47 protein-coding genes and 1 tRNA gene (1 of these 48 running past the window's edge) are annotated in these 57,671 nt (G+C 62.4%); 29 read left to right on the top strand and 19 right to left on the bottom strand.

Translation table 11 applies throughout. From position 1 onward, the window contains the following. The 6 genes from ABCN01_RS05110 to ABCN01_RS05085 form a co-directional block, all read right to left on the bottom strand. Positions 1–594, bottom strand: partial view of a radical SAM protein gene (locus ABCN01_RS05110; RefSeq protein ID WP_342996263.1) — the beginning only. 840 nt of this gene lie to the left of the window's left edge; only the first 594 of its 1,434 coding nucleotides appear in the window; its start codon is at positions 592–594; its stop codon lies beyond the left edge, outside the window. A gap of 188 nt (positions 595–782) precedes the next feature. Then, complete coding sequence (locus tag ABCN01_RS05105; RefSeq protein ID WP_343014221.1) at positions 783–2,081, bottom strand: ABC transporter ATP-binding protein; 1,299 nt, start codon at positions 2,079–2,081, stop codon at positions 783–785. A 12-nt stretch (positions 2,082–2,093) separates the two neighbouring features. Further along, positions 2,094–3,116, bottom strand: coding sequence for a FecCD family ABC transporter permease (locus tag ABCN01_RS05100; protein WP_343014219.1), 1,023 nt, complete (start codon positions 3,114–3,116; stop codon positions 2,094–2,096). 22 nt (positions 3,117–3,138) lie between these two features. Beyond that, complete coding sequence (locus tag ABCN01_RS05095; protein WP_342996258.1) at positions 3,139–4,710, bottom strand: ABC transporter substrate-binding protein; 1,572 nt, start codon at positions 4,708–4,710, stop codon at positions 3,139–3,141. 4 nt (positions 4,711–4,714) lie between these two features. Continuing rightward, a complete protein-coding gene (locus tag ABCN01_RS05090; RefSeq protein WP_342996257.1) occupies positions 4,715–5,248 on the bottom strand; it encodes a hypothetical protein in 534 nt (177 codons plus the stop codon). A 144-nt stretch (positions 5,249–5,392) separates the two neighbouring features. Beyond that, positions 5,393–6,319 (bottom strand): sirohydrochlorin cobaltochelatase, encoded by a 927-nt coding sequence (locus ABCN01_RS05085; protein ID WP_022094564.1) that lies wholly within the window; start codon positions 6,317–6,319, stop codon positions 5,393–5,395. 458 nt (positions 6,320–6,777) lie between these two features. Here ABCN01_RS05085 and cobM point away from each other — a divergent pair, with 458 nt between their 5' ends. From cobM to cobK, 17 genes are read left to right on the top strand one after another with little or no spacing between them, the layout of a single operon-like run. Next, on the top strand, positions 6,778–7,569 hold the full coding sequence (cobM, locus tag ABCN01_RS05080) for a precorrin-4 C(11)-methyltransferase (RefSeq protein ID WP_138112457.1): 792 nt from the start codon (positions 6,778–6,780) through the stop codon (positions 7,567–7,569). 1 nt (position 7,570) lies between these two features. Beyond that, positions 7,571–8,755: a cobalt-precorrin-5B (C(1))-methyltransferase CbiD gene (cbiD, locus tag ABCN01_RS05075; RefSeq protein WP_342996256.1), complete on the top strand. Its 1,185-nt coding sequence runs from the start codon at positions 7,571–7,573 to the stop codon at positions 8,753–8,755. After that, positions 8,748–8,981: an SAM-dependent methyltransferase gene (locus tag ABCN01_RS05070; RefSeq protein ID WP_342996255.1), complete on the top strand. Its 234-nt coding sequence runs from the start codon at positions 8,748–8,750 to the stop codon at positions 8,979–8,981. The genes cbiD and ABCN01_RS05070 overlap by 8 nt, the downstream gene beginning before the upstream one ends. 42 nt (positions 8,982–9,023) lie before the next feature. Next, positions 9,024–10,115: a cobalt-precorrin 5A hydrolase gene (locus tag ABCN01_RS05065; protein WP_342996254.1), complete on the top strand. Its 1,092-nt coding sequence runs from the start codon at positions 9,024–9,026 to the stop codon at positions 10,113–10,115. After that, positions 10,115–10,858 carry a precorrin-3B C(17)-methyltransferase gene (gene cobJ / locus ABCN01_RS05060; RefSeq protein ID WP_342996253.1) on the top strand — a complete coding sequence of 248 codons (744 nt, stop codon included), beginning with the start codon at positions 10,115–10,117 and terminating at the stop codon, positions 10,856–10,858. Before ABCN01_RS05065 ends, cobJ begins: the two co-directional genes overlap by 1 nt. After that, a complete protein-coding gene (gene cbiE, locus ABCN01_RS05055; protein ID WP_342996252.1) occupies positions 10,846–12,126 on the top strand; it encodes a precorrin-6y C5,15-methyltransferase (decarboxylating) subunit CbiE in 1,281 nt (426 codons plus the stop codon). The genes cobJ and cbiE overlap by 13 nt, the downstream gene beginning before the upstream one ends. Next, complete coding sequence (locus ABCN01_RS05050) at positions 12,123–13,505, top strand: cobyrinic acid a,c-diamide synthase CobB (protein ID WP_342996251.1); 1,383 nt, start codon at positions 12,123–12,125, stop codon at positions 13,503–13,505. The genes cbiE and ABCN01_RS05050 overlap by 4 nt, the downstream gene beginning before the upstream one ends. After that, positions 13,498–14,640: a nicotinate-nucleotide--dimethylbenzimidazole phosphoribosyltransferase gene (locus ABCN01_RS05045; protein WP_342996249.1), complete on the top strand. Its 1,143-nt coding sequence runs from the start codon at positions 13,498–13,500 to the stop codon at positions 14,638–14,640. Before ABCN01_RS05050 ends, ABCN01_RS05045 begins: the two co-directional genes overlap by 8 nt. Further along, a complete protein-coding gene (locus tag ABCN01_RS05040) occupies positions 14,637–15,185 on the top strand; it encodes a bifunctional adenosylcobinamide kinase/adenosylcobinamide-phosphate guanylyltransferase (RefSeq protein WP_055250409.1) in 549 nt (182 codons plus the stop codon). The genes ABCN01_RS05045 and ABCN01_RS05040 overlap by 4 nt, the downstream gene beginning before the upstream one ends. After that, positions 15,182–15,949 (top strand): adenosylcobinamide-GDP ribazoletransferase, encoded by a 768-nt coding sequence (locus ABCN01_RS05035; protein ID WP_342996248.1) that lies wholly within the window; start codon positions 15,182–15,184, stop codon positions 15,947–15,949. Before ABCN01_RS05040 ends, ABCN01_RS05035 begins: the two co-directional genes overlap by 4 nt. Then, positions 15,946–16,947 carry a histidine phosphatase family protein gene (locus ABCN01_RS05030; RefSeq protein WP_342996247.1) on the top strand — a complete coding sequence of 334 codons (1,002 nt, stop codon included), beginning with the start codon at positions 15,946–15,948 and terminating at the stop codon, positions 16,945–16,947. Before ABCN01_RS05035 ends, ABCN01_RS05030 begins: the two co-directional genes overlap by 4 nt. Next, positions 16,947–17,921 (top strand): adenosylcobinamide-phosphate synthase CbiB, encoded by a 975-nt coding sequence (gene cbiB / locus ABCN01_RS05025; RefSeq protein ID WP_148331229.1) that lies wholly within the window; start codon positions 16,947–16,949, stop codon positions 17,919–17,921. Before ABCN01_RS05030 ends, cbiB begins: the two co-directional genes overlap by 1 nt. Next, entirely contained in the window at positions 17,918–19,141 is a 1,224-nt protein-coding gene (locus ABCN01_RS05020; RefSeq protein ID WP_342996246.1) for a pyridoxal phosphate-dependent aminotransferase, read from the top strand. Before cbiB ends, ABCN01_RS05020 begins: the two co-directional genes overlap by 4 nt. Beyond that, complete coding sequence (locus ABCN01_RS05015) at positions 19,134–20,633, top strand: cobyric acid synthase (protein ID WP_342996245.1); 1,500 nt, start codon at positions 19,134–19,136, stop codon at positions 20,631–20,633. Before ABCN01_RS05020 ends, ABCN01_RS05015 begins: the two co-directional genes overlap by 8 nt. Then, positions 20,630–21,145: a cob(I)yrinic acid a,c-diamide adenosyltransferase gene (locus tag ABCN01_RS05010; protein WP_342996243.1), complete on the top strand. Its 516-nt coding sequence runs from the start codon at positions 20,630–20,632 to the stop codon at positions 21,143–21,145. Before ABCN01_RS05015 ends, ABCN01_RS05010 begins: the two co-directional genes overlap by 4 nt. Continuing rightward, positions 21,146–21,787 (top strand): precorrin-8X methylmutase, encoded by a 642-nt coding sequence (locus tag ABCN01_RS05005; RefSeq protein ID WP_055310664.1) that lies wholly within the window; start codon positions 21,146–21,148, stop codon positions 21,785–21,787. It begins immediately after the preceding gene. Further along, on the top strand, positions 21,784–22,557 hold the full coding sequence (cobK, locus tag ABCN01_RS05000) for a precorrin-6A reductase (protein WP_342996242.1): 774 nt from the start codon (positions 21,784–21,786) through the stop codon (positions 22,555–22,557). The genes ABCN01_RS05005 and cobK overlap by 4 nt, the downstream gene beginning before the upstream one ends. A gap of 211 nt (positions 22,558–22,768) precedes the next feature. Here cobK and ABCN01_RS04995 read toward each other — a convergent pair whose 3' ends face one another. The 6 genes from ABCN01_RS04995 to metK all read right to left on the bottom strand — a co-directional run bounded on the left by ABCN01_RS04995 (position 22,769) and on the right by metK (position 31,436). Beyond that, entirely contained in the window at positions 22,769–23,983 is a 1,215-nt protein-coding gene (locus tag ABCN01_RS04995) for an ABC transporter permease (RefSeq protein WP_342996241.1), read from the bottom strand. After that, positions 23,980–24,753, bottom strand: coding sequence for an ABC transporter ATP-binding protein (locus ABCN01_RS04990; RefSeq protein ID WP_196026079.1), 774 nt, complete (start codon positions 24,751–24,753; stop codon positions 23,980–23,982). Before ABCN01_RS04990 ends, ABCN01_RS04995 begins: the two co-directional genes overlap by 4 nt. Continuing rightward, positions 24,753–26,189 (bottom strand): efflux RND transporter periplasmic adaptor subunit, encoded by a 1,437-nt coding sequence (locus tag ABCN01_RS04985; RefSeq protein ID WP_342996240.1) that lies wholly within the window; start codon positions 26,187–26,189, stop codon positions 24,753–24,755. Before ABCN01_RS04985 ends, ABCN01_RS04990 begins: the two co-directional genes overlap by 1 nt. A gap of 132 nt (positions 26,190–26,321) precedes the next feature. Beyond that, the gene (locus tag ABCN01_RS04980; protein ID WP_342996239.1) at positions 26,322–28,055 is read right to left on the bottom strand and encodes a L,D-transpeptidase; all 1,734 of its coding nucleotides are present in this window, start codon (positions 28,053–28,055) and stop codon (positions 26,322–26,324) included. Between the two features lie 149 nt (positions 28,056–28,204). Then, positions 28,205–29,812 (bottom strand): L-serine ammonia-lyase, iron-sulfur-dependent, subunit alpha, encoded by a 1,608-nt coding sequence (gene sdaAA / locus ABCN01_RS04975; RefSeq protein ID WP_342996238.1) that lies wholly within the window; start codon positions 29,810–29,812, stop codon positions 28,205–28,207. A gap of 343 nt (positions 29,813–30,155) precedes the next feature. Further along, positions 30,156–31,436 carry a methionine adenosyltransferase gene (metK, locus tag ABCN01_RS04970; protein WP_117636948.1) on the bottom strand — a complete coding sequence of 427 codons (1,281 nt, stop codon included), beginning with the start codon at positions 31,434–31,436 and terminating at the stop codon, positions 30,156–30,158. 283 nt (positions 31,437–31,719) lie between these two features. On the opposite strand from metK, the gene gltX reads away from it, so the two are divergent. The 5 genes from gltX to ABCN01_RS04945 all read left to right on the top strand — a co-directional run bounded on the left by gltX (position 31,720) and on the right by ABCN01_RS04945 (position 38,988). Continuing rightward, positions 31,720–33,195 (top strand): glutamate--tRNA ligase, encoded by a 1,476-nt coding sequence (gltX, locus tag ABCN01_RS04965; protein ID WP_342996237.1) that lies wholly within the window; start codon positions 31,720–31,722, stop codon positions 33,193–33,195. A gap of 139 nt (positions 33,196–33,334) precedes the next feature. Next, complete coding sequence (priA, locus tag ABCN01_RS04960; protein WP_342996236.1) at positions 33,335–35,788, top strand: replication restart helicase PriA; 2,454 nt, start codon at positions 33,335–33,337, stop codon at positions 35,786–35,788. Positions 35,789–35,806: 18 nt separating this feature from the next. Then, entirely contained in the window at positions 35,807–36,343 is a 537-nt protein-coding gene (gene def, locus ABCN01_RS04955; protein ID WP_148331380.1) for a peptide deformylase, read from the top strand. Between the two features lie 327 nt (positions 36,344–36,670). Next, complete coding sequence (fmt, locus tag ABCN01_RS04950) at positions 36,671–37,591, top strand: methionyl-tRNA formyltransferase (RefSeq protein WP_342996235.1); 921 nt, start codon at positions 36,671–36,673, stop codon at positions 37,589–37,591. After that, positions 37,588–38,988, top strand: coding sequence for an RsmB/NOP family class I SAM-dependent RNA methyltransferase (locus ABCN01_RS04945; RefSeq protein WP_342996234.1), 1,401 nt, complete (start codon positions 37,588–37,590; stop codon positions 38,986–38,988). Before fmt ends, ABCN01_RS04945 begins: the two co-directional genes overlap by 4 nt. 143 nt (positions 38,989–39,131) lie before the next feature. Here ABCN01_RS04945 and ABCN01_RS04940 read toward each other — a convergent pair whose 3' ends face one another. From ABCN01_RS04940 to glgB, 7 genes are all read right to left on the bottom strand, one after another. Beyond that, positions 39,132–39,368 carry an FmdB family zinc ribbon protein gene (locus tag ABCN01_RS04940; RefSeq protein ID WP_055310612.1) on the bottom strand — a complete coding sequence of 79 codons (237 nt, stop codon included), beginning with the start codon at positions 39,366–39,368 and terminating at the stop codon, positions 39,132–39,134. An 88-nt stretch (positions 39,369–39,456) separates the two neighbouring features. Further along, positions 39,457–42,753, bottom strand: coding sequence for a 4-alpha-glucanotransferase (locus ABCN01_RS04935; protein ID WP_342996233.1), 3,297 nt, complete (start codon positions 42,751–42,753; stop codon positions 39,457–39,459). Positions 42,754–42,968: 215 nt separating this feature from the next. After that, on the bottom strand, positions 42,969–45,311 hold the full coding sequence (gene glgA, locus ABCN01_RS04930; RefSeq protein WP_342996232.1) for a glycogen synthase GlgA: 2,343 nt from the start codon (positions 45,309–45,311) through the stop codon (positions 42,969–42,971). A gap of 90 nt (positions 45,312–45,401) precedes the next feature. Beyond that, the gene (gene glgD, locus ABCN01_RS04925) at positions 45,402–46,529 is read right to left on the bottom strand and encodes a glucose-1-phosphate adenylyltransferase subunit GlgD (protein WP_342996230.1); all 1,128 of its coding nucleotides are present in this window, start codon (positions 46,527–46,529) and stop codon (positions 45,402–45,404) included. Positions 46,530–46,533: 4 nt separating this feature from the next. Next, positions 46,534–47,682: a glucose-1-phosphate adenylyltransferase gene (locus ABCN01_RS04920; RefSeq protein WP_342996228.1), complete on the bottom strand. Its 1,149-nt coding sequence runs from the start codon at positions 47,680–47,682 to the stop codon at positions 46,534–46,536. Between the two features lie 108 nt (positions 47,683–47,790). Next, positions 47,791–50,217: a glycogen/starch/alpha-glucan phosphorylase gene (locus tag ABCN01_RS04915; RefSeq protein ID WP_342996227.1), complete on the bottom strand. Its 2,427-nt coding sequence runs from the start codon at positions 50,215–50,217 to the stop codon at positions 47,791–47,793. Between the two features lie 94 nt (positions 50,218–50,311). Then, the gene (glgB, locus tag ABCN01_RS04910) at positions 50,312–52,573 is read right to left on the bottom strand and encodes a 1,4-alpha-glucan branching protein GlgB (RefSeq protein WP_342996226.1); all 2,262 of its coding nucleotides are present in this window, start codon (positions 52,571–52,573) and stop codon (positions 50,312–50,314) included. 331 nt (positions 52,574–52,904) lie between these two features. On the opposite strand from glgB, the gene ABCN01_RS04905 reads away from it, so the two are divergent. From ABCN01_RS04905 to ABCN01_RS04875, 7 genes are all read left to right on the top strand, one after another. Further along, a complete protein-coding gene (locus tag ABCN01_RS04905; protein WP_342996225.1) occupies positions 52,905–53,594 on the top strand; it encodes an HAD family hydrolase in 690 nt (229 codons plus the stop codon). Between the two features lie 9 nt (positions 53,595–53,603). Next, positions 53,604–54,245, top strand: coding sequence for a thiamine diphosphokinase (locus ABCN01_RS04900; protein ID WP_342996224.1), 642 nt, complete (start codon positions 53,604–53,606; stop codon positions 54,243–54,245). A gap of 158 nt (positions 54,246–54,403) precedes the next feature. After that, positions 54,404–54,479, top strand: a tRNA-Ala gene (locus ABCN01_RS04895). Positions 54,480–54,562: 83 nt separating this feature from the next. Continuing rightward, positions 54,563–54,973: a DUF3849 domain-containing protein gene (locus ABCN01_RS04890; protein WP_342996223.1), complete on the top strand. Its 411-nt coding sequence runs from the start codon at positions 54,563–54,565 to the stop codon at positions 54,971–54,973. Between the two features lie 141 nt (positions 54,974–55,114). Beyond that, entirely contained in the window at positions 55,115–55,879 is a 765-nt protein-coding gene (locus ABCN01_RS04885; protein ID WP_009249990.1) for a type IV toxin-antitoxin system AbiEi family antitoxin domain-containing protein, read from the top strand. Beyond that, a complete protein-coding gene (locus ABCN01_RS04880; RefSeq protein ID WP_009249991.1) occupies positions 55,866–56,822 on the top strand; it encodes a nucleotidyl transferase AbiEii/AbiGii toxin family protein in 957 nt (318 codons plus the stop codon). Before ABCN01_RS04885 ends, ABCN01_RS04880 begins: the two co-directional genes overlap by 14 nt. A gap of 132 nt (positions 56,823–56,954) precedes the next feature. After that, a complete protein-coding gene (locus ABCN01_RS04875) occupies positions 56,955–57,623 on the top strand; it encodes a relaxase/mobilization nuclease domain-containing protein (protein ID WP_425458730.1) in 669 nt (222 codons plus the stop codon). Positions 57,624–57,671 lie beyond the last annotated feature (48 nt).

Raw genomic sequence — 57,671 nt, 5'->3', positions numbered from 1 at the left:
CATGTCGTCGCAGAAGGCCTCGTCGATCAGCGTGGAGTTGGTAAAGCAGAGAAACACGCAGTCCTGATGTTTTTCGCAAATTCTGATCAGGTCGTGCTTGCGGACGAGCGGCTCGCCGCCGGTATAGATGTAGATATGCGTACCGAGCTCTTTGCCCTGCGTAACGATAGAGTCGATGTCTTCGAACGAGAGATTCTGCTTGTAGCCGTACTCGGCGGCCCAGCAGCCCGTGCAATGCAGGTTGCAGGCGCTCGTGGGATCGAGCAGGATGGCCCACGGAACGTTGCACTGGTACTTTTCGCGGTTCTTTTCCTGCTCTGGCCAAGCAAGCAGGTTGGCGTCGACAATGAGGGTCTTAAGCAGTTTGGTTCGCATCTGGGGATTAAGGCTGAACACACGCATGATCAGGTCATACCAATTGCCGCGGCTCTTGATGACATTGGTGAATGCCTCTCGCTGTACAGGAAATACGCGATTGGGGACCAGCTTGTTCACGAGGTCCATGATTTTGTCGATGTTTTCTTGCGGGTTGTCGTCGAGATAATCGATGAGCTTGTTAAGCGCTGCACGCTCTGCTGACTGTGTAAGCGACATGGGTATATCCTTTCACGTGTGCTTAATGTGTGATAATACCCACTTGTAGATTAAACGAAGTCTAAAGATTTGGAATGTGTCTATTCAACGAATCAATTTAATTTGGGGTGAAGCGTTATACGCCGACACCTTCTAAGTTGCGGTGAAATAGTGTCAGATGGGGATGCGGACGATTTCTTGGGCCGCGCCTAGGCGTATCCATTGGAATCCTCCGATGCGCCTTCGCACGCTTGCATGACCTCGATACCATGCGATCGTGCGAACTCGACGAGCTCTGCGTTGCGGGCGTTTATGGTGCCGAAGGCGGCGGGGCACACGATAAGGCGCGCGCAGTGGACGAGGAGCTCTTTGGCGCGGGCTATGCTTTTATCCCCGATCGGCTCGAAGGCGCGCTCGGCCACGCATTCCGTCGCCAGGTCGCGCGCGAGCTCGCAGTCGATGTCCCCTTCGTGCAGAACGCCCGCGTAGAACGCCTTGCCCTGCCGGATGAGCTGGCGAAACACAGCCGACCCCGTACCTGCGCCGGCGATGACGAACGTGTGCGCATCGCCGTGTGGGCGCCCAATTTCCACGCTGCCGAAGCGCTCGTTGAAGGTGCCATGTTGAAGGCCGTAGAGCTCGCCAATCGTCTCGCGCGTGAATATGTCCTCGGGTGCGCCGGCGCGGAAGACCCGGCCGTCCTTCACGCAAATCACCTTGTCGGCGCTTTTCTGCGCGAGCTCGAGTTCGTGGATGGACATGATGACAGCCACATTCCGCGATTTCGCAAGGTGGCGTAGTATTCGCAGCAGGTCGATCTGGTAGCGGATATCGAGATACGACGTGGGCTCGTCGAGCACGAGCACACGCGGATCCTGCGCGATGGCACGTGCGAGCATGACGCGCTGGCGTTGCCCGTCGCTTATCTGCATGAAGTCGCGCTCGGCGAGCTCTTCCACATGTGCGGTTTTCATGGCCTCATCGAACCGACTATGGTCGTCGGGCGAGAGTGTGCCCATTCGCCCGGTGTAGGGATGCCTTCCCGCCTCCACGATATCGCGGCAGGTGAGGAGCTCGGTCCGGGGGCGATCTGTCAGCATAACGGCAAGGTTCCTTGCGAACTCCGCCGTCTTCCATCGGGAAATCTCCCGCCCGTCGAGCTCGACCGCGCCGGCAAGCGGTGCCAGATGGCGTGTGATGGTTTTCAAGATGGTCGACTTGCCCGAGCCGTTCGGCCCGATGAGTGCAACGACGTCGCCCGCGCGAACCTCCAGATCGACGCCTTCGACTACGACCTTCTTGTCGTAGCCCGCCGACAGGTTGCTTATGCGGAAAAGCGGCGCTCCGTCAGCCTGCGTTTCGACCGGGGTTTCGAGGTTCGACTCCGCTCGAAGGAGGCGTTCCGCGCGCAGTTCCGCACGAGCCGAAAGTGCCTTCTGGCGCTTTCGTGCGAGCTCAGGACTGTCTAAGCATGGAATGTCCCCTCCGAGCGTTTTGGGCTGCGGCACGAATTTCCCCATCTACCTCACCCGCTTCTTCAACATGAGTGCGATAACCACCGGCGCGCCGAAGATGGCGGTGACGGCGCTGATGGAAAGCTCGACGGGGGAGAACAGCGTGCGCGCGATCAAATCGCAGCCCGCGCAGAAGATGGCGCCTCCCAAGAAGCACGCAGGAATCACGCGGATGGGCTTCGACGACTTCAGCGCCGACTTAACGAGATGCGGAACCGCGATGCCTACGAACGACACCGGACCAGCGAACGCGGTCACGCAGGCGGAGAGCATGCTCGCTAGAAGGACGAGCACCACGTGGAAGCGTGCGACGTTCACGCCGACGCTTTTCGCGTAGGCTTCTCCCAGCTGGAAGGCGGAAAGGGGCTTCGATATCGCGAATACGCATGCGCTCACGGTGATCACCACGACCGCGATGACCGCGATGTCGTCCCAGCTCGAACCCGAGAAGCTACCCAAAGACCAGTTGTGCAGGTTCACGATGGACTGGTCGTCGGCGAAGGCGATGAGAAAGTTCGTCGCCGCCGAGCAGATGTATCCCACCATGACGCCCGCCACGATGAGCATGGCCATGGAACTTATGCGCCGTGCGATGAGGAGCACGAAGCCGATGGTGATAAGCGAGCCCAGAAACGCTGCGGCCACCATGGCCGGCGAGGACATGGCCTGGTTCGCGCCCAGAAGTACGATCATCGTAAGCGCGACGACGAACTTTGCGCCCGAGGAGACGCCCAAGATGAACGGGTCGGCGATGGGATTGTTGAAAAACGTCTGCAGCAGGAACCCGGAGAGGGAAAGCGCCCCGCCGAGAAGCACGGCTGAAAGCACACGCGGCAGGCGAATCTCCCAGATGACTTGGCTTTCCATGGAATTGGCCGCGCCGTCCGAAAGGATGCCGGGGATGTGGTCTGCGGGCACGAGCACGCTCCCGACGCACAGGTTGGCCCCGACGAGCACGATGAGGGCAACGGCGAGCAGCGCCGTCACGACGCGACACCGCGCGGCGCGCCCCGATTCGTCGTATGTCATGGAAAGTCGGCTTCTCATGGTGCTAGCCGAGCTTCCTCAGATAATGGAAGTCGCTCGCGTCATCGCCGGTGAACGCCCCGTGCAGCTCGTCGATAATGTCGGCGGTAGAAGTCATCTGCTGGTACATGTCGGCGCTTGTGACCCAGACGTTGCCGTTCTTCACGGCCTTGAACTGCGACAATAGCGCATTTTTGCCTACGAAGTCGTTCAAGGTGGCAACCGATTCGTCGATGGTGCCGTTGTAGACGATGATGTCGGCATCCTTCGCCGTCGCGTAGAAGCGCTCCATTTCGAGCGTTACTGACGAACCTGACGTCGACGCCGTCTGCGCGTCATCGAGCGCGTAGTTGCCGCCTGCAAGCTCGATCATCTGCGCCACATAGTCGCCCGCCCGCCGCGTGACGGCGGCCCCGTTCGAGTTAATGTAGAAATACGCCACGGTTTTACCTGACGACGCGAGCCCCGACGTTTGCTCGACGCGGGCCTTCTGCTCGTTGAACAGGCGTGCGGCCTCGTCTTCCTTGTCGAACAGGACGCCGAAAAGCTTAATCCACTCGAGGCGCCCGAGTGCTTCGGGCTCGCTCGACGACTGTTCGGTGAGCACTACGAGCCCGAGCTTCTGCAGCTTTTCCTTCACATCGGGCGTGTGGTTGATCATGGTGTTCTCGATGGCGAGCGTGCAGCCCGAGGCCGATATTCGCTCGTAGTCGGGCGCGCTGTACTTGCCGCCGTAGGCGATTGCCCCACTTTCGAGCGCGCTTTTGAAGCCCGCGACCGAGCAATCGTTAGCCTTCGTGCCCGACATGATGATATTGTCGTTCGCATCGAGCGCGTCGACCAGGCACATCGTCGCCGAAGACACGAGGTACACCTTGTCGGCGGGGCGCCTTATGACCGCGATGTCGGAGCTCAACCCATCAGGTACCTTCGCATCTTGCGGCACCACGAGGAAGCGCTCCCCGTTCGAAATGCAGATAAGCCGCAGGCCGCCTTCGAACTCGTCGACAGTGAAGTGCTCGGCGTATTCAAGCTGAAGCGTCCCCGTCGGCTTCCAGCCGCAGCCCAAATCGGCGTTGTGGAAGTCGGCCGCGGCGTTTGAAGCCGTTCCCGCAGGGGAGCCGCCGCTTGCTTCGTCGCCCGATTTCTCCTTCATGGTGGATGAATCGAAGTGGAGCGTGTAGTCGATGGTGTGCGGCGTCGACATGGCGACGGTCTCGGCCGACACGGCGATGTCCTCGTCGAGCGTGACGGGTATCTCGAACGTGGAGTTGCCGCCGTCGTTTACGGGCGCGTAGTCCACGCCTCCGACGGTCATCTTGTCGTAGTTCGAACTCGACCAGGTGATGGTCGCGGTGTAGTTGTCGCCATCCTTCACAATTGTGGTGGGTGAGGCGATGCTTGCGCGCCCTGACCCACCGGAAAGCGAGACGCTCACAGTGTATTCCTGAGAGCCCGCCGTGCCACCGGTCGCGTTCGGGCTCGCACTGCACCCCGCGAAGGGAAGCGCGAGCAGGGCGACGAGAACGTAGGCGATCGCGCGCACCGCGATGCTGCGACGCTTCCTGCTTTCCCCCTTGGGAAGAATCGACCGCATGGCGTTACTTCAGTGCGTCGGCGCGCAGATCGACGCCGGCGGATTCGAACACGAGCGTGCGGTCGTACCACCGCTCCCTTTTAATGCTCCACGCGGCGCAGTCGGTGTCCTCGTCGAGTGCTTCAACGGGCACGTCGTAGGTGTACTTGCCTTCCGCGTTTTCCACATAGGGGATGAAGTCGGCCTCGCTCGCGGCGGCAGCCTCGTCGCCCGTGCCCATGAAGAGTTTGCCGTAGCCCGTGCCTGAAAGCGTCATCACGCAGTGCATGGAGCCGTTTTCCACGATGAGCTGGGCGTCCACAATCCTGAACATGTTCGAGCTGGAATCTACGGTGATCGGATAGGTGCCGTCGGCCACCTTGTCGGCGGTGATGGGGGCAGCGCTTGCGCCCTCGGGCGCATCGGCCGCCTGTTCGGTCTTTTCCTGGGAATCGGCATCGCTTGCCTTTGCGCTGTCGATTGAATTTCCGCCGCAGCCGGCGAGCGAGAACGCGAAAAGCGCCGCCGACAGGGCGAAGGCGAGGGTTTTCTTCAACATGGAGGGGTTCCTTTCAATCGCTTCGACCGCCCGCGCCGTGCGGTGGGCGGGCGGGATGCGAATGCAACGGGCATGCGCCGTCAGTCGGGGAAGGCGCATGCCCGTTGCACGGGGACGCGACCGGCGCCCCCGTGCGCGGCGAGTTTACAGCTTGGCGATGGCGTCGTCCACGTGCGAGACGTAGATGTCGTCGACCGCGACGTTCTGTCCCAGACCCTGGAGCAGGCACGTCACTTCGAAGCCGGCGGCCACGAACTTCGCAGCCCAGCTGTCGGGGTCGGTCTCGTCTGCCATGTCGTTGTTCGCGTGGTCGCCCGCGACCACCATGAACGGCGCGAGCACGGCCTTCTTGTAGCCTGCGGCGCTCGCGGCGGCGATAACATCCTCGCAGGTCGGTTCAGCCTCGACGGTGCCGACGAAGAACTGCGTCAAGCCCTCGTTCTTAAACACTTCCTGCATCTTGGCATAGTCGGCGTTGGAATCGGCTTCGGTGCCGTGGCCCATGAGGCACAGCGCCGTCTTGCCGTCGTCGAAGGACGCCATGTTCTCCTTAATGGCTGCGGCCACCTTCTTGTAGTCGTCGTCGGAGGTGAGCAGCGGGTCGCCGAGCGAGATTTTGTCGAACTTGTCGGCGTACTTGTCGAGTTCGTCTTTCACGTCGGTGTATTCCAGGCCACCCATGAGATGCGTCGGCTGCACGACGATTTCCTTCACGCCGTCTTCCACGCAGCGGTCGAGCGCCTCGGTCATGTTGTCGATCGTGATGCCGTCACGCTTCTTCAGCTTGTCGATGATGATCTGCGCGGTGAAGGCGCGGCGGATGTCGTAGTCCTGCCAGTACTTCTCGCGGATAGCGTCTTCGATGGCGCCGATGGTGATGTGGCGTGAGTCGTTGTAGCTCGTGCCGAAGCTCGTGACGAGGATGACCGGCTTCACGGCCTTCTCCTTTTCACTCGATTTCTCGGAACTCGCGGAGGTGTTGGAGCAGCCCGCGAGCGCGACTCCGGCGAGCGCGACGGCTCCGGTTGCTGCGGCGCCCATGAAGCCGCGGCGTGACATCTGGTCGGACATGGTTTTTCCTTTCCTCGGTTTGCCGGTCCCCCGGCGACAGTTGCTTGTCGGCACAAGCGAAAGAAAAGCGCACCCCTCGGGGTTCACAAGGAGCTAACGCCACGGCGATGCCGTGAGGAAAAGGCGAAGCAGTCTGGCTTGGGGCGCGAGGCGGTTCGCCCGCGCGTCCTATACAGTAATGTCCCTTGCCCAGGATTCCCACCTGGTTCCCTCCGCAAGCCAGCGCGGGCTGTGCGGGCGCCGCGCCGGTCATTTCCTTTTATCCGATTGTCATATGCTCGTTGCCGAATCTTTTACTATGATAGTGGGCACTTGTAAACGTGTCAAAGCCAGGGCGGGCGGCATTGCGCCTCCTGCCTGCGTATTTGTGCCGATTGCCGCCGCAGGCGCCGTGTTTTGCCCGCTGCGCGAATGGCGGCGTAAACGGTTGCGATGAGAAACGGGAAGGGAAGGCTCGGATGATTCATATCGTTGGCGCAGGCTCGGGCGCCGCCGACCTTATCACGCTGCGCGGGGCGCGCCTTCTGCGCGCGGCCGATGTGGTCGTTTGGGCGGGAAGCCTTGTGAACCCCGAGCTGCTCGCCGAGTGCAAGGAATCCTGCATCGTCTACGACAGCGCGCACATGACCTTGGAGGAAGTGCTCGACGTGATGTGCGCGGCAGATGCGCGGGGCGAGGAAGTGGTGCGCCTGCACACGGGCGACCCGTGCCTGTACGGCGCCATCCAGGAGCAGATGGACGCGCTCGACGCACGCGGCGTGGACTACGAGGTGGTGCCCGGCGTGTCGAGCTTTTGCGGTGCCGCGGCGGCACTTCGCCAGGAATACACGCTGCCGGGAATCAGCCAGTCGGTCGTGATCACGCGGCTTTCCGGACGCACCCCCATGCCCGCGGGCGAGGGCATGCGCACCATGGCGGAAAGCGGCTCGACTATGGTCATCTTCCTGAGCTCGGGTATGCTCGCCGAGCTTTCCGCCGAGCTTCTGGCCGCGGGCCGCAGCTCCGACGAGCCGGCGGCGCTCGTGTACAAGGCGACCTGGCCTGAGGAGCGCGTGGTGCGATGCACAGTGGGCACGCTCGCCGATGCGGGCGCGCGAGAGGGCATCGACCGCACGGCGCTCGTGGTGGTGGGCCGCGTGCTCGGAGCTCGCGGCGGGCTTGCGCACAACGGCGCGCAAGCGGAGTCGTACGAGCGCAGCAAGCTTTACGACCCTTCGTTTGCCACGGGGTATCGGAAGGCGAGCAGCTAGCGTGGCCTTCGAGCATTACATATATACCGGGACGACCCGCCTGCGCTGCGGCTACACCACGGGGAGCTGCGCCGCGCTCGCGGCGAAGGCAGCCTGCGAGATGCTCTTGTCACGAAAGCCCGTCGGCCGCGTGTCGATCGTCACCCCCGGCGGGCTGCCCGTCGAGGCGAACGTGGTCGACGCATGCATCGGCGAGGGGTGCGCCCAGTGCGCCGTGCGAAAGGACGCAGGCGACGATGCCGATGTGACCGACGGCGTGCTCGTGTACGCGCGCGTGGAACATGCGGGGTCGGGCACGGGTGCTGCGGGCGGCAAGGACGTGCCCGCGCGCGAATCGGAAGTTTCCGTCGATGGCGGCGTGGGCGTGGGGCGCGTGACGTTGCCCGGGCTCGAGCAGCCGGTGGGGGCGGCCGCCATCAATGCGACGCCGCGCGCGATGATCACTTCGGCGGTGCGCGAGGTGTGCGCCGCGTACGGCTTTTCTGGAAATATTGCTGTGATGATTTCGGTACCCGAGGGTGTTGCCCTTGCCGAAAAGACCTTTAACCCGCACCTGGGGATAGAGGACGGCATCTCCATCCTGGGTACGACGGGCATCGTCGAGCCGCGCAGCCTCGCTGCCTTGCGCGACAGCATCGTGCTCGAGATTCGGCAGCATGCGGCTATGGGGCGGCGCGGAGTCGTGCTCACGCCCGGCAACTACGGCGCGCAGTTCATCTCGGGGCATTTCCACCTAAACGGTGCGCCGGTGGTCTTTATCTCCAACTTTGTAGGCGATGCGATTGATTGCTGCGTTCGCGAGGGATTCACCAATGTCCTTCTTGTGGGACACATCGGCAAGTTGGTGAAGGTCGCGGGCGGCATCATGGACACCCATTCGCGTACCGCCGACTGCCGCGCGGAGATTCTGGCCGCTCACGCGGCCTTGGCCGGCGCGGGCGCGAAGACCGTGCGTGAGATCCTGTCGTCGGTCACGACCACGGCGGCGCTCGAGGTAATCGAGGCCGCCGGCGTGGGGGACGCTGCGCGCGCCTCGCTCGCTGCGGCAATCGAGGACAGGTTGCGCCGCCGCGCGGCGGGCGCATGCGACATCGCCGCGGTCGTGTTCGACGCCGAGCGCCGCGAGCTTTTCCGCACGTCGGGCGCAGATGCAGTTATCGGGGAATTGGGGGCGACGTATGAGTAAAGGCGTTCTGTACGGGGTGCGCCGCGTGATCGGCTGGTCGGGGACGAAGGTGGTCATGAAGGCGCGCCGCTCGCTTGCGGACACGAAGCGCATCCTTCGCGAGGAGGGCGCCTTCGACGGTGCCGAGCTCGTAGAGGACTGTGGTCTTCCGGGCGAGCGCGTGTACCGCTCGCTCGACGATGTGCCCGATCGGGGCAGCTACTTCTCGACGATGGTAGTGCGCTAGATGAGGATTTCCTGCATAGCGTTCACTGAGAGGGGGTATGCGTTGGCGGAGCGCACCGCACGCGCGCTTTCCGATTGCGCGCAGACAGGTGAAGATGACCCTGGCTGGAACGTTTCCGTTTCGCGCGGGTTCGGCGAGGGGAAGGCCGACCTGCGCGCATGGACGGCGCTCGCGTGGGAAGCGTCGGACGCGCTTCTGTTCGTCGGCGCGGCGGGCATCGCCGTGCGGGCGATCGCGCCGCATGTCGCCTCGAAGGCAAAAGATCCCGCGGTTGTGGTGATCGACGAGGCGGGGCGCTTTGCCGTCCCGCTTTTGTCGGGGCATTTGGGCGGTGCGAACGAGCTTGCGCAAACTGTGGCACGCGCGGCAGGGGCCATCCCCGTCATCACCACGGCGACCGACGTCCGCGGCGTGTGGGCGGTGGATACGTGGGCGCGCCGTGCGGGGCTCGCCGTTTCGAATCCCGAGGCCATCAAGCGAGTGTCGGCGCGGCTGCTTTCGGGCGGGCGCGTGGCGCTCTATTCCGACATGCCGATTTCGGGACAGCCGCCTGAGGGGGTTGACATTGCGTCCGACCGCGCTCGGGCCGATATCGTCGTGTCACCGTTCGCTGGCGCGAATGCAGGTGCGTCCGTTCTCGCGGCGGAGACAACGGGCGAGGTCGTGCCCGCCGGTGAGACGGGGAAGCCGGCGGGTGTGCGGGCGCAGGTGTCTGCGCCCGAGCCGCTTCGCCTTGTCGTGCCCTGCATCGTTGCGGGCATAGGGTGTCGTCGCGGTGCGTGCGCCGAAGCGATCGGGGAGGCGTTTCTTCTCGCGTGCGGGCAGGCGGGCATCTCGCCTTCGGCCGTGCGCGAGGCGGCGACGATCGACGTGAAGGCGCACGAGGAGGGTCTGCTCGCCTTCTGCCGCTCGCGCAATATCCCGCTTGCGACGTATTCCGCAGAGGAGTTGTCGCAGGTCGAAGGCAGCGTTTCGCCATCTGATTTCGTGCGCGCGATGGTGGGGGTCGACAACGTGTGCGAGCGCGCGGCGCTCGTGGACGGGGGCAAACTTATCTTCCCGAAGCTCGCTCACGGCGGCGTGACTGTCGCGTTTTCCAAGGTAACTATCGAACTTTCGTTTAAGGAGCGGTGATGGGAAAGCTCTTCGTGGTGGGGATCGGCCCGGGCGGCCCCGACGGCATGACGATTGCGGCTCGGCGCGCGCTCGAGGCGGCCGACATCGTTGTGGGGTACACGAAATACGTGGAGCTCGCGCTCGCCGCCGTGCCCGACGCGGCGCATCTCGCGACGCCGATGATGCACGAGGTCGAACGGTGCCGCCTGGCGCTTTCGCGCGCGCAGAGCGGAGAAGCCGTGGCGCTCGTGTGCAGCGGTGACGCGGGCGTGTACGGCATGGCGAGTCCCGTGCTGGAGCTTGCGGAGGATTACCCCGATGTAGACGTGGAAGTTATCGCCGGGGCCACCGCGGCTCAGAGCGGGTCGGCGGTGCTCGGCGCCCCGCTTGCCCACGACTTCGCGGTCGTGTCGCTCTCCGACCTGCTCACGCCATGGGAGGTCATCGAGCGCAGGCTCGCCGCCGTGGCGAGCGCCGACTTCTGCATCTGTTTGTACAACCCGCGCAGCAGAAAGCGCGCCGACAGGCTCTCACGCGCGGCGAAGATTATGCTCGAATGGAAGGCCCCCGACACGCTCTGCGGCTGGGTACGCAACATCGGGCGCGAGGGGCAGCAGGCGGGCATGTGCAGGCTCTCCGAGCTGGGGGAGATCGACGCCGACATGTTCACCACCGTGTTCGTTGGCAACGCGGACACGAAGCTCGTAGGCGGCCGTATGGTCACGCCGCGCGGGTATCGGGAGATTCCATGCGAAAGGTAACGATCATCGGGGCGGGGCCCGGAAACCCCGACTTGCTCTCGCGCGCGGCGCTCGACGCGATCGACATCGCCGACGTGGTCATCGGCGCTCATCGCGCGCTTGTCGGCATCGACGTGCCGCCCGACGTGGTGAGATGCGAGCTCGTGAAGACGGCGGACATCGTCGCCGCGCTCACCGATGCGGCGTCGTGGCAGCGCGTCGTGGTCGTGATGACGGGCGATGTGGGGCTGTTCAGCGGCGCGCGCCGCCTGGTGGAGGCGCTCTCCGGCAACGCGCAGGTGGACGTGCGCGTCATTCCCGGCATAAGCTCAGCGTCGTATCTCGCCGCGCGCCTCGCGCGTCCATGGCAGGATTGGCGCTTTGCGAGCGCTCACGGCGTGGCGTGCGACATCGTGGCCGAGGCCGAGCGCGCAGGTGAGCTCTTCCTCGCCACGTCGGGCGGGGAAGACCCCTCGCGGCTTTCCGGCGAGCTTGTGCTGGCGGGCTTCGGGGATGCGCGCGTGACGGTGGCCGAGCGCCTGTCGTACCCCGACGAGCGCATCACCTGTGCGACCGCAAGTGAAATCACAGGTCAGACGTTCGACGACTTGAACGTGATGCTTATCGATTTCGCAGGCGGCGCCGGGTCGCCTGCGGGCTCTAGCGCATCTCGCGCCGCGATCTCCCGCTGGCCGTACGCTTCCTCGGGCATTCCCGACGAGCTCTTCATCCGTGGCGACGTTCCCATGACCAAGCAGGAGGTGCGCGCCGTCGCGCTCGCGAAGCTGCGCCTTACCGCGACCGACACCGTGTGGGACGTCGGCGCCGGCACGGGGAGCGTATCGATCGAGGCGGCGCTCGTCGCGCGAGCGGGGTCGGTATGGGCGGTCGAGCGCAACGCGACCGGCGTGCGGCTCATCCGAGAGAACGCGGATGCATTCGGGTGCGGCAACGTGCATGCGGTCCCCGGCGTCGCCCCCGAAGCGCTCGCGAAACTGCCCGTCCCCGACGCCGTGTTCGTCGGCGGGAGCGCGGGCGAGCTTCCCTCCATCGTGGAGGCGGCGCTCGAGAAGAACTCGCAGGTTCGCCTGTGCGTGCCATGCGTCACTGTTGAGACGCTCACCGAGGCGTGCGCGCTCCTCTCGGGTTCGCGCTTTAAGGAGTTCGAGGCGTGTCAGGTGTCGGCCGCCCGCGCCGAGGCTGTAGGCTCGCACCATCTTATGAAGGCGCAAAACCCCGTGTTCCTCGTCAGCGCGCGTGGTGCAGGTGGGGAAGGCGGTGCCCGGTGAGCACGTCCATCCCGCGCTTCATGGTCGCTGCGCCCTCGAGCGGGAGCGGCAAGACGGTCGTAACGTGCGCGCTCCTGCGCACGCTCGCGCGCCGCGGCCTTGCATGCGCGGCCTTCAAATGCGGTCCCGACTACATTGACCCGCTCTTTCATCGCCGCGTCGTGGGTTCGCGCTCGGGGAACTTAGACGGCTTCTTCACCGGCGCCCCGACGCTGCGCGCCCTGCTCGCACGCGGCGCCGCGGGCGCGGATCTCGCGGTTCTCGAGGGGGTCATGGGCTTCTACGACGGCATGGCGCCCGGCGTGGCCGACGCGAGCAGCTACCAGGTTGCGCGCGACACGGAAACGCCGGTCGTTTTAGTGGTGAACGGGCGCGGGGCGTCTTTATCGCTCGCCGCCGTAATCCGCGGCATCGCCGAGTTCCTGCCTTGTGCGAACGTGCGCGGCGTCGTGCTGAACAAGACGAGCGCCGCTGCCTGCGCCTACGCGGCGCCTGCGATCGAGAAGCACACGGGCGTCGCGGTTTTGGGTAATATTCCCGCCGACGAGGCGTTCTCGCTCGAAAGCCGGCATCTGGGGCTTGTGACCGCCGACGAAGTCAAGCAGCTCTCCGCGCGCATCGACAAGATGGCCGAGCTGGTGGAAAAGAGCGTCAACGTCGACCGCTTGCTTGAAATAGCGGCGACGGCACCCGATATCTGCGAGGAACCTTATCGGTTGGAGCCGATCGCGGGAGCGCGGCCCATCGTCGCCGTCGCGCGTGACGAGGCGTTCTCGTTTTACTACGAGGAGAACCTGCGCGCGCTCGAGGACCTGGGTTGCGAGCTGGCCTTTTTCAGCCCCCTGTGTGATAGCGAGTTGCCCCGGGGGACAAGCGCCCTCTATCTGGGGGGCGGCTACCCGGAGCTCCATGCGCGGCAGCTCTCCGAGAACGCGCCGATGCGCGAGGCGGTGCGGCGCGCGGTGGAATCTGGCATGCCGACGGTCGCCGAATGCGGTGGGTTTCTGTATCTGCAGCGCGAAATCGCCGATAGCGAGGGGCGGCGCTGGCCTGTTGCGGGCGCCCTTGAGGGCGTAAGCGAGAACGGGGGAAGGCTGTCCCATTTCGGGTACGTGGAGCTCACTTCTCAACGCGACGGGCTCTACGGGCCGCGCGGCACACGCATCCGCGCGCACGAGTTCCACTACTGGCAGTCCACCTGCCCGGGCGGCGACTTCTGGGCGCAGAAGCCCCGGCGCGACAAGGGCTGGCCGTGCATGACGACCACCCCGTCCCTGGTTGCGGGCTTCCCGCATGTGTACTATCCTGCGAACCCCGACGTTGCGCGCGCGTTCGCGTCTGCCGCAGCGTCGTTCGCAGAGAGGAGACGGCATGGCTGAAGCAACCGAAACCGCGCTTGCCTGCATCCGCGAGGAAGTCGAGCGCGCGTTCTCGTCGGCGCCGGGCGCCGTGCTCGAAGCCGCGCTCTCCCGGATTGCGCCCGCAGACGAGTGCGCCCGCGCCGCCGCGTACGCCGCGTGGGACTCCATCGCGCACCCCTTGGGGGGATTGGGCGACTTTGAAGACGCCGTCGCGTGTATCGCCGCAGCTCAGGGGAGCGCCGAGGTGGTCGAGTTTCCCCGTGCGCTCGCGGTATTCTTCTCCGACAACGGGGTCGTTGCCGAAGGCGTGTCGCAAAGCGGGCAAGACGTGACGCGAGTCGTCGCGCGCAACATGTGCGAGGGGGCCACGAGCGCCTGCCGCATGGCGGCGTTCGCGGGTGCCGAGGTCGTGCCCGTCGACGTGGGTATGGCCTGGGGCATAGAAGACGCGCGCATGGTGCGCGCGAACGTGCGGCGGGGGAGCGGCAACATCGCGTACGGCCCCGCTATGTCTCGCGATGGGGCCGTGCGCGCGATCGAGGTCGGAATCGCCGTCGCGTGCGGGCTTGCCCGCGCCGGCGTGCGCCTTCTCGCCGCGGGCGAGATGGGCATCGGCAACACGACCACCTCGGCGGCGGTGGCCGCAGTGCTCCTCCGGACGGACGCGCGGAGTCTCGTCGGGCGCGGCGCGGGGCTCTCGGACGCCTCGCTCGCGCGCAAGCGCGACGTGGTCGAGCGCGCTATCGACGCGAACTCGCCCGATCCCGCCGACCCGATCGACGTGCTCTCGAAGGTGGGCGGCTTCGACATCGCGGCGATGTGCGGCTTCTACCTGGGGGCCGCGGCCTCGAAGGCGCCGACGCTCCTCGACGGGGTCATATCCTGCACGGCGGCCCTGTGCGCGGCGCGCCTGTGCCCCAACGCCTTGGGCTACCTCGTGGGCACCCACGCATCAAGCGAACCCGCAAGCCAGGAGCTCCTTCGCGAGCTCGGTATAAAGGCACCCCTCGACGCAGGCATGCACTTGGGCGAGGGCGCGGGCGCCATGGCGTATCTGCCCCTTCTGGATTCGGCGCTGCGCGTGTACCGGGATGGGAAGACGTTCACGGCGACTGGCATGGCTGCTTACGAGCATTTCGAGGCCGGAAAATGACGGTGACGCTCGTCATCGGCGCCGCCGCTAGCGGCAAGAGCGCCTACGCCGAGTCCCTGTGCCTCGGGCACGACGGCCCTCGCGTGTACCTGGCAACGATGGAGCCCTTCGGGGAAGAGGGCGCCCGCCGCATCGCGCGCCATCGGGCGCTGCGCGAGGGCAAGGGGTTTTCCACCCTCGAGCGCACGCGTGACGTGGGCGCCGCAGTGCCCGGGCTTCCGCGCGGCTGCACGCTTCTTTTGGAGGACGTGGGCAACCTGGTTGCAAACGAGCTTTTCGCGGAAGGCGGCTTGTCCCCACGTGACCCCGACGCTGCGGCGCGCGAGGTGCTCGGAGGCATCGAACGGCTCGCTCAGGCCGCTGCGTATACGGTGGTGGTCACCGTCGACGTGTTCGCCGATGGGATGCGCTACGATGAGGGGACCGAGGCATGGAGGCGCGCGCTCGCGCGCGTGAACGCGGGCGTGGCGGCGCTGGCCGACCGCGCAGTCGAAGTGGTATGCGGGATTCCCGTGTGGATGAAAGGCGAAGGACCTACAAGGTGAAGATAGCAGAGGCAATCGGCGCGGCGTTCGGAACGTTCTCGCGCATCCCCGTCCCGAAATCGGCTTGGACCGATTTCGGGTCAACCCATGCTCTTGCCGCGTTTCCCCTGGTGGGCCTTGCGGAAGGCTTACTCATGACGGCGTGGGGGCACGTGGGGAACCTGCTCGGCGTGCCCGCGACCATCGTCGCGGCTGTGTTCGTGGCGCTGCCTGTGGCGGTGACGGGAGGCATCCACCTAGACGGGCTCTGCGACACCTCCGATGCGCTTGCAAGTTGGGCCCCGCGCGAACGAAAGCTCGAGATCATGCACGACCCGCGGGCGGGCGCCTTCGGGGTCATCGGTGTTGTCGTGTACCTTATTCTGCAGTTTTCCCTGTTCACCGCGCTGCCGCTTACGGCGGGGACGTTCCTCGCGCTTCTGTGCTCGCTCGTGTTCTCCCGCGCGCTTTCGGGGCTCGCCGTTGAATGCTGGCCTGCCGCGCGGGCGGACGGCATGGCCGCGGGGCTCTCGCCTTCGAAGAAGCGCGCGGCGATCGTCGTGCCGCTTTGCGCTTTCGCTGCGGCTTCGGCTGCAGGGATGGTCGCGTGCGCTCAGGCCGTCGGTGCCCTTATGGCGGTGGCGGGGCTTTTGGCGCTCGCGTGGTACCGCCATGTTGCCCTGTCCCGCTTCGGCGGGGTGACGGGGGATTTGGCCGGATGGTTTCTGCAATGGGCCGAGCTCGCGATGCTTGCCATGCTGGTGGCGGGGGGCATGCTCCTATGATGCTCGTGGTAGGTGGCGCGCATTCGGGGAAGAGGACCTTCGTGCGCGAAAAGCTCGGGTTCGCGGCGGACGATTTCGTCGATGCGGCGCAGCTTGCGGAGGGCGGCGTGCCCGCGGCTTTTGCCGGCCGCGTCGCGTACCGTGCTGAGGAACTCGTACGCGCGCTCGACGCTGACCGGGCGCTCGATCGGCTGATCGGCTTCGACGCAGTGATTCTGCCCTTAGTCGGCTCGGGGGTCGTCCCCATGCGTGCGGAAGACGCCCAATGGCGCGAGCGTGCGGGGCGCCTGGGATGCGCGCTCGCTGCGCGTGCCGACGTCGTCGTGCGCATGACGTGCGGGATTCCCCAAGTCATCAAAGGAAACCTTGCCGATGCGCCTCGAGGGACGCAGGGCGCGGTCGCGCCTTTGGAAGTCGTCTTCGTGCGCCATGGTGCCACGGCGGGCACGGAAGACCATCGCTACAGCGGGGCGGGCACTGACGAGCCCCTGTCGAGCGCGGGCGAGCGCGCTTTGCGCAACCTCGCGTGCGATCGTGACGTGTACCGTGTTATCACGAGCGGCATGGCTCGCACCGACCAGACGGCGCGCATCCTCTTCCCGAACGCGGAGCTTATGGCGTGCCCCGGTCTGCGCGAGATGGATTTCGGCGACTTCGAGGGGCGAAGCGCCGCCGAACTTAAAGAGGATGCGCGTTACCGCGCCTGGGTAGACTCCTGGTGTGAGACGCGCTGCCCGCATGGCGAGGGCAAGAGCGATTTCACCCGCCGCGTCGTCGCGGCGTTTCGGGAGGCGTGCGAATCGGAGCGCGCCCAGGGGAGTGGGCGCGCCGTCTTCGTCGTTCACGTGGGTACCGTGAAAGCGCTGCTCTCCGAGCTAGCTGTCCCGAAAATGGGATACTTCGACGTGCATACCGAGCCGGGTGGTGCATGGGCCGCCACCTGGGATGGGCGCTGCCTTCGCGACGTTCGCCCCGCTTCGGGGGGCGATGCCCGGTGATGACGATTCTTGCCGTCGCCGCCGGGTTCGCGGCCGACCTTGCCTTCGGCGACCCGCGCTGGCTTCCCCATCCCGTCGTCGCCATGGGGCGCGCGATCACGTGGGCCGAAGGCCGCCTGCGGGGCGCATTCCCGCAAACGTCCGCGGGCACGCGCGCCGCAGGGCTTGTGCTCGCCGTGGCGCTTCCGCTTGCGTGTGGGCTTTTGACCTGGGGAATCCTGCATCTTTGCGGCATGGTTCACTCCGGCTTGCGCTTCGTGGCCGAGGCATGGGCAAGCTATCAGATTCTCGCGGCATGCGAGCTTCGCCGCCAGAGCCTGGCCGTGGCCCGCGCGTTCTCGAAGGGCGGCCTTGTCGCGGCTCGCGAAGCCGTCGGGCTCATCGTGGGACGCGACACGTCTGTTCTCGACGAGCAGGGCGTTGCGCGCGCCGCCGTGGAAACGGTGGCGGAGAACGCGAGCGACGGCGTCATCGCGCCGCTTTTCTACCTTATGATCGGGGGTGCGCCCTTGGGCATGGCGTACAAGGCGGTGAACACGCTCGACAGCATGGTGGGCTACAAAAATGAGCGCTACATCGACTTCGGCTGCGCCTCGGCGCGCCTCGACGATGCGGTGAACTGGATTCCCTCGCGCTTATCGGCCCTGCTCATGATCGCCGTGTGCCCGATCGTCGGGCTCGACGCGCGCGGGGCGGCGCGCATCTGGCGCCGCGACAGGCGTCGCCATGCGAGCCCCAACTCGGCGCAGACCGAGTCAGCGTGCGCGGGCGCGCTCGGGCTGCGCCTGGCGGGACCCGCGGTGTATTTCGGCAAGCTCGTTGAGAAACCGACGATAGGCGACGCGTCCCGCGAAATCGAGTGGGGCGACATCGCACGGGCGACAAGGCTCATGCTCGCCGCGTCCGTATGCGCGCTCGTCGTCTTCGGCGCCGCGCGCGCGGCGGTCGTGCTCGCCGTGGGGGCGATGGCATGAGGGAAGACCACGCCGCGCCCCAGGCTGCCGGGGGAATCCTGCGCGCCCGTACGCATGGGGGCAGCTCGCAATCGCTCGGCATCGCTTGCGAAGGGGGCGCCTCCGACCTCATTGACTTCTCGGTGAACGTGAATCCGGGAGGCCCCTCGCCGCGCGCCGTCGCCGCAGCTTGCAAGACGCTTTCTCGAATCGACGCCTACCCCGATAGGGAAAGCCTCGCACTCGTTCGCGCCCTAGGGCGCGCCCAGGGCATTCCCGAAGATACTATCGTCTGCGGCGCGGGCGCGTCTGACATCATCTGGCGGCTCGCCGCGGCGGTACGCCCGAAACGCATCGTCGTGTGCGCGCCGACGTTCTCTGAATATGCGGAGGCGGCATCGTACTACGGTGCATGCGTGCAGGAGTTCCCGCTCTCCGAGGCGGATGACTTCGACGTGCCCGCTTCCTTCGCCCGCGCGATCGAGGGGCCGGGAGACGTGGCGTACCTCTGCAATCCGAACAACCCGACGGGGCGCCTCGTCGACCCCCGCGTGATCGATGCCGCGGCTTGCCGCTGCGAGCAGGTGGGCGCGCTGCTCGTCGTGGACGAGTGCTTCCTCGGATTTGCGCCCGACGCCCGCGAAAGGAGCGTGGCCGCACGCGCCGCGTGTTCGCACCATGTGGCCGTGCTCTCCGCGTTCACCAAGCTCTACGGAATGGCAGGGTTGCGGTTGGGGTATCTGATCAGCGGAAACGCCCAACTCATCGAGGGGATTCGTCGGGCGGGGCAGGCGTGGCCCGTCTCCTCGGTCGCCGAGGCCGCGGGCATCGCCGCCCTGGAAGACGTCGAATACGTCTCGCGCACGCGCGATGTATTGGCGGGCGAGCGAGCGTGGCTTTCCCACGAGCTCTCCTCGCTCGGGCTTTCCGTCGTGCCGTCGGATGCGAACTTCCTTTTAGTCCGCACGCCGGCGAAAGACATCCCCGAGCGCCTGTATAAACAGGGGGTTTTGGTCCGCACGTGCGACTCGTTTTCGATACTGTCCCGTTTCTGGTGCCGCGTCGCCGTGCGCACGCACAAGGAGAATGCCCGGCTTGCGATGGCGTTCAGCCGCGCGCTTCGGGCGGAAGGCGCATCGGGCGAAGGCGAACCCGACGAACGGGGCGGCGCTTCTTGCAGCGGCGCTATGGCGGGCGCGGATGGCCGAGGCTCGGCGAAGGAGGTCGATACCCGTGGGTAGGGCGAAGCCCATCATGATCCAGGGCACCATGTCGAACGCGGGGAAGAGCCTGCTTGCGGCGGGGCTGTGCCGTGTGCTTTCGCAGGACGGCCTGCGCGTGGCTCCCTTCAAGAGCCAGAACATGGCGCTCAACAGCGGTGTCACGGCCGACGGGCTCGAGATGGGGCGCGCCCAGATTATGCAGGCCGAGGCGTGCGGCATCGCGCCCGACGTGCGCATGAACCCCATCCTGCTCAAGCCCGAAAGCGACCACCGAAGCCAGCTTATCGTGGCCGGCAAGGCGCAGGGAGCCTTTGCTGCGAGGGACTACTTCGCGCGAAAGAAGGCGCTCATGCCGCAGATTTTGGAGGCGTTCAATTCGCTCGCGGAGGAAAACGACGTCATCGTCATCGAGGGCGCCGGCAGTCCCGTCGAAATCAACCTTGCCGAAAACGACATCGTCAACATGGGGCTCGCGCGCGCCGTGTCCTCCCCCGTGCTGCTCGCGGGCGACATCGACCCAGGCGGGGTGTTTGCCCAGCTCTACGGCACGGTCGCGCTCCTTGCGCCCGAGGACCGCGCGCTTTTGCGGGGGCTTATGGTGAACAAGTTCCGCGGCGATGTGGAAATCCTGCGTCCGGGTTTGGCTCCGCTCGAGAAAATGTGCGGGGTTCCCGTCGTGGGGGTCGTGCCGTATCTTACGCTCGACCTGGACGACGAGGACTCGCTCGCGCCGCGCCTAACTGCCCGCGAGGCGCGCGGCGTCATCGACGTCGCCGTCGTGCGCCTTCCGCATCTGTCGAACTTCACCGACTTCGACCCGCTTTCGCGCGTGCCCGGCATGGGCGTGCGCTACGTTTCCTCGACGACCGATCTGGGCCGACCCGACCTGGTGGTGCTTCCCGGCTCGAAGTCCACGGTCGACGACGCGCGCTGGCTTGCGGCTAGCGGCATCGGAGCCTGTGTACGCGCGCTTTCGGGCGCGGGCACGCCGGTGCTCGGCATATGCGGAGGCTACCAGCTTTTGGGAGACGAGCTTTCGGACCCGCACGGCAGGGAAGGCGCTGGCACCGCGCGCGGGCTCGGGCTCATCCCTGCAAGTACGGTGTTCAAGGAGGAAAAGCGCCTCGCCCAGTCGGAGCTGCGCATCACGGGCGCCCAAGGCGCGTTCTCGGTGTGGAACGGCATGACGGCGCGTGGGTACGAGATTCACGACGGCGAAACGACCGTCTCCTGCGCCCCTGCGGGCACGATTGGCGGCAAACCAGAAGGCGCGGCCTGCGGAAACGTGTTCGGAACCTATCTCCACGGCCTGTTCGACGAACCGGGGGTGGCGCTCGCCCTCGCGCGCTCGCTCGCGCGCATGCGCGGCCTGCCCGAGAGCGTCGTGGGTGCTGCGGGCGCGGCGTCCGCGGCCGATCACCGTGCGCGCGAGTTCGACCGCCTGGCCGACGTCGTGCGCGGAGCGCTCGACATGGAGTATGTCTACCGCATTATCGAGGAGGGCGTATGATTCACGTGTATCATGGCGACGGCAAAGGCAAGACCACGGCGGCGATGGGCCTCGCCCTTCGCATGCTCGCCGCAGGCCGCCGCGTCGTCGTCGTGCAGTTCCTGAAAGACGGCGAAAGCGGGGAGGCGCGCCTGCTCGCCGAGTATTTCGGCGTGCCCGTGTTCGCGGGGAACGTGTCGGACAAGTTTACCTGGTCGATGTCGTCGGAAGAACTTGCCGCTACGTGCGAGCTGCACGATGGGAACCTCGCTTCCGCGCTTGCCGAGCTCGAGGGCGCGCAGGAGGGGCTGCTCGTGCTCGACGAGGCGCTCGATGCGCTTTCGAAGGGGCTTGTCGACGAGGCGCTCGTGGACCGCGCGCTCGATATGTCCGCGCGCGGCGTCGAAGTAGCGCTCACCGGGCGCGCGCCTTCCCGCAAGATCGTGGAGAAGGCCGACTACATAACCGAGATGCGGTGCGAGAAACACCCCTACGAGCAGGGGATATGTGCAAGGGAAGGAGTGGAGTACTAGATGGATTCCAAGGAGATGGCGCCCGGCGACATCGAGCGGCGCAGCTTCGAGATCATCACCGAAGAGCTCGGCGGCCGCACGTTCCCGCCGCTCGAAGAACCCGTCGTGAAGCGCGTCATCCACACCACTGCCGACTTCTCGTACGCCGATTCCCTCGTTTTCACTCATGACGCCGCGCACTGTGCGCTCGACGCACTGCGCGCAGGGGCCACGGTGCTCACCGATACGAACATGGCGCTCGCAGGCATAAGCAAGCCTGCGCTCGCGAAGCTCGGCTGCAAGGCCGTGTGCTACATGGCCGACCCTGATGTCGCCGTGGCTGCGCGCGCCGCGGGCACGACTCGCGCCGTTGCGAGCATGGACAAAGCTTGCGGCATCGAGGGTCCGCTCATCGTGGCCGTCGGCAACGCTCCCACAGCACTTCTGCGCCTCGCCGAGCTCATGGACGAGGGGAAGATCGCGCCCGCGCTCGTCGTTGGGGTGCCGGTCGGGTTTGTGAACGTGGTCGAGGCGAAAGAGGAGCTACTCGCGCGACGCGCGCCGGCCATCGTCGCGAGGGGTCGCAAGGGTGGTTCGACCGTGGCGGCCGCCATTATGAACGCGCTGCTCTACCAGATCACGCGCCCAGGCGGCCCGAAGTGACGGCGCCCGCATCTGCGCCGGCGCTGCGCATCTTCGCCGGCACCACCGAGGGCCGCCTTCTGTGCGAATGGGCGAGCGGGGCGGGCATCCCCGCCCGTGCCTACGCGGCAACCGAGTACGGAGGCGAGCTTTTGGGCGAGCTTCCGGGCATCGAGGTGCATGCGAGCAGGCTCGACGAGGCCGACATGGAGCGCGAGCTTTCCGGCGCGCGCATCGTCGTCGACGCCACGCACCCCTTCGCTACGCTCGCCAGCGGCAACATCCGGGTCGCTTCGCTCGCCGTGGGTGTACGATGTCTGCGCCTTGCGCGTGCGGCCGAGGCGCTGCCCAAAGGCGTCGTGTCGGTCGCGTCGATCGCCTGCGCGGCGCGCTTTCTCTCCGAGAACCCGGGTCGCGCGCTTCTCACGACGGGGAGCAAGGAGCTTGCTCCCTATACGCGCGTCGCCGATTTCTCGGAGCGCTTCTTCGTGCGTGTGCTCCCGCTGCCCGGTGCTATAACGAAGTGCATCGACGCGGGGTTTTCGCCGTCGCACGTCATCGGCATGCAGGGGCCCTTCACCCGCGAGCTCAACGAGGCGATGCTTCGGCAGGTGGGAGCCCAGTGGCTTGTGACCAAGGACTCGGGAACCGTAGGCGGCACGGCCGAGAAGCTTGCCGCCGCGCGCGACGTGGGAGCGCGCTGCATCGTGGTCACCCGTCCCGCCGAGGGAGACGGGGGCCTTTCGCTTCGGGAAGTGGAAGACGCACTCTTACGGGAGTTCGCGCGCTAGGCGCTCGCCGTGCCTGCGCGTCCTCCCGCCCGCGAGGAGGAGCGCCCCGAGCAAGCTCGAGCCGTACAAGACCGTCATCCGCCAATAGCTCGAGGAGGACGCCCGGAACTGGCACAAGCAGCCCTTAAATAAGTTGCGGTGAAATAGTGTCTGTTTTTGCTGCTAGATAGCATATTCAGTCCCTAATTCACCGCAACTTGTTGGTGGTGGCTTACTGGTAGCGTAGGCACTCCACCGGGTCGAGCTTTGCCGCGCGGCGAGCGGGGTAGAAGCCAAAGATTACGCCGATGCCGACGGAGACGGCGAAGGCCAGCAATACCGTGGCGATTGAAAAGCTCGGTGTGATTTGCCCGCTGGCACCTAGCTCGCCAAGAATCCCGGATCCGGAGGCAAACATCGCAAGAGCCCAGGCCAGCAGATAGCCAATCAGGACACCCAACAGTCCGCCGGTGACGCACAGCGCCGAAGACTCGGCCAAAAACTGCGCGGTGATATCGCGACGACTTGCGCCCAGAGCGCGGCGGATGCCGATCTCGCGGATGCGCTCCGTTACGTTGGTAAGCATCATATTCATAATGCCGATACCGCCGACAAGTAGCGAGATGCTGGCGACAGCACCCATGATGAGCGAGAACGCGCCCATAAAGGAGTTGAGCGCATCGATGGCGCTTTTCATGGATGTCGCCGATACACTGTCGTACTCATCCTCCTCCTCGATGCCCTTCATCGCGCGCACCTTTGACTCGATGGTCTTACAAAGCTCATCCATGTCCGTGCTCTCGGCGGCAAGTGCCGTGACGCTGGGGAATGAAGGATTCTCGTCACCAAACAGGCCGGAGATGGTTTCGCGTGGCATATACAGCGTGAGCGAGCCCATGGAGTCGCTGCCACCATCTATCACGCCTACAATCTGCACCTCGCCGTTGGACACCTTGATGGTTTTCCCCAGCGCATCCTGTTCGTTGCCGTAAAGCTGATCGGCGCCGTTGCGGCTGATGAGCGCCACGCGCGAGCCTGATTGGGACTCGGCCTGGGAATAGGTGCGCCCCGCAACGAGCTTGCTGGCCCCCACGGCGTCTAGCATGTCGCTATCGACACCTTGTGCCATGACGGTATAGCTTTTATCGCCGGTCTTGTACTCGGTATACGCGCTGTCGACAATGCCGATCTGCTCTATCTGCGGCACCAGTTTTTGAAGCTTCTCGATGTCCGACTCGGTGAGTTCTTGCGACGAATAGATTTGCACCATGCGTGCCGCATTGAGACCCAGACTGTTGACCAGGCTGTTTTGGATGCCGCCGATGAGCGAAGTCATGGCGATTACCGAGGCGATGCCGATGACAATGCCCAGGATGGTGAGCAGGCTGCGCCCCTTGTTGGCCTCGAGCGAGTGAAGGGCTTCCTGGATGAGATCGCGGGCGCTCATGCCACCACTCCTTTCGGCGGGTTGGCGGAGGCGGAAATCATGGGCAGGCTATCTACGGCGCTGCGCAGGGTCCGCGGTGCATGTGGAATATACGCGCCGTCGTGAATGCGACCGTCGCGGATGGTCACGGCACGGTCGGCCTCGGCGGCGATGCCGGGGTCGTGTGTGATAAGCACGATGGTTTTGCCGCGCTTCTGGAGCTTATGGAAGGTTTCCATCACAAGCGCTCCGGTAGCGGAGTCCAGGTTTCCCGTCGGCTCGTCGGCCAGAATGATGGGCGGGTCATTGACGAGGGCGCGTGCGATGGCGACGCGCTGCATCTGGCCGCCCGAGAGCTCGGATATGCGGTGGTCCCAGTGGTCGACGGGCAGCGTGACAGCCTGCAGCGCGTGCACGGCGCGCATTTCGCGCTGGCTACGGGGCACATTGGTGTAGGCCAGCGGCAGCATGACGTTTTCGATAACCGACAGGCGCGGCAGCAGGTTGAAGCTCTGAAAGACAAAGCCAATGCTCAGAGCGCGAACTTCGGTGAGCTCGTCATCGTCAAGCTCGGCCACGTTGAGCCCTTGCAGGTAGTAGTCGCCTGCCGTTGGCTTATCCAGGCAGCCTAGGATGTTCATGAGCGTTGATTTGCCCGAGCCCGATGGGCCAGTGATAGCGACGAATTCGCCGGGATTTACCGCCAGGCTCACGTTGTGCAGGATGTGGGCGCACCCCGCCTCACTCTCAAAGATGCGATGCACGTTGCGGATGTCGATAACGGGACGCATTACATGCCCTCATCGTCAGACATACTGCCCGAATCCGCGTTGTGGCCGCCGTCAGCTGTTGCGTCAGCTCCGGTGTCCATGACGAGGGTGTCGCCATCGCGCAGCTTGGTAACCGGCACGTTGGGGTTGATCTCGTTGCCCTGGTCGTCGCGCTTGACCTGTGTCTTGCCGACTACGGCTTCGTTGTCGTTTTGCGTCACGACGGTCACCTTCACGCGACGGGTTTGCTTGCCCTCTTCATCAGTCGCCACGTTGACGTAATAGTGTTCGCCGTCTTCGGTCATGAGCGCCATCGTCGGAACCATCACTACGTCGTCGAGCCGCTCGGTCACCACCGAGACCTCGGCCGTCATGCCCGGCTTCAGGCGCGCGTCGGGCGACTCGATGAGGATGTCGACGTTAAAGGTTACGCTGCCGCCGCCACCGTTAGCGGCGTCGGAGTTTGCCACCGACGCGATAGCCGTGACGGTGCCCTGGCTCACGATATCGGGAAACGCGGGATACGTGACGTTGGCGCTCTGCCCAACGGCGATCTTGGCGATGTCCTTTTCTCCCACCTGTACGGTCACCTTCATCTTGGATAGGTCGGCGATCTGCATGCACTGCTTGCCACCGCTCGTATCGCTTTCGCCCATAATCATGCCGCCTGTTACCGTGGCGCCCACCTTGGCGTTGAGCTCCACGATGCTGCCCGAGCTCGGGGCCGTGACCGTACGGCTGGCGGCCTTGGCATTCGCCTGATCGAGGTTTGCCTGGGCCGAAGCGAGGCTGCGCTGCGCGGCCGATACGGCGTTCGTGTCCGCTGATGCGTCGGAGACGCCAGCCGCTGCGGAAGCTCCATCGACGTCCGTCGTTGGGGTGGCCTGAGCGGCAGCTGCGGCTTTCTTCGCATTAGCGAGGTCTTCTTGAGCGGCAGCAACTGCACGCTGTGCCTCGGCAACGTTGCGATCGAGCTCGTCGTTTTTAATGGTCATAAGCACGTCGCCCTCGTTGACGGATTGGCCCGCCTGCACGTTGATCGAATCGACCGTGCCGTCGACAGAAGGGGAGACCACTGAGGACGAAATTGGTTTGAGCTGGCCTTTCGCCTCGACCGTTGTGGTAAACGTGCCCTCGGTCACCATGTCGGTCACAGGCCCGCTAGTGCCCTGTGGCTGCGCATTGATAACCAGGGTCACGACAACGGCGATGAGCACAATGGCGGCCACGACGCCGGCCGCAATGCCGCGTCGGATGAGCTTTTTGCGTCGACGTTCGGCACGTTTTGCCTTGAGCTTGGCATATGCCTCTTCATCGGAAATCTCGGTCGCATCGTTCGCGCGTCCGCTCTGCTTATCGGCATGTACGTTTGTAATCAGAGGAATCGTTTCGGTGACATCTTCGAGCGTGTGCTCGGTATCATCCGGGCCCGGGGTGGTCGTGGGGACATTCGGCATAGCGTCTCCTTTATAGAAAGTACCTCGATAAGTATATGCGCCCACCGGTTGAGGCGGGCGCATAAGACGGTTCCTTTCGGAACTGTTAGATTGGTCGCAGCGGTTCCACGTTGTATGAATGTGCGCGTTGCACTACGAGTGGACAACCACACACAGGCCGACTTTGATGCAGTCGTGAAGTGCCTTGGCGTCTGCCAGGCGCAGGTTGATGCAGCCGTGGCTGCCGCACCATTTGTACGACTCGGCGTTATCGAAGCTCTTGTCGTTTTGCCAGGTGGCATCATGGAAGCCGATCATGTTGCCCTCAAACGGCATCCAGTAGCTCACCGGACTCTCGTATTTGGGCTTGCCGGTCTCGGGGTCCTTGGCTCCGATCAGGGTGCTGCCGCCGTCGTTGCTGTTGATCTGCCAGACGCCCTCGGGCGTGGCGTCCTCGCCCGGCTTGCCCGAGATAAAGTTGGCCTCCCAAACGATATTTCCGCTCTCGTCATAGTAGCGCGCGTGCTGCTCGGACAGGTCGACGTCGATATACGCCTTCCAGTCGGGCTCTCCCTTTGCGGTAAAGGTGTCGGCCTTCTGGGAGTACTTGATCTCGATTTCGCCGGTCTGCTTGTTGTTAATGGCGTCCTCGACCTGCTTGGCGAGCGAGCTGCTGTCGATGGACCAACCAAAGTCACCGCCTTCGACGGCGCACTGCTTGCCATCGGCGCGCGTCCACCAGCGAGTGGAGCCCACGGTATTAAAGCCGTTAGCGAGCTCGGCTGCCCAGCTGCTGATCTGCGACGTATCGAGCGTGGGGTTGGCCGGATCGGCAAAGCTGATCCACTGCAATACGGAGCTGCCATCAACCTTGCCAGCATCCTCGCCGTTGAGCTTGAGGGTCACGTTGACGCCCAGGAAGTTGTTGGCAGCATCGCATGCGGCCTGAATCTGATCATCGGTCAGCGTTCCATTGAGCGGCTCATAGGCATCGTTGCCGAGCTTGGAAAGATCTACGGTCTCGGCCAGCGAGGCAAGCTCGAGCTCGGCATATTTAATGACATGCTCGCGGTTGAGTTTTTCGTTGGAGCGCGCCTTCTCGACGGTAAACTTGCCGGCCTGCTCGTCATAGGAGCTATTTGCCTCGAACGTGCCCGAACGGCCCTCGTTAAACTCGTCGATGGCGGCGCCCAGATTCTCCTCAAACTTCTTTTGGTCAAAGGTGTCGGAGAGCATGGACAGGTCGACGTCTTGATCAAGATCGACTTCGTTGGAGGTAGCGGTTGTTTTGGTCTTGCCGCTTAAGGATTCCACAAGGCGGACCGGCCATACAAAGGCTTCGTTGTGGCTGATAATCTCTTTTGCGGCAGCTTCACCGTCGACGATGGGCTCATCGGACTCGGGCTGATAGGTCCAGCTAAAGTCATCACCTGTCACGGTGAGCTTATAGTGCTTCCATGCCGAGTTGACCTTGGTTGCGGCAGACGAAGCGTTGGAGAACGAGACGTCGACGCCGGCAATGGTGGTGTTGGGGTAGGCTAGCTGTGAAAACGCTACGATGCCTACGATATAGACAATGACGATAAGACCCAGAACGACAAAGAGCGTCGTCTTTTTGCCCGACTTATTGTTGCCGGCGGACTTGCGCGCGGGACCGCGATCGCCTCGAGTGTGCGTGGGGGGCTGCTTGGGCGCATTGCCGTTTGCCTGGCGCTGCTGACGTTGCTGACGCTGCTGTCGCTGTTGGTTCGGGCGTTGGGAAGCGTTTGCTGCACTACGCTGCTGACCGTGGCTCGGCGCGATAGGACGCGGCGACTGAACGCCGCCGGTGTGCCTGCTCGGCTGCTGCGGATCGGGAATCAGTTGAGTTCGATCGTTTTGCGACATCGTATGCATATCCTTCGATTTTCGCCTTGCGGTTCATCGTGTTTTTACTGGGCTTGCATTATAGCGATTGCCCTGCTGTTTGTGGTACGGAAACGGTGGCATTCAAAAGAGGTGGGACATTTGTCCCACCTTTGAGTCGTTCTTCGCCGCTATCCGCACACACCGCATTTTGCACAGGCCGAAAGTGCGGCCGGAGCCTGCGCGATGCCGCCCTTTGCCGTCTCGCGCAGCGTGGCCGGCAACGCGTGGCCCACCGAGAGCATGACATGTGCCATCTGGTCAAACGGCACTAAGCTCTTAATACCTGCGAGGGCGAGTTGTGCCGAGCTAAAGGCCGCTGCCACGCCGATGGCGTTGCGGTTTTGGCAGGGCACCTCCACGAGGCCACCGACGGGGTCACAAACGAGGCCCAGCAGGTTACTCAGCGCGATGGAACTGGCGTCGAGCGCCTGCTCGGGCGTGCCGCCGAGCATCTGCACCAGCGCGGCGGCTGCCATGGCGGCGGCGCTTCCCACCTCGGCTTGACAGCCACCCTCGGCGCCGGCGACGCAGGCGCTCGTGGTGAGGTTGAGGCCGATGGCGGCTGCGCAGTAGAGCGCGTCCATGACTTGCTCGTCGTCGAGCTGCAGGCGATCGGCGAGCGCAAGCACGCAGCCGGGCACAACACCCGCTGAGCCTGCCGTGGGGGCGGCGACGATCACGCCCATGGTGGCGGAGCGTTCGAGCACGGCCATCGCGCGGGCCACGGCATCGGTCTGAACGGGGCCCATCAGGCTTGCGCTCAAATCGTTGCGGCCGGTGGCTTCGACAAGCTTGGCCTCGCCGCCGATAAGCCCGCCGAGCGAACGCTGCGGATTGGCGATGGGGGCCGTGGTCTCCTCGCGCATGACGTCGAGCACGCGGCGCATGGCAGCGACGGCGTGGGCCTCGCCGGTCAGACGCGCCTCGCGAACGGCCATGACGGCGCCGATGCTGAGCCCCAGTTCCTCGCACGCATCGAGCAGCTGCTCACCGTCGTCGAAGATTTCCTTGGCCGAGACGCCGGGGGAGAGCGACGAGGCAGAACCGGGGAGCTCGATAAAGGTCGCGTAATCGACATTGTCAAGCTTGCGGAGCATGGGGACGACGGTGTCGTCGGGCGCGCCGTCGGTCTCAAAGACGGAGTAGGCCTGGCCGCCCACTTCGGTGCGGTAGGTGCGGCAGAAGGCGATGTTTACGTGGGCGTAGGCGAGCAGGTTGGTGAGCGCGGCGAGTACACCGGGGACGTCCTTGTGCGCCACGAAGAGAGTTGAGTACATACCCGAGATGTCGACGCCGACGCCGTTAATGCGGCTGATGCGCATCTTGCCGCCGCCCAGGCTCTCACCGCGGACCTGTGCCGTGGCGCCCGTGTCATCGACCATTTCGATGTCGACGGTGTTAGGGTGGATGGAGGTGTCGTCGCCCTTGATGTCAAAGTGATATTCGAGGCCCTGCTCGCGCGCGAGGTCGAAGGCCTGCTTGATGTTCTCGTCATCGGTGTTGAGGCCCAGGATGCCCGCGACGAGCGCACGATCGGTGCCGTGGCCGCGGTAGGTGTGGGCGAAGGAGTTCCACAGGCCAAAGGTGACTTTGGTGATGCGGCCTTCCAGCAGGCTGGCGGCTACTTGTGCGCAGCGCAGGGCGCCGGCGGTGTGCGATGAACTGGGGCCGACCATGACGGGGCCCAAGATCTCGAATGCCGAGGTCGTAGCTAGTGTTTGCGGCTTGCCTGCCATGGGTGCTCCTGTTCTATCCCGTCGTTCCGAGGGGCGGGGCATACTTGTCCCGTCGTTCCGAGGGCTTTGGTATTTGGTCGCCTGCTCTACAGTCCTGGCTCGCACGGAGGCCACATTAAGTGGCCTCCGGCTCGTGCGGAACTCGCGACCGACCAAATACCAAAGCCCTCGGAACTTAGGATACATGGTAGAGGCGCTCATGCTGCAAAATCCATCAGCTGGAGACCTATTCTGTGCTCCATGTCGACTCATCTTCACCACCGATTAAATAAAAAAGAGGTACCGGTTGTTTCGGTACCTCTTTTTGGTGCGTTTCTATTTGGCTGTAGCTTTAGCCGCGTGCTTACAGGCCGCAGGCTGCTTTGAGTTCTTCGACGCGGTCGGTTTTCTCCCAGGTGAAATCGGCGTCTTCTCGGCCGAAGTGGCCGTAGGCTGCCGTCTTTTCGTAGATGGGGCGACGCAGGTCTAGGTCGCGGATGATGGCGCCCGGGCGCAGGTCGAAGGTCTTCTCTACGGCCTCTACGATCTTGTCCTCGGCGACATGTGCAGTACCGAAGGTGTCGACCATGATTGAGAGGGGCTTGGAAACGCCGATGGCGTAGGCAAGCTCGACTTCGCAGCGGTCGGCCAGACCGGCAGCGACCACGTTCTTGGCTACCCAGCGCGCGGCATACGCGGCGGAGCGGTCGACCTTGGTACAGTCCTTGCCGCTAAAAGCACCGCCGCCGTGACGGCCGTAGCCGCCGTAGGTGTCGACGATGATCTTGCGGCCGGTCAGGCCCGTGTCGCCCATGGGGCCGCCAACGACAAAGCGTCCGGTGGGGTTCACGTAGATGTCGGCGTTGTCCCACGGCATATTCTCGGCGGCCATGACCGGGGTGATGACGTGCTCGATAAGGTCTGCCTTGATCTTGCCCATGTCCTCGATCTCGGCGGCGTGCTGCGTGGAGATGACGATGGTCGTGACCTCGACGGGCTTGCCTTCCTCGTAGCGTACGGTGACCTGGGTCTTGCCGTCGGGACGCAGGTAGGGCAGGGTTCCGTCGTGACGCACGGCGGCCAGGCGCTCGGCCAGGCGGCTTGCCAGGTAGTGCGGCATGGGCATGAGGGTCTTGGTCTCGTTGGAGGCATAACCGAACATCATGCCCTGGTCGCCGGCACCGATCAGGTCGATCGGGTCGGTGGTAGCGCCGGTCTGGGTCTCGAAGGACTCGTCGACGCCCTGGGCGATATCGGGCGACTGCTCGTGGATGAGGCTCATGACGCCGCAGGTGTCGCAGTCAAAACCGAATTTGGCGCGGTTGTAGCCAATGCGGCGGATAACGCCGCGGGCGATTTCCTGTACGTCGACGTAGGCCTGGGTGCGAATCTCGCCGGCGACGATGACGGTGCCGGTGGTCACGAGGGTCTCGCAGGCGCAGCGGACGTTCTCCACGTTGGCAGGCACGCCGTTGGGGGCGATGTAGCCCTGCTCCTGCAGCTCTATTTCTTTGGCGAGGATTGCGTCGAGGACGGCGTCGCTGATCTGGTCGGCGATCTTATCGGGATGACCTTCGGTCACCGACTCCGACGTAAAGACAAAGGACCCGTGTTGAGGTGGAATGGAACGAAGTTCTTCTGACATGATAGTCCTTTCAAAAACGTGTCCCGGCGACCGTTACCATTCCGCCGGGCTCTCTATGCAAGGGCACATCATAGCGCGTAAATCAAACATTCACACCCTTTCCGCACCTACTCATTGGGGACAGACTTAAATGACCAGCCTTACCTAAGTGCCGACAGGTTGCCCAACAACTGGTCATTTAAGTCTGTCCCCAATGATTGGGTCGGTGCCCTTTGTGCGGAGGTTGCTTTGATGCTTTATACTGGTGCGGTTAGACATCCATCCTGCAATCGAGGAGATTTCCATGGCATCAGACGTTCGCGTCCGCTTTGCACCCTCACCGACGGGCAAGCTGCACATCGGCGGCGCCCGCACCGCTATCTATAACTGGGCTTTCGCCCGCGCAAACGGCGGCACGTTCATCCTGCGCATCGACGACACCGACCCCACCCGCTCCACCGACGAGAACACGCAGATCATCCTGCGCGCCATGCGTTGGCTGGGCCTGGACTGGGACGAGGGTCCCGAGGTGGGCGGTGACTTTGGCCCCTACGCCCAGACCGAGCGCCTGGACCTGTACAAGCAGGCCGCCCAGAAGCTTTGGGACGAGGGCAAGGCCTATCCCTGCTTCTGCACCAAGGAGCAGCTTGACGCCGACCGCAAGGCCGCGCAGGAGCGCAAGGACCCCTTCCAGGGCTATCAGCGCCGTTGCCGCGATCTTGATCCCGAGGAGGCCCGCCGTCGCATCGAGGCCGGCGAGTCCTACGTCCTTCGCATCAAGGTGCCCGAGGACCGCGGCGATGTCGTCATTCACGACGCCGTCCACGGTGAGGTGACCTTCGACGCCAAGGAGCTCGACGACTTCGTCATCTTCCGCTCCGACGGCACACCTACGTACAACTTCGCGACCGTCGTCGACGATGCCATGATGAAGATCACCCACGTCATCCGCGGCGACGACCACCTGTCCAACACCCCGCGTCAGGTCATGGTCTACGAGGCCCTCGGCGCGCCCGTGCCCACGTTCGCCCACATCTCCATGATCCTGGGCGCCGACGGCAAGAAGCTCTCCAAGCGCCACGGCGCCACCTCGGTGGAGGAGTACCGCGACGCCGGCTACCTGTCCGATGCCTTCGTCAACTACCTGGCGCTGCTCGGCTGGTCGCTCGACGGCGAGACCACGATCATCCCGCGCGATGTCCTGGCCAGCAAGTTCTCGCTCGACCGCATCTCCAAGAACCCGGCGACCTTCGACCCCAAGAAGCTCGACTGGGTCAACGCCGAGTACATCAACGGCATGTCCGACGCTCAGTTTGCCGACGAGATCATGGTCCCCGAGCTGCACGAGGCTGGTCTCATCGAGGGTAATGTCGAGTACGGCGAGGACTGGATCGACGCGCTTGCCGCCATCGTTAAGCCGCGCACCAAGATGCCGGCCGACGCCGTGACCGTCGCCGCTCCCATCTTCGCTACGGCCGAGACGCTCGAGTATGACGAGAAGTCCGTCAACAAGGGCCTGGCCAAGGAGGGCATGGGTGCCATTCTGGATGCCGCCAAGGCCGCGCTCGAGGGCGTGGATGAGTGGACGGCTGCCAACATCGACGCTTCGCTTGAGCCCCTGCCCGAGCAGATGGACCTTAAGAAGCGCGTGGTGTTCCAGGCCGTGCGTGTCGCCGTCTGCGGCAACATGGTGAGCCCTCCGTTGGGCGAGACCATGGCACTCGTCGGCCGCGACGACTGCCTGGCGCGCATCGACCGCGCCCGCACGATGGCGCTGTAATCGCTGCGCAAACGTATGTATCCGAGCCCCGTTCACCCGAGCGGGGCTCTTGTTTCTGTACCGATGAGTGGGTTGCTGGGACAAACACTACTGATTATTTTGTCCCAGCCCTTTCAGGTCCGTTCGTTAGAGGTGGTGTATGGCTCAACAACTGTCGCTGTTTGGTTCGCCGGAACCTAAGGTAGCTCCGAAGCCTGCGGCCCCTGCCGCCGCCCCGGTGCAGCCCGAGCCTGCACCCGAAACCGTCGCCGCCTACGCGAGCGTGGTCCTCGACATCCCGACGCGTGCGCTGTCCGAGCCATTCGCCTACGGCATCCCGCATACCCTTGCCAACGAGGCGCAGATCGGATCCACGGTCCTGGTCCACTTTGGTAACCGTGCCGCCGCGGGCTATATCGTCGACATTGCGCCCGAGCTGGGCGACCTGCAGGGCAACAACGCTCTCGACCCCGCGCGCATTAAAGCCATCGAGGCTATCCTCAGCAAACCGCTCTTTACCGCCGAAGCCGCACGCATCGCGCGCTGGATGAGCCGCGAGTACGTCGCAACGCTTTCCGAGTGCCTGCGTTTGTTCTTGCCCCCGGGTGGAAGCCCGCGCGTGGTCAAGGGCGACGACGGCGTGTGGACGGTTGAACGTCCCGCCGTCAAGCCCATCCAAAATCGCTGGGTCATGCTTACGCCCGAGGGCTTCGACTATACGCCGCCCAAGACCGCGGTCCGCCAGCGTCAGCTCATCGAGGCGCTCCAGTGCGGCCCGGTCACGACGCGCGACCTCAACCTGCTCTATAACAGCATGTCGGCGACCATCAAGGCGCTCGAAAAGCGCGGCGTCGTGGTGGTGGAGGAGCGCCGTGCGTGGCGTGGCTGCAGCGAGCAGACCACGTTGTCCTCGGCAAGCGGCAAGGCGCCGGTCTCCCTTACCAACGGCCAGCAACAGGCGCTCGCGCAGATTGAGCGCGCCCGTCTGGACGCTCATGGCGACGTGGTGCTGGTCGACGGCGTCACTGGCTCCGGCAAAACCGAGGTCTACCTCTCGGCGATTGAGCGCGTGCTGGCGGCCGGCCGTTCAGCGTGCGTGCTGGTGCCTGAGATCTCGCTGACGGCCCAGACCGTCGGCCGCTTTCGCTCGCGCTTTGGCGAGACGGTTGCCGTGTTCCATTCGCGCCTTTCGGCCGGCGAGCGTCTGGACCAGTGGGATATGGTCGCCAGCGGTGCGGCCCGCGTGGTCGTCGGCGCCCGCTCGGCGCTCTTTTGCCCGCTCAGCGACTTGGGCCTCATCATCATCGACGAGGAGCACGAGACCAGTTACAAGCAGGGTTCCAGCCCGCGCTACCACGCGCGCGAGGTGGCGGCCGAGATGACGCGCCGCTACCGCTGCCCGCTCGTGTTGGGCTCCGCCACGCCTTCCGCCGAGGCGCTCGACCGCTGCCGCCGTGGCACGTATAACGGTGCCACCTGGACGCGTGTCGAGATGCCCGAGCGCCCGGGACATGCCGTGCTGCCCACGGTCCGCATTGCCGACCTGCGTCGCGAGTTCTCGCACGGCAGCCGCTCCATGTTCTCTAAACCGCTGATGGAAGGCTTGAAACGCGTGGTCGAGCGCCGCGAGAAGGCCGTGCTGCTGCACAACCGCCGCGGTTTTGCGCCGTTTTTGATGTGCCGTGAGTGCGGCTGCGTTCCCACCTGCAACCACTGCTCCACTGCACTCACGTATCACGAGCGCACGCATACGCTGCAGTGCCACACCTGCGGTTCGTCTTGGCGCGTACAGCCCTATCCGGCGCCCACGAGTCGTTGCCCCAAATGCGGCAGCCGCTACCTGGCAAAAATGGGCCTGGGCACGCAGCAGATTGAGGACGCGCTGCACCAGATGCTGCCCGAGGACGTCGCCATCATTCGCATGGATGCCGATTCCACGCGTGGCAAGGACGCGCATAAAAAACTGCTCGAGCAGTTCGATGCCGCCGATTGCGCGGTGCTGCTGGGCACCCAGATGATCGCCAAGGGCCTCGATTTTCCCGAGGTCACGCTCGTGGGCGTGGTCAATGCCGACTTTGCGTTAAAACTGCCCGATTTTAGAGCGGGGGAGCGTGCCTACGATTTGTTGGAGCAGGTCGCCGGCCGCGCCGGACGCGGCGATCGCCCTGGCGAGGTCATTATCCAGACCTACTTGCCCGAGGACCCGGTCATTCGCGCCGTTGCCGAGCACGACCGTTCGATCTTTACTGACCACGACCTGGACCAGCGTCGCGACGCACTGTATCCGCCCTTCGTGCGCCTGGTCAATATTTTGGTGTGGTCCGCGAACGCGGATGACGCGCAGGACTACATCGGCCGCATCGCGAAGCTCCTCAAGCGCCGCTGGCATGCCGCCGCGCCCGACTTTTTGCGGGCGGGGAGCGCGGTGCCGCAGGTGCTGGGTCCTGCTTCGTGTGTAATCGAGAGAGCCAAGGACCGTTACCGCTTCCATCTGCTTGTGAAGTCGCCGGTAGGGTACCATGTCTCTGATGATATCGACGCCTGCCTCAAAGAGGTGGGCTCCGTGCGCGGCGTGAGCGTGAGCGTTGACGTCGACGCCTATGATTTGATGTAACAACCCGAAAGGATGGCCATGGAAGCCAACGGAATCGTACTGTCGCCCGACCCTCGTCTGCGCCAGGAGTGCGCCGTCATCGAGGAGATCACCCCGGCGATCGAGGCGCTTGCCGAGAAGATGAAGAAGATGATGTTCGAGAACGGCGGTTGCGGCCTGGCTGCCCCGCAGATCGGCGAGCTCATTCAGCTCGTCACCATCGACTGCGACTACAGCGACAAGAACGACTACGATCCGTACGTGCTTATCAATCCCGTCATTGTTGAGCAGAGCGACCATCTGGTGCCGTTTAGCGAGGGCTGCCTTTCCATTCCTGGCATTAGCTGCGAGATTGAGCGTCCCGATCACGTTGTCGTCGAGGCGTATGACTTGGATGCCAACCTGATTCGCTATGAGGCCACGGGCGATCTGTTCTGCGTGTGCCTGCAGCACGAGATCGATCACCTGCACGGCAACACCATGTTCGAGCGCCTTAAGCCCATGCAGAGGCTCAAGGCAGTCAAGGAGTACCAGGACGCCCTGGCCCGCGGCGCTCGACCGGGCGAGACGGAGTAGGTCCCACCGTCCCCGGTGCTGAGCGCCCACATATCATCCCGTGCTCAAACATTCTCGCTGCGCTGCGAAACTGCGCGCGGGACGATATGTGGGCGCTCAGCACCGGGGACTGCGTTTTCGTGCTCCTTTTCGCCCGGGTGCCGTCGGGCCAGGGAAGGGCGTCTTTGCTGATAGGTGCTTTGCTGAAAGAGCTGCTTTTATTGCGGCTCTTTCTTTGGTTTTGGGTATATTTGTTCTTGTTGAAATGTTATTGCGGATGGGCTGGTGACTTGGCTTTCCGCTGTTCTTTGTAGCCGTGTCGGCTTTGGTTGAGGGGAGACGTTCTTTATGCGTATTGTGTTTATGGGTACGCCTGATTTTGCTGTGCCTTCGCTGACTTCGCTTGTTGAGGCTGGGAATGAGATTGGGCTTGTTGTTACTCGTCCTGATGCTGTTCGTGGGCGTGGTAAGAAGCTCGAGCCTTCTCCTGTTAAGGCCAAGGCGCTTGAGCTGGGGTTGCCGGTTGTTGAGGCTAATCGTATGACGCCGGAGGTTGTTGAGTCGCTTCAGGCTGCCCAGGCTGACATTTTCTGTGTGGCTGCTTATGGCTGTATTCTGCCGGATGAGGTGTTGCATATGGCGCCGCTTGGTATTGTGAATGTTCACGCTTCGCTGCTGCCGCGTTGGCGTGGGGCTGCTCCTATTCAGCGTGCCATTCTTGCTGGTGACGAGTCTGCCGGCGTTTCCATTATGCGTATTGGGCATGGCGTGGATACGGGCGCTTATTGCGCCCAGGCGTCTACGTCGGTTGCCGGTAAGCATGCTGAGGCGCTGACCATGGAGCTTGGTAGGCTTGGCGGCAAACTGCTTGCCGATACGCTTCCTTCTCTTGCCGATGGCACCGCCGTGTGGACTGAGCAGGATGAGTCGCTCGTCACTCATGCTGCCAAGATTTCCAAGCTGGAGATGCGTCTGGATCCGCAGATGACTGCGCTCGATTGCGTGCGTCATGTGCTCGCTTCGTCCGATACCGCGCCTGCTCGTTGCGTGATTGCCGGCAAGACCGTGCGCGTGCTCGATGTTGCGCCGGCCGAAGTGTCGCTTGGCGAGGGCGCCGTTGACGTTAAGAACAAGCGTGTTTACCTTGGTCTTTCCGATGGTGCGGTTGAACTGCTCGAGGTTAAGCCCGATGGCAAGCGTGCTATGGCCGCTTCTGCTTGGGCTGCTGGCCTGCAGGGCGCCGATCTTTCGTGGGGTGTTTTGTCATGAGCAAGCTGTCTCCCGCGCGCAAGCTTGCGCTCGATGTGCTAATGGAGGCCGATCGCCGCGGTATGTATGCGCGTGACGTGCTGTCCTCTCGCGCATCGGCCAAGGCTATTGACCAGCGTGATTCCGCATTTGCCGCCCGCTTGGCGCTGGGTGTTGCCGCCACGCAGGGTATTTTGGACGAGCTGCTCGATCAGTTTCTCGATAAGCCCAAAAAGGTTGCGCCGCGTGTTCGCATGGCGCTTCGTATCTCGGCCTTCGAGATGCTTTATCTACATACGCCTGGCCGCGTCGCCGTAAGTCAGGGTGTTGAGCTGGTGCGCTGCGGCGCTAAGTCCGCCGCTGGCTTGGCCAATGCTGTACTGCATAAGGTTGCGGACAATGTTGAGGACTTTGCTACGGCATCCGATGTGGATGAGCCTGAGCGACGCCTGGTACGTCTGTCGCGCCTGATGGGCCTGCCGCGTTGGCTGTGCGCTCGTATTATGGCTTCGTTTGACACGCCAGAGGGTGCGCTCAACTTTGCCGGTAATCTTGCGCCTGCGCCGCTTGCACTGCACGATAATGCGTTTGCGATCAAGGCCGACCCGTATATTTCGCAGCTTGTTGCGCCCGTGTTCCCGGGCTGTCATGCGCCGGTCGATGCGCAGGTCACGGTTGCATCGGGCGTGTTTGAGCGCGCTGCTGCGGTTGCCTCGGACCTCAACGCTCAACTTATCGCTACTGCCGCGACACGTCCTGGGCGTTGTCTGGAGATTGGCGCCGGTCGCGGCACCAAGACCTATGTGATGATGTGCCAGGCGAAGCGTGCCGGATATGAGCGTCAACATACTGCGCTCGATCTGCATGATCGCAAGTGCGACCAGAATCTTGCTCGCCTGCATAAGGCCGGTATTCAGGGCGTTCGTACGGTTTCAGGCGATGCTTGCGAGCTTGATGAGGTTCTCACATCGTTTGATGCCATGCTTGGCGAGCCGGTTAAATTCGATACGGTCTTTATCGATGCGCCGTGCTCGGGCACCGGAACCATGCGTCGTCATCCTGAGATCCCGTGGCGCCTAACTGAGAATGACGTTACGACCGAGTTGCCCAAACTGCAGCTGACGATGCTCAAGGAAGCCGCCGCGCGCGTTGCCGAGGATGGCGAGCTCATCTATGCCACGTGCTCGGTCTTTGACGAGGAGAACACGCAGGTCGTGGATGCCTTCCTGGCCTCTCCCGAGGGCACCGACTTTAGCCTGGAGCCGCTTTCCGAAGCACAGATTCTGCAACTCCCTGACTTCGATCAGGCCAAGAAACTCGTATCCGTACGACAGAACGATCGGGGCCTCTTCCAAAGCGTGCCGGTAAACGCCGACTCCTACGACGGCCACTTCTGCGCCCGCCTGGTCCACAAGTAACTCTACTAAGTTGCGGTGAAATAGGGATTAAAAAGCCGCTTCTGCCCGCCAAACAGTCCTTATTTCACCGCAACTCATAAGGAAACCTGGGTAGCTAAAGAAACAGCCCCGCGATCGGTGTCGGTCGCGGGGCTGTTTGGATTCTAGTGGCTATGCGGGCAGTTGGCGCAGCAGCCGCTTGTAGCGCTGGTGCTGGAGCCGCCGCTTCGCTGGTCGGTGTTGTAGAAACCGCTTCCCTCAAATTTAATGCCGCTGGCCGAGAACGTTTTGGCCGCCGGGGCACCGCAGCTCGGGCACACGACCTCGGGAGTCTCGGACATAGGATGCTCAACCTCAAACACGTTGCCGCAGCTCGAGCACTTGTAATCGTAGCGCGCCATAATACTTCCTTTTCAGCACAAAGCGGGCAGATTACTCTGCCCGCAAAAATTCAAACGTTTGTAACTGTACCCTATATCGGGGGTTTTATCACGCTTCGCCCCAGAATCTATGGTTGTTGCGCAGGAGCTGTGCGGTTTTGTCCTCAGCGGCTGCAATGTCCGCCTCGTCTGCCTGCCAGGTCCAGTTGCCCGTGGCCACGCCCGGAACGTTCATGCGCGCATCGTCGCCAAGCCCCAGGATATCCTGCAGCGGCATCATCACCAGGGGAGCGTCGCTTGCCAGCGCGTCGCTCATCAGCTTTGACGCCACCTCAATACCGCTCGGTTCATCGCCGCCCGCAAAGGAACGCGTGCACCAGCCGGCGAGCGTCGACGTATCGTGCGTCGAGGTATACAGAATCTTGCCGGGCGTGGGGTGCACGCCGCAACGAACGTCGTAGTCGCTAAACTCCAGCACGTCCATGCCGGGGAAACCGCAGGTCGAAGCCATGGCGCGAACACCGGGCGTCAAATAGCCCAGGTCCTCGGCGATAAAGTTGAGCGGACCCAGCTCGTCATAGGCGGTCTGGAACAGGTCCTTGCCCGGGCCCGCCAGCCAGCGGCCGTCGGCGCAAGCCTTGCCCGCGGGGATACTAAAGTAACTGTGGAAGCCCAAGAAGTGATCCAGACGCACACGGTCGTAGAGCGAGAACGCGCGGCGCAGGCGATCCATCCACCAGGTATAGCCGTTCTGCTTCATGTGGTCCCAGCGGAATGTCGGGTTGCCCCACGCCTGGCCCTCGGGCGCAAAGTTGTCGGGTGGCGCACCGGAGATCTCGATTGCTTTGCCGGTATCGGACAGCCAGAAGTTCTCGGGTTCGCTCCACGTGTCTGCCGAATCGTCGGACACGTACATAGGAATATCGCCGATGACCTCGATGCCCTTCTTGTGCGCATAGTTCATGAGCTCGCACCAAGCTAGGTCAAAGCGGTACTGCATGTACGCCTGAAGCTCGGCCTCGTTGTGGAAGCGCTTGTCGTCGATCAGATGCTCGTTGTAGCGCGCGACATCTGCCGGCCAATCATGGCGCGACTCGCCCTCAAAGTACTTCTTAACGGCCATGTAGACGCAGTATTTCTCGAGCCAATCGGCATTGCGGTGTTTAAACGCGGTGTACAGCGGATCGGCATCCTCGCCTCCGCGGGCCTTCCAAGTCTCAAAGTCGGCTGCCAGCTCCTCGTGGCTCTCGGGTAGCAGGTCGATATTGCCTGCAAAGGCCGAAGGACCAGCGTAAGGGGAGCGGAAGAAGTCCGTGGGGTTGACGGGGAGAACCTGCCAGTAGCGCATGCCCATGGCGGCCAGATGGTCGATAAAGCGACGCGTGGGCGCGCCGATTGTACCGGGCTTGCCGTCGTCGGTCGGCACCGATGTGATATGACACACAACACCCGCACCGTGATCGAGCGGCTCCTGCAGGCGCTGCTCGGCATGGTGATAGATGATCGACGAGCCCAGCGGATAAAGATCGAGCGTGACCGTGCCGTTGTGGATCTCGCACTCGTGACCGCTGATCACGTCACTCGCACATTCGTCGAGCGCCGGAATGGTCACGCGATGTGAATTGCGCAGGCTGCGGTTGATGATAACCGTCGCGGACTCGCCATCCTTGCCCGTACGGTTGTAGGCCAGCACCTCGTCATTGAGCGCGAAGGCCTTGATTTCACCGTCGATCATAAACGGCAGCGCGCGGCGCACAGCAGATGCGTTCTTGACGATTGCGAACGTATCGAAGTCATGCAGGTTTTCCTTGGTCGGCATGGTGCGGCGATTGCCCGGATCGGTGAGTCCCTCCAAGCCGTACTCGTCACCGTAATAGATTGAGGGAACGCCCGGGAACGTCATCTGCATGAGCGTCGCGAGCCAAAAACGGCTCTTGGCCAGGCCCATCGCGTTCTCGTCCAGACGCCATTTGCTGCGCTCGCTTTCGGGCAGCTGCGACTCGTCGGGGCCACCGCCGAGCACCGATATAATGCGCGGACGGTCGTGGCTCGAAAGCAGATTAAGTGCGCAAGACAGGGCCTCACGCGGATAGTTCTCGCGCAGGGTCTCGATATCCTCGGCAGCTTGGTAGGCGTTTTTGTAGCCCATCAAAAAGCCGATGACCATGTCGCGGAAGGGGTAATCCATAGCAGAGTCCAGCTCGGAGCCCTGCAGGTAGCGACGCAGATGGCCGTAGCTGATCTTGTTGGAGGCATCTTCCCAGACCTCGCCGAGCAACAGCGCGTCGGGCTTCTCGGCGAGCACGGCCTTTTTGATCTCGGTCAGGAAGTCATCGGAAAGCTCGTCGGCCACATCCAGGCGCCAGCCGTGAGCGCCGGCGCGAAGCCATTTACGAATGACGCCGTCCTTGCCCAGGAGCCGCTCGCGTACCAGTTCGGAGCTCTCATTGATGGCGGGCATATTGCCCACGCCCCACCAGCAGTCGTACGAGCCGTCCTCGTGGAAATAGAACGCATCGCGCCACGGCGAATCCTCGCTCTGCCACGCGCCCACGCCGGGGTAGTTGCCGTAGCGGTTGAAGTAGATCGAATCGTCGCCCGTGTGGTTAAAGACGCCGTCCAGAATGATGGAAATGCCGAGCTTTTCGGCCGCCTCGCACAGCTCAGTAAAGTCCTGCTCGGTGCCCAGAATCGGATCGATCTTGGTGTAATCGGCGGTGTCGTAGCGGTGGTTGCTCGCGGCTTCGAAAATGGGGTTGAGGTAGATGGCTGTAAAGCCCAGCTCAGCGATGCGAGGCAGGTCTTCCTGGATACCCTTGAGCGATCCGCCGTAAAAGTCCCAGGTCTTGATGGAGCCGTCTTCGGCGCGCTCGTACACGGGCGGCTCGTTCCAGTCCTCGACCATCCGGCGCTGAATGCCCTTGCGCGGTTTTTCGAGTTGGGCCATTGTGCGCTCGCGCCAATGCTCGTCACGGGCGTAGCGGTCGGGGAAGATTTGGTAGACCATGCCGCGCTCGTACCAGGTGGGGCGGTTCTCGCGGTGCTTGTAGACGGTAATCTGGAAGGACGGCACCTCGGCGTAGTCGTAGGTTACGCCCTCGCCGCCGGTGCGGCCTTGCGGCGCGCCCAGGCGAACCTCGGGCTGGCCCTCGATATTGCATATAAAGCTGTACCACACAAGACACGGTTCATCGCATTTGAGCTCGCCGGTAAAAATGCCATCGCCCTCGTGTTCCATCGGGATCAGGGTCTCGCCGACTTCATCGACCCAGGTACGCAGGGTGAGTGTTGCCTGGTTGGGATTGGCATCCTCCAAAATCACCGAGAGTGCAACGGAAGTTCCAGTGGTCACAGCGCCAAACGGAGTGCGAAACTGCGGTAGGCGGCTGTTGTGAATCAATCTCATAGTACGGTCCAGTTCTATACTGTCATGGCCAGCAGGCCATGGGCTTAACGCACAGTACTTAAGTATATCGTTGCACTTTAGTTGTATAAACTACAGCCGCTCATTATCGGCGAACGGTTGTGCTAGAAAATCGTTTTACCTCATATATAGAACAAGGGGTGTCGCGCTGAACGACACCCCTTGTTTATTGACGATTAGGTTGTGGATCGTCCGGACTAGCGGCGCTTGCGGGTGGCCGTTGCCTTGCGGACGGACGTCTTCTTGGACGGGGCCTTTTCCGCTGCCGGAGCGGCGGGGGAGACCGGGGTCTCCTTGGCGGGCTCGGGCTTAGCCTCTGCCTTCGGGGCGGCCTTGACCTCGGCGGCCTTCGCCGCCGGCTTGGCCTTTACCTCGGCCTTGGGCTCCTCCTTGGCAGCGGCGGGCTTAGTCTCTGCCTTGGGAGTTGCGGCCTTTGCCGTGGTCTTCTTGGCTGACGTCGTGCGCTTGCGCGTGGTGGTCTTGGCGGCAGGCTTGGCCTCGACGGTTGCCTCTACCTTGGACTCGGCAGGCGTCTCCTCGACCTTGGCCGCCGGCTTTGCGGCCGCCTTGGGGGCAGCCTTCGCTGTCGTCGACTTCGTTGCCGTGGTTTTCTTGGCAGCCGTTGCCTTCTTGGTGGTCGTGCTCTTGGTCGCGGTCGTCTTCTTGGCTGCAGTCTTGGCCGGAGCCTTAGCGGCCGGCTTGGCCTCGACGGCGGCCTCGGCCTTTACCTCGGGAGCAGCCTCGGCCTCGGCGGCCTTCTTGGCAGCTGCGGTGGTGCGCTTGCGTGTGGTCGTTGTCTTGGTGGCAGTCGTCTTTGCTGCGGCGGTCTTGGTGGCAGCGGCCTTGGTTGTCGTAGCCTTCTTGGCCGTCGTCTTGCGCGTCGTGGTCTTCTTGGCGGCAGGCTTTGCAGCCGGCTTAGCCTCAGCCTCGGGAGCTGCCTCAGCCTTCACCTCAGCCTTGGGCTTCTCAACAGCAGCGGGCGCCTCAACAACCGGCTCAGCCTTGTGCTCGGGCTCGGCCTCAGCCTTCTCAGCCACAACCACAGGGTCGTCGACAACCGCCGCCGGCCTCTTAATCTCCGGATGCATAAAGAAGTACAGGTCCAGATACTTATCGGCCGAGCGCGTCCAGCTAAAGTCCTGGCTCATGGCCTGCGTGACCAGCTGATCCCAGGCCTCGCGGTTATCCCAGAACAGGCGTGCTGCGCGGAACACGGCGTCGCCCATTTCGTCGCCGTTAAAGTTGCTAAACGAGAAGCCCGTACCCTCGCCGGTAAACTCGTTGTACGGGATCACAGTGTCCTTCAAACCACCGGTCTCGCGCACAATGGGCAGGGTGCCGTAGCGCATGGCGATGATCTGCGACAGACCGCAGGGCTCAAACTTCGAAGGCATCAGGAACATATCGGCGGCAGCGTACATGCGCTGCGACAGCGCCGGGTCAAACTCGATGCGCGCGGCCATGGTACCGGGGTACTTGTCCTGGAAGTAGCGCAGGCCGTCCTCGTAGTCGCGGTCGCCGGTGCCCAGCACCGCCACCTGCACGCCGCCGGCTAGGATGCGGTCGAGCGCGTACATGACCAGGTCCATGCCCTTCTGGCGCGTCAGGCGTGTGACCATAACCATAAGCGGGCGGTCGTCGCGAACCTCGAGTCCCAGCTCCTCCTGCAGCTTTGCCTTGCACACGGCCTTGCCGGAGCGGTCCTCCACGGTGTAGTTGGCGGCAATGCGCTTGTCGGTCGCCGGGTCAAAGCCCGCGACGTCGATGCCATTCAAAATGCCCTGCAGCGCGTACGAACGCTCGCGCAGCACGCCGTCCAGGCCCTCGCCAAACTCGGGCGTCTGGATCTCGTTGGCATAGGTGGGGCTCACCGTGGTGATGGCATCGGCATAGCGCAGCGCGCCCAGCATGTAGTTGATGCTGCAGGCGTCGCAACGCAGCTGCGAGGCGGCCGCCGGAATATGCGCCACACCCAGGATGTCCTCCATCACGGTGTCGCTAAACTGGCCCTGGAACGCCACGTTGTGGATCGAGAACACAGTTTTGACGCGGTCGTACAGCGGCAGGCCCTGGTAAAACTCGCGTAAGAACACGGGTGCCAGTGCCGTCTGCCAGTCGTTGCAGTGCAGGATGTCGCACTCAAAGCCCTCGGGCAGGTGCTGCAGGCTCTCGGTGATGGCCTTGGAGAAGAACGCAAAGCGCTCGCCGTCGTCAAAGAAGCCGTACGGATAGTCGCGCGCAAAGTAGCGCTCGTTGTCGATGAACATATAGGTGACGCCGTCGTGCTCGAGCTTCTCGAGTCCGCAGTACTCATTGCGCCAGCCCAGGCTCACGTAAAAGTCGGAGAAGTGCTCCATCTGCGCCTTGTACTCGTCCTTGATGGTGGCGTACTTGGGCACCATCACGATGACTTCGGCGCCGGCGCGCACAAGCGCCGCAGGCAGCGAGCCTGCCACGTCGCCCAGGCCACCGGTCTTCACAAACGGCGCGCACTCGGCCGAGGCAAACACGATTTGCATCTTTTTGCTGGAATCAGCCATTTTGTCTCCCATGTTGTTATTCGAGAATAGCCGCCAGGCGCGAACCGGGCGGCTATTCTACATGTTACGAGCGATGTTGCGGTGCCAACGTTAACGTACGATGGTGGTATCGGAAGTTAACGGAGCCTTGCCCAGTACCAGGATGTTCTCGGGCGTGCCGCGAAGCTCGGTGTTGGTGGGAACCACGTTGTTCTTGTCCAGGATGGCGTTCTCAACGCGGGCGCCGCTCTTGATGATGCAGCTCTGGTTGATGATCGAGTTGGTCACCGAGGCGCCTTCCTCAACCACAACGCCGCGCGACAGGATCGAGTTGCGCACGGTGCCCTTGATGATGCAGCCGGCCGAGATGATCGAGTTGCACGCGTGGCTGCCGGTCGCATAGCGCGAAGGCGGCACGTCGTGGGCCTTGGTCAGGATCGGGCGCTCGGGGTCAAAGAGCTGGTCGGCCACGGTCTGGTCGAGCAGGTCCATGCTGCGGCGATACAGCGACTTCTCGCTAAACACGCCCACAACCTCGCCCTTGTACTCGTAGCTGCACACGTCGATGTTACCAAAGTCGCCCTGGAGTGCCTCGAGCAGGTCCAGATAGTCGGCGGCCTGGTAGTGGTCGATGATCTCGAGCAGCGTCTCACGGTTGACGATGCAGCAGTCCATAGAGGCGTTATCGCCGTACACGACGCCGGCGCTCACGCCCGTCAGGCGGCCGTTCTCGTTAATGTCGAGTTTGGTCTCGTCATCGACGTTGCGCGTGGCCTTGCAGTACACCACGGTCATCTGGGCACCGGAGTTCTCGTGCGCGTCGATGATGGTGTTGAGGTCCATGTTAAAGATGATGTTGGTGCCCATCATCACAACATAGGGCTTGTCCGAGCGCTGGAACAGCGTCTTGTTGGAGATGATGTCGCGCAGCAGGAAGCGCATGCCACCCTTGGTGGTGCCATACGCGTTGCCGGGCACCATGAACAGGCCGCCCTTCTTGCGGTCCAGCCCCCAGTCCTTGCCCGAGCCCACGTGGTCGATCAGCGAACGGTAGTTGCCCGGCATGACGACGCCGACGGTCTTGATGCCGGCATTCATCATGTTGGACAGCGGGAAGTCGATCAGGCGGTAGCGGCCCAAAAACGGAACGGACGCGATGGGGCGGTCCTTGAGCAGCACGCTGCCGTAGGTCGAAGAATAGTTAGCGGTGATATAACCGATGGCCTTGCGATTGATCATCGGATCATTCCCCCTTCCCGATAACGACGTCATTTCCAACGACGGCCGTATCCTTGGTGGTATCGACAGAGCCGAGCTTCACGCCCTCTTCGACCGTGGAGTTCTCGCCCAAAATAGCGCGGCAGATGTGCGCGCCGCTCTTAACGTGCGCACCCGGCAGCAGCACGGAGTCCTCGACCACGGCGCGCTCCTCGATGATGACATCGGTCGACAGGATCGAGTGGCGAGCGGTGCCGTAGATCTTGCAGCCGTTGGAGACCAGGCAGTCGTCCAGGCGGCCGTCCGGGCCAATGTAGTGCGGCGGACGCGTGGTGATGTTGGACATGATGGGGAAGCTCTTGTCAAAGAGGTCGAACTCGGGGTTGTTGCCCAGCAGGTCCATCGAGGTCTCGTGGAAGCTGGCGATGGTGCCAACATCTTTCCAAAAGCCGTTGAACTCGTAGCTGTACAGGCGCTTGCCCTCGCCGAGCAGCTTGGGGATGATGTCCTTGCCAAAGTCGTGGCTCGAGCGCTGGTCCAGAGCGTCCTCCTCGAGCGCCTCAATCAGCACGTCGGCCGAGAAGATGTAGATGCCCATGGACGCGAGGTTCGAATCGGGCTTATCGGGCTTCTCGGTGAACTTGGTGATGCGGCCGTCCTCGGGGTCGGTGGTCAGGATGCCAAAGCGGCTGGCCTCCTCCCACGGCACGGGCATAACGCTCACCGTGAGGTCGGCGTTGTTCTCAATGTGCGTCTTGAGCATCTTGCGGTAGTCCATGCGATACAGGTGATCGCCCGAAAGAATCAGGACGTACTTGGGGTCGTTGGCCTTGATGTAGTCCAGGTTCTGCGTGATGGCGTCTGCCGTGCCCGCATACCAGGCACCGCCGGTCTGCGTCTCGTACGGCGGCAGGATCGACACGCCGCCGTCGCGGCTATCCAGATCCCACGCCTCGCCGGAGCCCACATAGGCATGCAGCAGGTAGGGACGGTACTGCGTCAGAACGCCCACCGTGTCGATGCCCGAGTTGGAGCAGTTGGACAGCGAAAAGTCGATAATGCGGAACTTACCACCAAAGCTAACCGCCGGCTTGGCGATCTTTTGGGTGAGTGCCCCCAATCGGCTGCCCTGTCCTCCTGCGAGGAGCATCGCGATGCATTCTTTCTTACTCATCGATTTCTCCTTCTGTCATCGATGTTCTTAAACCCATTAGCGACGGGCGCGGCGCTCGGTCGCGCCCGTCGAGTAATGCCGTGCTGGCATAAGGGAGCTCGCGCGCCTTTACGCGTGCCAGATCTCGTCGCGGTACTCGCGAATGGTGCGGTCGCTCGAGAACCAGCCCGAGGAGGCGGTGTTGAGCAGCGCCTTGCGGTTCCAGGTCTCCTGGTCGCCGTAGCTGCCGGTGAGCTTCTCCCACGCATCCACGTAGCTGCGGAAGTCTGCCATGACCAGATCGGGGTCGTTGTTGTTCATCAGCTCGTTGTAGATGCTCTCGAAGTTGCCCGAAAGACCCGCAAAGGTGTTGTCCTTGAGCTCGTCCATCACGCGGCCCAGACGCTCGCGGTCGCCGTTGAGCGTATCCCACGCAAAGTAGCTGTTCGACGCCCAGAGCTGCTCGACCTCGGGAGCGGTCAGGCCAAAGATGGCCTCGTTCTCGCGGCCGGCCAGGTCGGCGATCTCGATGTTGGCGCCGTCGAGGGTGCCCAGCGTAATGGCGCCGTTCATCATGAGCTTCATGTTGGACGTGCCCGAGGCCTCCTTGCCGGCCGTGGAGATCTGCTCCGAGATCTCGGCGGCGGGGTAGATGAGCTGGGCGTTGCTCACGCGGAAGTTGGGGATAAAGCAGACCTTCATGACCTCGTTCACGCGGGCATCGTTGTTGATGACCTCGGCCACAGAGTTAATGAGGCGGATGGTCTCCTTGGCGAAGGTGTAGCTCGAGGCAGCCTTACCACTAAAGATGAAGGTCGTCGGCGTCACGTGGAAGTTGGGATCGGCGATGCGACGGTTGTAGATGTCCATCACCTTCATGATGTTCATGAGCTGGCGCTTGTAGGCGTGGAAACGCTTCACCTGAACATCAAAGACGGTGTTGGGGTCGATGACCAGACCGGTCTCGGCCTTAACATAGGCGGCCAGGCGCTCCTTGTTAGCGCGCTTGGAGGCACCCACGGCCTTAAGGAACTCGCTGTCGTTCTGGAACTCCTTGAGCTTCTCCAGCTCAAAGGCGTCCTTGAGCCAGCCATCGCCAATGGCCTCGGTCACGAGCTTGGCGTAGGTGGGGTTGGCCTCGGCAAAGAAGCGACGGTGCGAGATGCCGTTGGTCTTGTTGTTGAACTTCTCGGGCGTGAGGGCATAGAAGTCCTTGAGCACGATGTTCTTGATGATGTCGGAGTGAATCTTGGCCACGCCGTTGACGCTATGGCTGCAGATCACAGACAGGTTAGCCATGCGAATCTCGCCGTCCCACAGAATGGCGGTCTGGCGCAGACGCTCCTGCCAGCCCTCCTGCGTGGTGTCGAACGACTCGTGCCAACGACGGCTGATCTCGTCGATGATCTGGTACACGCGGGGGAGGAGCTTGGAGAACGTGCCGATGGGCCACTTCTCCAGAGCCTCGGGCAGGATGGTGTGGTTGGTGTAGCTCACGACCTGCGTCACGATGTTCCAGGCATCGTCCCACTCGAGCTTCTTCTCGTCGATGAGGATGCGCATGAGCTCGGGGCCGCACATGGCGGGGTGCGTGTCGTTGGTGTGGATGGCCACAAACTGCGGCAGCAGCTCCCAGTTCTCGCCGTGCTCCTTCTCAAAGGTGTCGAGCAGGCTGTAGATGCCGGCCGAAACAAACAGGTACTCCTGCTTCAGGCGCAGCAGACGGCCGTGCTCGCCGGCGTCGTTGGGGTAGAGGATGGCGCTGATGGCCTCGGCCTCGGCGCGCTCGGCATCGGCCAGGGCATAGTCGCCGCGGTTGAAGGCCTCCAGATCGAAGTGCTCCTCGACCGGCTCGGCGGCCCAGACGCGCAGCTTGTTGACGGTCTCGCCGGCATAGCCCACCACGGGGATGTCATAGGGGACGGCCAGGATGTCCTGCGTGTCCACCGTGCGGTAGAAGGTGCGGCCGTCCTCCTCAAAGCCCTCAACATGGCCACCAAACTTGATGGTCACGGCCTTGTCCTGACGGCGGACCTCCCAGGGATAGCCGTGGGTGAGCCACTCGTCGGTAGCCTCGACCTGGCTGCCGTTGACGATTTCCTGCTTAAACAGGCCGTAGCGGTAGCGCATGCCGTTGCCGTAGCCGGCGATGCCCTCGGCTGCCATGGAATCCAGGAAGCATGCGGCCAGACGGCCCAGACCGCCGTTACCCAGAGCCGGATCGGGCTCCTGGTTCTCGATGACGGACAGGTCGAAGCCCATGTCGTCGAGCGCCTCGGCGACCATGTCGCGCACGCCAAAGTTGAGCAGGTAGTTGTCGAGCAGGCGGCCGATCAAAAACTCGATCGAGAAGTAGTACGCGCGCTTTTTGCCCTCGGCTGCCGCGCGGGCGTCACTCTTGGTGGCAACGGTGCGTGCCTTCTCGGCCACGAGCTTAGCCAGGGCGTTAAAGCGATCGAGGTCGCTGGCGGCCTCGACGCTCTTGCCGCTGATGCTCATGACGGCATCGCGATAGAGCTCGGTAAACTCCTGCTTGTTGTCGAAGATCTTATTCATACGTTCCTTTCCCCCGGGGATGTTTCTCCCGGAACGGTTATGACATATATCCTACGCCCCGGTGGGGCGGGCATTTACAGATGTAATGGCTTTGTTACGCGTCCTTAGCAGACGACTTAACGGAAGTTGGCTTGGCCTTGGGAGCAGCCTTTTTAGTGGCTGCCTTCTTGGCCGTGGTGGACTTGGCAGAAGCCTTGGCGGCGGGCTTGGCAGCCTTCGCCTTGGCCGGAGCCTTCTTGGCGGCCGCGGGCTTGGGCTTCACCGAGGACGTGCGCTTCTTGGGCGCAGCCTTGGGGGCCTCGACCACAGGCGGCTTGTAGCTGCTGGGACCGCGGCGCTTGAGTACCACGCCTGCCAGGCCGGGTACCTTAATCTCGATGGAGTCCATCTGCCCGTTCCAGGGATAGGGCTCGCTCGAGCAGGTGTAAGGCTCCTCGCCGGCATAGCCGCTGCCGCCAAACTCGGGACGGTCGGAATCGAAGATGACCTCCCAGTCACCCTCGCGCGGCACGCCCACGCGGAAGCTCTCGTAGCTCGCCGGGTCAAAGTTGATCAGGATCACCAGGTCGTCGTCGACGTCCTCGCCCTGGCGCACAAAGCTCACGATGGACTGCTTGGAGTTGTCCGCGTCAATCCAGGTAAAGCCGTCGTCGGTGTAGCCGCGCTCGTACAGAGCGGGCTCGGCGGTGTACAGGTGGTTGAGCGCCTTGATAAACGCCTGATGATGACGGTGGGTCTCGTACTCCTCGGTCAGGAACCACTGGATGGACTCGTAGTAGCGCCACTCAATAAACTGGCCGATCTCGTTGCCCATAAAGTTGAGCTTGGCACCGGGATGCGTCATCTGGTAGAAGGCCAGTGTGCGCAGGCCGGCAAACTGGCGCCACCAGTCGCCCGGCATGCGGCCGATCAGCGAGCACTTGCCGTGCACGACCTCGTCGTGGCTCAGCGGGCAAATAAAATTCTCGGTAAAGGCATACATAATGGAGAACGTGAGCAGGCCGTGGTTGCCGGGGCGCCACGGAAAATCGGTCTGCATGTAGTGCAGGGTGTCATTCATCCAGCCCATGTCCCACTTGTAGTGAAAGCCCAGGCCGCCGTCCTGCGGCGGGTAGGTCACGAGCGGCCACGCGGTGGACTCCTCGGCCATCATCATCACGTCGGGGTAGTGAGCCTCCACGGCGCAGTTGACCTGACGGATAAACGCACTGGCGTCCAGGTCCTCCTCGGTACCGTACTTGTTGAACTTCTTTTGGCCGGGATCGTCGATGCCAAAGTTGAGGTACAGCATGCTGGACACGCCGTCCATGCGAATGCCGTCAACGTGGAAGTTCTCGAGCCAGTACAGGACGTTGGAGACCAGGAAGGAGCGGACCTCGCCGCGGGCGAAGTCAAACTTATGCGTGCCCCAGTTGGGATGAATCTCGTGCTCAAACAGCATGTGGCCGTTAAAGGTGGCAAGGCCGTGGGCGTCGGCGCAAAAACCGCCGGGTACCCAGTCCATGATCACGCCGATGCCCGCCTCGTGGCACGCATCGATAAAGTGCATGAGCTGCTGCGGGTTGCCGTAGCGCGACGTGGCGGCGTAGTAACCGGTCGTCTGGTAGCCCCAGGAGCCATCGAAGGGATGCTCCATAAGCGGCATAACCTCGATATGCGTGTAGCCCATGTCGCGCACGTAGTCCACGAGCTCCACCGACAGGTCGTCGTAGGTATAAAACTCGCCGCGCTGCGCGGGGAAGGGATCCATGGGGCCGGGATAGTTGCCGTACTCGTCGGGCTCGCCCTGCGGCGCGTCGCCGTGGCGCTTCCACGAACCAATATGCACCTCGTAGATGTTAAGAGGCTGCGACATGTGGTTGTGGCCGGCGCGGCGCTTGAGCCATGCGGCGTCGTTCCACTGGTAGCCGTCGATGGTCCACAGCACGCTGGCCGTTCCCGGAGGGCACTCGGCCTTAAAGGCGTACGGATCGGCCTTGTAGAGCTTTTCGCCCTCGTTGGTCTCAATGAGGTATTTATAGAGCTGACCCTGCTCGGCACCAGGAATAAAGCCTTCCCAAATTGCGCTCGTATGCATGGGGACCAGCGGGTTGGCTTCCTCATCCCAGCCGTTAAATTCTCCAATGACATGGACGCTCTTTACATCGGGCGCCCAAACGCAAAAACGCCAGCCGCGCGTACGGTTCTGCGTGTCGGGGTGCGCGCCCATCTTTTCCCAGCTGCGCTCCCACATACCAATGCCAAACAGATAGACATCGTCCTTAGAGAGCTCCGGTGCGTGCGGGGCGGCCTTACGGGTAGCGGGCTTTTTGGTTGCTGGCTTTAGCTTTGTATCGCTCACGTTTGATCCCATCATGACGCGGCAGCGTGTTGCCTTGGTGACTAGATGCGAAAGGTCCAGGGCTGCACGAATCGAAGGGACGGCGATAGTTCTATGATTCGTTCCACCTCGCGTGCTCGGTGGAATTTTCGGCACGAAATACGATAACACCTGTTCGTTACTTTTATGGAGAAAAGTGGATTTGCGGCGGTGTTTAATCGGCGAGCGCCATGTTTAGACCACTGGCAGAATTGCGATGGTAAAACTCTTGACAGTTTTACCAAATAGGGTTTCAAGATTGTTAGTTTGACGTTTGGTAAAACGTTTTTAGCAGGTTGTTTACTATTTGACATCGAAAGGTTCGTTTATGTCCCAGACCGCCGCTCACAATGTCGCTTTTATTTTCGATTGCGACGGCACACTGGTTAATAGCACCCCCGTTTGGGCTTATGCCCAGCCCGAGTTATTGCACCGCCACGGAGTTGACGTGACGGTCGATGATTTTGCGCAGTTTGAGCATCTTTCGCTGGAGGACGAGTGCCAGGCCTACCACGATACGTGGGGCATTGGTGCGAATGGTGAGGAGCTGTATCGCGAGCTGGGCGAGATTTTGATTGATGGGTACTCCAAGGTGCCGCCGCGCGAGGGGCTCCTGGCATTTTTGGAGCAGGCGAAAACGGCGGGCGTTGCCATGTGCGTGGCTACGTCCACGCCGGCCGAGCTGGTGCAGTCTGCGCTAGCGGGAGCCGGGCTCGACGCGTACATGGAGTTTGTGACCACCACGGGTGAGGCAGGACGCTCCAAACAGTTCCCCGACGTATACGAGCTGGCGCTGCGCCGTCTGGAGGAGCACCATGGGCATCAGTTTGAGCGCGCATGGGTGTTTGAGGATGCGGTCTTTGGCCTTAAGAGCTCCGGCGCCGCCGGCTTTAAGCGTGTGGGCATCTATGACCCGCACGGCCGCATGAAGCGCGACGACGTACGCGCCAGCTGCGATATCTTTATCGACAGCTACGAGGAGCTGGATCTGGCCCGCGTGCTTTCGTTTGAGGGATAGGCGAGTGCTGTGGCTTGCAAGGTATTAGTGGTCTGCGGCTCGCCCGTGGTAACGAGCGCGGATCTATTGCGCAGTTTAGCAGGGGAGTGCGACCAAGTCGTCGCCGTTGATCGCGGGCTCGACGCGCTGCTGGGCTCGGGACTGGGCTGCGACGTGTATGTGGGGGATGCCGACACGGTAAGCGATGAGGGGCGCGCTCTGGTCGATGCAGCCGAGGACTTTGAAGTGGAACGCCACAACCCGTACAAGGACTATACCGATCTAGCGTTGGCGCTCGATTCCGTCCGCCGTCGCTGGCCGGGTGCCGAAGTGGTTACGACCTGCGCCACTGGCGGCCGTCCTGATATGGCGCTTTCCGTACTGGGCCTGCTCGCGGGCTACGAGGGCGCCCCAGTCTGGATTGCCGAGGACAGGGTGGTCGCCCGCATCCTTCACGGAGGCGAGTCGTGGACCATCGAGGGCGCCGATGGCAAGACGTTCTCCATCATTGCCATTGCCCCCAACACCGTGGTAAGCGAACACGGCCTAGAATGGGAGCTAGATCACAGTCCCCTGGGTCTGTTGGCCGACACAGGCATTAGCAACGTCATCAGGGGTACGGCCAAGATCCAAGTCCACACCGGCACCGCCATCGCTTACCTCTACAAGTAAGGTCTATCGCATCAGGGTTTTATCGGGACGGTGGATAGAAATAAGCACTCGAAGAGTGATTATTTCTGCCCCGTCCCAGGAAAACCCGTAAGTAAGAGATTCAACCTAAAAAAGTCCTTGCATCAAAGAAAGACTTCCCCTACAGTATTCCCCGTCACGGGGGCGTAGCTCAGCTGGGAGAGCGCTTGACTGGCAGTCAAGAGGTCAGGGGTTCGATCCCCCTCGTCTCCACCACCGTGAATGCAAGGCCACTCTATTGAGTGGCTTTTTTTATTTGCATACGATGTTAAGTGGCCTGAACTGCATTATTGCAAAATATGCAAATTGCTTTCCTGTTCAAGTTTGCCGTCTGCAGTAGTTGTCGCAAATTTTGCGACAACTGCAACCCTCAGGTTTTGGAACAATTCGGTTATGACCGGATGTTTTATGTGCTTGCGGGCACGGTCCGGCAAAAGGATTGGGATGGGCGTATTTCCCGCGATAACAAAGCCTGGGCGAAAACCATTCCGGTCTACGAGAACCCGGACGGCTTCGGCCAAGATCGGAATGTTTACTTTGTGGTGGATCGTAGCCACCCCGGACTTGTCGATCTCTTTCTTACGCAGGCCCGGCTCGATTATACAAAGGAACATGGGAAGAAAGTCTCGATCCGCGAAGGCATAAAACAGAGTACAGAGCGGACGGCAGCCGTACATGCACCAACAAAACGGAAAGAGCCGGAACGTTAATACATTTTCAAATTCGCACAAAACAGATACTTTCCCTATTGCTTCGTGCAGTTCAAAAAACGATTATTTCTAAATCCGTTCAAAACCATTGTATTTTCTCTTGCTTTGCGTTATAATGAAAACAAAAAAGGAGGCTGTGCAATGGAACGATACAAAGAGCTTGCCGCTTTGCGCTGTTTTACACATGATGATATGGTGCAGCTCGCCGGATCAGAAAGTTCCGCTGTATGGCAGATAAAGAGTTATCTGCAAAAAGGATATATCGAGCGTGTGCGCCGCAATCTATATGCGGTCATCAGCATGGAAACCGGACAGGCGATCCCGAACCGCTACCAGATAGCTTCCCGCGTGACAGACGATGCCTGTGTGTCCCACCACAGCGCCTTTGAATACTACGGATATGCGAACCAGGTTTTTTATGATGTGTACTTCACCACCCAAAAGCGCGTCCGCCCGTTCTCTTATGACGGCGTAAATTACTGTCCGATGGCCTGCCGGGGAAATACGGACATCATAAAAACAGACACCGGCATCCGCGTGACTTCTTTAGAGCGGACCGTGATAGACAGTATAGCGGATTTTGAAAAAATCGGAGGCCTGGAAGAATTGTTGCGCTGCCTTCTCCTGATTCCTTCGCTTGATTACAGCAAACTGCTTGACGCGCTGGAACTGTATGGCCGGGCGCAGCTATATCAAAAGGCCGGATTTATTCTTGAAGCATGGAAAGAGGAACTGTCTTTACCGGAACCGTTTTTTGTGGAATGTGAAAAACGGTCTTCTGCCAGTAAAACCTATCTCTTTGAAAAGCAGGGCGATTTTGTCCTTCATAACAGATGGAAACTGTTTGCTCCAAAAGATTTGAAAACGATCATAAATAAGGGGGTAACTGATTATGATGCGCTTTGACCGTATTACGCTTGGCAGGCAGGCCAAAGAACTCGGCTTTGTCCGTGACACCTTTGAGAAAGTCTGCCGCCTCGCGGATGTTCTTTCTTTTATGGAAAGCGATGGGTTGCTTGCGGACAGCCTTGCCCTGAAAGGCGGCACGGCGATCAATCTGACGATTTTTGATCTGCCCCGCCTGTCGGTTGATATAGACCTGGATTTCTCAAAGGATGTATCAAGGGAAGCTATGCTAGCGGAGCGGGAGCAGATCAATGAACACATACAAAAATACATGGCGGCTTCCGGCTATACGCTGAGTTTGAAATCAAAGCAATACCACGCGCTGGATTCCTTCGTGTACGAGTATGTGAATGCCGGAGGAATGAAAGACAACCTGAAAATTGAGATCAACTATATGCTCCGCTGCCATGTGCTGCCTGTTTCCCGCAGACCGGTTTATTTGCCATGGAACGATCAGGAGCTTACAGTATTAAACGTTGATCCTCTGGAAATCTTCTCCGCAAAGACGGTCGCCCTCTTAAACCGGGCGGCCCCGCGGGATTTATATGATATGTTCAATATGCAAAAGTATGGATTGTTTGACGAGACGCAGGAACCGCTTTTCAGAAAGTGTATCATGTTCTACGCGGCGATTGCTTCGGAAACCGTGCCGGAATACTTTGACCTCAATGGTATCGGCAGCATATCCGCACGGAAAATCAGGACGGACCTTACACCGGTGCTGCGCCGTGGAGAACGCTTTGACCTGGCCTGTGCGCAGAAACAGGTAAAGGATTATTTAGCCGCGATTCTAAAACCGGAAGATACGGAGCTGTCCTTCTGGCAGGCTTTTGCAGAGGGAAACTATCAGCCGGGCCTTTTGTTTGACGATGCTGATATTCTCTCGCGTGTTGAACATCACCCGATGGCACTATGGAAATGCGGCGGGCGGATGCCAAAGTAAAAAGATACACCGGCACTATAACGAATACATACCAAGGGCTGTCCTTCCGGGCAGCTCTTTCATTTTGGCAAGGGGGTGATCCTGATAGCAACCACAAGACTAATGCCGCTGCATGTGGGAAAAGGGCGGGATGTGTCTACGGCCATTGCGGACATCATTGACTATGTGGAGAATCCGCGGAAAACGGATTTTGGAAAATTCATTTATGGCTATGAGTGTGATACCCGAATCGCGGATGCGGAGTTCCTTCTTTCCAAGCGGCAGTATTTGAACCTGACCGGGCGGGACCGGGGCGCGGATGATGTGATCGCCTACCACCTCCGGCAAGCCTTCAAGCCCGGCGAAGTCACGCCGGAAGAAGCGAACCAGATCGGGCGGGAGCTCGCACTGAAACTGACAAAGGGCAATCATGCCTTTGTGGTGTGTACCCATGTGGATAAGCACCATGTTCATAATCACATCATCATCAATTCCACCGCCCTTGACTGCACCCGGAAATTCCGCAACTTCTGGGGCTCTACCTGGGCGATCCGGCGCATGAATGACAAGCTGTGTCTGGAGCACGGTCTGTCTATCGTGGAAAATCCAAAACCCAGCAGGGACCACTATGGCACATGGCTGGGAAATACGAAACAGCCCTCCTTCCAGGAGCAGCTACGCCGGGCAATCGACGCGGCCCTGGAAGAAAGGCCGAAAGACTTTGAGGACTTCCTGAAGAAGCTGGAGGCTGCCGGAATCGAAGTCAACCGGGAACGCAAGAACCTCCGGCTCCGGGCGCCGGGGCCAGGTTCGACCGGCTGACGGCGGCGGACTGCGCGCTGCTCATGTCGCAGGTGAACTCCGAGCCGA

This window comes from Collinsella aerofaciens (genome assembly GCF_039062365.1).
Classification (GTDB): Bacteria; Actinomycetota; Coriobacteriia; order Coriobacteriales; family Coriobacteriaceae; genus Collinsella.
This window is presented reverse-complemented; position numbering and strand designations above follow the sequence as displayed.

Bases quoted from the DNA above. Each gene is read 5' to 3' on its own strand.
- ABCN01_RS05100 (WP_343014219.1), bottom strand. From the start codon at position 3,116: ATGACATACGACGAATCGGGGCGCGCCGCGCGGTGTCGCGTCGTGACG.
- ABCN01_RS05095 (WP_342996258.1), bottom strand. From the start codon at position 4,710: ATGCGGTCGATTCTTCCCAAGGGGGAAAGCAGGAAGCGTCGCAGCATC.
- ABCN01_RS05090 (WP_342996257.1), bottom strand. From the start codon at position 5,248: ATGTTGAAGAAAACCCTCGCCTTCGCCCTGTCGGCGGCGCTTTTCGCG.
- ABCN01_RS05085 (WP_022094564.1), bottom strand. From the start codon at position 6,319: ATGTCCGACCAGATGTCACGCCGCGGCTTCATGGGCGCCGCAGCAACC.
- cobM (WP_138112457.1), top strand. From the start codon at position 6,778: ATGATTCATATCGTTGGCGCAGGCTCGGGCGCCGCCGACCTTATCACG.
- ABCN01_RS05070 (WP_342996255.1), top strand. From the start codon at position 8,748: ATGAGTAAAGGCGTTCTGTACGGGGTGCGCCGCGTGATCGGCTGGTCG.
- cobJ (WP_342996253.1), top strand. From the start codon at position 10,115: ATGGGAAAGCTCTTCGTGGTGGGGATCGGCCCGGGCGGCCCCGACGGC.
- cbiE (WP_342996252.1), top strand. From the start codon at position 10,846: ATGCGAAAGGTAACGATCATCGGGGCGGGGCCCGGAAACCCCGACTTG.
- ABCN01_RS05045 (WP_342996249.1), top strand. From the start codon at position 13,498: ATGGCTGAAGCAACCGAAACCGCGCTTGCCTGCATCCGCGAGGAAGTC.
- ABCN01_RS05040 (WP_055250409.1), top strand. From the start codon at position 14,637: ATGACGGTGACGCTCGTCATCGGCGCCGCCGCTAGCGGCAAGAGCGCC.
- ABCN01_RS05030 (WP_342996247.1), top strand. From the start codon at position 15,946: ATGATGCTCGTGGTAGGTGGCGCGCATTCGGGGAAGAGGACCTTCGTG.
- cbiB (WP_148331229.1), top strand. From the start codon at position 16,947: ATGACGATTCTTGCCGTCGCCGCCGGGTTCGCGGCCGACCTTGCCTTC.
- ABCN01_RS05020 (WP_342996246.1), top strand. From the start codon at position 17,918: ATGAGGGAAGACCACGCCGCGCCCCAGGCTGCCGGGGGAATCCTGCGC.
- ABCN01_RS05010 (WP_342996243.1), top strand. From the start codon at position 20,630: ATGATTCACGTGTATCATGGCGACGGCAAAGGCAAGACCACGGCGGCG.
- ABCN01_RS05005 (WP_055310664.1), top strand. From the start codon at position 21,146: ATGGATTCCAAGGAGATGGCGCCCGGCGACATCGAGCGGCGCAGCTTC.
- ABCN01_RS04995 (WP_342996241.1), bottom strand. From the start codon at position 23,983: ATGAGCGCCCGCGATCTCATCCAGGAAGCCCTTCACTCGCTCGAGGCC.
- ABCN01_RS04990 (WP_196026079.1), bottom strand. From the start codon at position 24,753: ATGCGTCCCGTTATCGACATCCGCAACGTGCATCGCATCTTTGAGAGT.
- ABCN01_RS04985 (WP_342996240.1), bottom strand. From the start codon at position 26,189: ATGCCGAATGTCCCCACGACCACCCCGGGCCCGGATGATACCGAGCAC.
- ABCN01_RS04980 (WP_342996239.1), bottom strand. From the start codon at position 28,055: ATGTCGCAAAACGATCGAACTCAACTGATTCCCGATCCGCAGCAGCCG.
- sdaAA (WP_342996238.1), bottom strand. From the start codon at position 29,812: ATGGCAGGCAAGCCGCAAACACTAGCTACGACCTCGGCATTCGAGATC.
- metK (WP_117636948.1), bottom strand. From the start codon at position 31,436: ATGTCAGAAGAACTTCGTTCCATTCCACCTCAACACGGGTCCTTTGTC.
- gltX (WP_342996237.1), top strand. From the start codon at position 31,720: ATGGCATCAGACGTTCGCGTCCGCTTTGCACCCTCACCGACGGGCAAG.
- priA (WP_342996236.1), top strand. From the start codon at position 33,335: ATGGCTCAACAACTGTCGCTGTTTGGTTCGCCGGAACCTAAGGTAGCT.
- def (WP_148331380.1), top strand. From the start codon at position 35,807: ATGGAAGCCAACGGAATCGTACTGTCGCCCGACCCTCGTCTGCGCCAG.
- fmt (WP_342996235.1), top strand. From the start codon at position 36,671: ATGCGTATTGTGTTTATGGGTACGCCTGATTTTGCTGTGCCTTCGCTG.
- ABCN01_RS04945 (WP_342996234.1), top strand. From the start codon at position 37,588: ATGAGCAAGCTGTCTCCCGCGCGCAAGCTTGCGCTCGATGTGCTAATG.
- ABCN01_RS04940 (WP_055310612.1), bottom strand. From the start codon at position 39,368: ATGGCGCGCTACGATTACAAGTGCTCGAGCTGCGGCAACGTGTTTGAG.
- ABCN01_RS04935 (WP_342996233.1), bottom strand. From the start codon at position 42,753: ATGAGATTGATTCACAACAGCCGCCTACCGCAGTTTCGCACTCCGTTT.
- glgA (WP_342996232.1), bottom strand. From the start codon at position 45,311: ATGGCTGATTCCAGCAAAAAGATGCAAATCGTGTTTGCCTCGGCCGAG.
- glgD (WP_342996230.1), bottom strand. From the start codon at position 46,529: ATGATCAATCGCAAGGCCATCGGTTATATCACCGCTAACTATTCTTCG.
- ABCN01_RS04920 (WP_342996228.1), bottom strand. From the start codon at position 47,682: ATGAGTAAGAAAGAATGCATCGCGATGCTCCTCGCAGGAGGACAGGGC.
- ABCN01_RS04915 (WP_342996227.1), bottom strand. From the start codon at position 50,217: ATGAATAAGATCTTCGACAACAAGCAGGAGTTTACCGAGCTCTATCGC.
- glgB (WP_342996226.1), bottom strand. From the start codon at position 52,573: ATGATGGGATCAAACGTGAGCGATACAAAGCTAAAGCCAGCAACCAAA.
- ABCN01_RS04905 (WP_342996225.1), top strand. From the start codon at position 52,905: ATGTCCCAGACCGCCGCTCACAATGTCGCTTTTATTTTCGATTGCGAC.
- ABCN01_RS04890 (WP_342996223.1), top strand. From the start codon at position 54,563: ATGCAAATTGCTTTCCTGTTCAAGTTTGCCGTCTGCAGTAGTTGTCGC.
- ABCN01_RS04885 (WP_009249990.1), top strand. From the start codon at position 55,115: ATGGAACGATACAAAGAGCTTGCCGCTTTGCGCTGTTTTACACATGAT.
- ABCN01_RS04880 (WP_009249991.1), top strand. From the start codon at position 55,866: ATGATGCGCTTTGACCGTATTACGCTTGGCAGGCAGGCCAAAGAACTC.